47 protein-coding genes (1 of these 47 running past the window's edge) are annotated in these 57,671 nt (G+C 37.9%); 30 read left to right on the forward strand and 17 right to left on the reverse strand.

Annotation, left to right across the window (positions count from 1 at the left end; translation table 11 throughout):
• Positions 1–449: transposase (locus tag ACYSN2_RS04345; RefSeq protein WP_461749035.1), on the reverse strand; the 449-nt coding region annotated here is incomplete at its 3' end.
• 694 nt (positions 450–1,143) lie between these two features.
• Between ACYSN2_RS04345 and ACYSN2_RS04350 the strand changes: the two genes are divergently transcribed.
• On the forward strand, positions 1,144–3,294 hold the full coding sequence (locus ACYSN2_RS04350) for a BCCT family transporter (protein ID WP_461749036.1): 2,151 nt from the start codon (positions 1,144–1,146) through the stop codon (positions 3,292–3,294).
• Between the two features lie 128 nt (positions 3,295–3,422).
• On the opposite strand, the gene ACYSN2_RS04355 is transcribed toward ACYSN2_RS04350, so the two are convergent.
• A complete protein-coding gene (locus tag ACYSN2_RS04355) occupies positions 3,423–4,358 on the reverse strand; it encodes an NAD-dependent epimerase/dehydratase family protein (RefSeq protein WP_461749037.1) in 936 nt (311 codons plus the stop codon).
• 236 nt (positions 4,359–4,594) lie between these two features.
• Here ACYSN2_RS04355 and ACYSN2_RS04360 point away from each other — a divergent pair, with 236 nt between their 5' ends.
• The 5 genes from ACYSN2_RS04360 to ACYSN2_RS04380 all read left to right on the forward strand — a co-directional run bounded on the left by ACYSN2_RS04360 (position 4,595) and on the right by ACYSN2_RS04380 (position 9,849).
• Complete coding sequence (locus ACYSN2_RS04360) at positions 4,595–4,777, forward strand: periplasmic nitrate reductase, NapE protein (RefSeq protein WP_461749038.1); 183 nt, start codon at positions 4,595–4,597, stop codon at positions 4,775–4,777.
• An 84-nt stretch (positions 4,778–4,861) separates the two neighbouring features.
• Positions 4,862–6,043 (forward strand): pentaheme c-type cytochrome TorC, encoded by a 1,182-nt coding sequence (gene torC, locus ACYSN2_RS04365; RefSeq protein WP_461749151.1) that lies wholly within the window; start codon positions 4,862–4,864, stop codon positions 6,041–6,043.
• A 15-nt stretch (positions 6,044–6,058) separates the two neighbouring features.
• Positions 6,059–8,587 carry a trimethylamine-N-oxide reductase TorA gene (gene torA / locus ACYSN2_RS04370; RefSeq protein WP_461749039.1) on the forward strand — a complete coding sequence of 843 codons (2,529 nt, stop codon included), beginning with the start codon at positions 6,059–6,061 and terminating at the stop codon, positions 8,585–8,587.
• 156 nt (positions 8,588–8,743) lie between these two features.
• Complete coding sequence (torD, locus tag ACYSN2_RS04375; protein WP_461749040.1) at positions 8,744–9,448, forward strand: molecular chaperone TorD; 705 nt, start codon at positions 8,744–8,746, stop codon at positions 9,446–9,448.
• A 188-nt stretch (positions 9,449–9,636) separates the two neighbouring features.
• Positions 9,637–9,849: a heavy-metal-associated domain-containing protein gene (locus tag ACYSN2_RS04380; RefSeq protein WP_461749041.1), complete on the forward strand. Its 213-nt coding sequence runs from the start codon at positions 9,637–9,639 to the stop codon at positions 9,847–9,849.
• A 129-nt stretch (positions 9,850–9,978) separates the two neighbouring features.
• Here ACYSN2_RS04380 and ACYSN2_RS04385 read toward each other — a convergent pair whose 3' ends face one another.
• Together ACYSN2_RS04385 and ACYSN2_RS04390 are read right to left on the reverse strand one after the other, a co-directional pair.
• Positions 9,979–10,335, reverse strand: coding sequence for a 5-carboxymethyl-2-hydroxymuconate Delta-isomerase (locus ACYSN2_RS04385; RefSeq protein ID WP_461749042.1), 357 nt, complete (start codon positions 10,333–10,335; stop codon positions 9,979–9,981).
• Between the two features lie 111 nt (positions 10,336–10,446).
• Positions 10,447–11,271 (reverse strand): endonuclease, encoded by an 825-nt coding sequence (locus ACYSN2_RS04390; protein ID WP_461749043.1) that lies wholly within the window; start codon positions 11,269–11,271, stop codon positions 10,447–10,449.
• Positions 11,272–11,599: 328 nt separating this feature from the next.
• Here ACYSN2_RS04390 and ACYSN2_RS04395 point away from each other — a divergent pair, with 328 nt between their 5' ends.
• From ACYSN2_RS04395 to ACYSN2_RS04410, 4 genes are all read left to right on the forward strand, one after another.
• A complete protein-coding gene (locus ACYSN2_RS04395; RefSeq protein WP_461749044.1) occupies positions 11,600–11,782 on the forward strand; it encodes a hypothetical protein in 183 nt (60 codons plus the stop codon).
• 164 nt (positions 11,783–11,946) lie between these two features.
• Positions 11,947–13,362: an amidase gene (locus tag ACYSN2_RS04400; RefSeq protein ID WP_461749045.1), complete on the forward strand. Its 1,416-nt coding sequence runs from the start codon at positions 11,947–11,949 to the stop codon at positions 13,360–13,362.
• Positions 13,363–13,572: 210 nt separating this feature from the next.
• A complete protein-coding gene (locus tag ACYSN2_RS04405) occupies positions 13,573–14,238 on the forward strand; it encodes a LysE family translocator (protein ID WP_461749046.1) in 666 nt (221 codons plus the stop codon).
• Positions 14,239–14,387: 149 nt separating this feature from the next.
• Positions 14,388–14,732: a hypothetical protein gene (locus tag ACYSN2_RS04410; protein WP_461749047.1), complete on the forward strand. Its 345-nt coding sequence runs from the start codon at positions 14,388–14,390 to the stop codon at positions 14,730–14,732.
• Positions 14,733–14,856: 124 nt separating this feature from the next.
• Here the strand turns inward: ACYSN2_RS04410 and ACYSN2_RS04415 are convergent, their stop codons facing one another.
• Together ACYSN2_RS04415 and ACYSN2_RS04420 are read right to left on the reverse strand one after the other, a co-directional pair.
• On the reverse strand, positions 14,857–15,480 hold the full coding sequence (locus tag ACYSN2_RS04415) for a class I SAM-dependent methyltransferase (RefSeq protein ID WP_461749048.1): 624 nt from the start codon (positions 15,478–15,480) through the stop codon (positions 14,857–14,859).
• Positions 15,481–15,634: 154 nt separating this feature from the next.
• Positions 15,635–16,744, reverse strand: coding sequence for a DMT family transporter (locus ACYSN2_RS04420; RefSeq protein ID WP_461749049.1), 1,110 nt, complete (start codon positions 16,742–16,744; stop codon positions 15,635–15,637).
• Between the two features lie 324 nt (positions 16,745–17,068).
• Here ACYSN2_RS04420 and ACYSN2_RS04425 point away from each other — a divergent pair, with 324 nt between their 5' ends.
• Entirely contained in the window at positions 17,069–17,956 is an 888-nt protein-coding gene (locus tag ACYSN2_RS04425; protein WP_461749050.1) for a LysR family transcriptional regulator, read from the forward strand.
• Between the two features lie 40 nt (positions 17,957–17,996).
• On the opposite strand, the gene ACYSN2_RS04430 is transcribed toward ACYSN2_RS04425, so the two are convergent.
• Together ACYSN2_RS04430 and ACYSN2_RS04435 are read right to left on the reverse strand one after the other, a co-directional pair.
• On the reverse strand, positions 17,997–18,209 hold the full coding sequence (locus ACYSN2_RS04430) for a hypothetical protein (protein WP_461749051.1): 213 nt from the start codon (positions 18,207–18,209) through the stop codon (positions 17,997–17,999).
• 144 nt (positions 18,210–18,353) lie between these two features.
• The gene (locus tag ACYSN2_RS04435) at positions 18,354–18,656 is read right to left on the reverse strand and encodes a hypothetical protein (protein ID WP_461749052.1); all 303 of its coding nucleotides are present in this window, start codon (positions 18,654–18,656) and stop codon (positions 18,354–18,356) included.
• Positions 18,657–19,151: 495 nt separating this feature from the next.
• On the opposite strand from ACYSN2_RS04435, the gene ACYSN2_RS04440 reads away from it, so the two are divergent.
• Positions 19,152–19,397, forward strand: coding sequence for a hypothetical protein (locus ACYSN2_RS04440; RefSeq protein WP_461749053.1), 246 nt, complete (start codon positions 19,152–19,154; stop codon positions 19,395–19,397).
• A 136-nt stretch (positions 19,398–19,533) separates the two neighbouring features.
• On the opposite strand, the gene ACYSN2_RS04445 is transcribed toward ACYSN2_RS04440, so the two are convergent.
• Entirely contained in the window at positions 19,534–20,931 is a 1,398-nt protein-coding gene (locus ACYSN2_RS04445) for an APC family permease (RefSeq protein WP_461749152.1), read from the reverse strand.
• Between the two features lie 646 nt (positions 20,932–21,577).
• On the opposite strand from ACYSN2_RS04445, the gene ACYSN2_RS04450 reads away from it, so the two are divergent.
• Positions 21,578–22,699: a phosphatidate phosphatase App1 family protein gene (locus ACYSN2_RS04450; protein WP_461749054.1), complete on the forward strand. Its 1,122-nt coding sequence runs from the start codon at positions 21,578–21,580 to the stop codon at positions 22,697–22,699.
• Positions 22,700–22,773: 74 nt separating this feature from the next.
• On the opposite strand, the gene ACYSN2_RS04455 is transcribed toward ACYSN2_RS04450, so the two are convergent.
• Positions 22,774–24,483, reverse strand: a complete 1,710-nt coding sequence (locus ACYSN2_RS04455; RefSeq protein ID WP_461749055.1) for an amidohydrolase — start codon at positions 24,481–24,483, stop codon at positions 22,774–22,776.
• Between the two features lie 343 nt (positions 24,484–24,826).
• Here ACYSN2_RS04455 and ACYSN2_RS04460 point away from each other — a divergent pair, with 343 nt between their 5' ends.
• Together ACYSN2_RS04460 and ACYSN2_RS04465 are read left to right on the forward strand one after the other, a co-directional pair.
• The gene (locus ACYSN2_RS04460; protein WP_461749056.1) at positions 24,827–26,332 is read left to right on the forward strand and encodes a class I SAM-dependent DNA methyltransferase; all 1,506 of its coding nucleotides are present in this window, start codon (positions 24,827–24,829) and stop codon (positions 26,330–26,332) included.
• Entirely contained in the window at positions 26,329–27,819 is a 1,491-nt protein-coding gene (locus tag ACYSN2_RS04465) for a restriction endonuclease subunit S (RefSeq protein ID WP_461749057.1), read from the forward strand. Before ACYSN2_RS04460 ends, ACYSN2_RS04465 begins: the two co-directional genes overlap by 4 nt.
• Positions 27,820–28,437: 618 nt before the next feature.
• On the opposite strand, the gene hsdR is transcribed toward ACYSN2_RS04465, so the two are convergent.
• From hsdR to bioA, 3 genes are all read right to left on the reverse strand, one after another.
• Positions 28,438–30,810, reverse strand: coding sequence for an EcoAI/FtnUII family type I restriction enzme subunit R (gene hsdR / locus ACYSN2_RS04470; RefSeq protein WP_461749058.1), 2,373 nt, complete (start codon positions 30,808–30,810; stop codon positions 28,438–28,440).
• Positions 30,811–31,085: 275 nt separating this feature from the next.
• On the reverse strand, positions 31,086–32,000 hold the full coding sequence (locus ACYSN2_RS04475; RefSeq protein WP_461749059.1) for an alpha/beta fold hydrolase: 915 nt from the start codon (positions 31,998–32,000) through the stop codon (positions 31,086–31,088).
• A gap of 234 nt (positions 32,001–32,234) precedes the next feature.
• On the reverse strand, positions 32,235–33,575 hold the full coding sequence (bioA, locus tag ACYSN2_RS04480; protein ID WP_461749060.1) for an adenosylmethionine--8-amino-7-oxononanoate transaminase: 1,341 nt from the start codon (positions 33,573–33,575) through the stop codon (positions 32,235–32,237).
• Positions 33,576–33,974: 399 nt separating this feature from the next.
• Between bioA and ACYSN2_RS04485 the strand changes: the two genes are divergently transcribed.
• From ACYSN2_RS04485 to bioD, 3 genes are all read left to right on the forward strand, one after another.
• Complete coding sequence (locus tag ACYSN2_RS04485; protein WP_461749061.1) at positions 33,975–35,336, forward strand: aminotransferase class I/II-fold pyridoxal phosphate-dependent enzyme; 1,362 nt, start codon at positions 33,975–33,977, stop codon at positions 35,334–35,336.
• Positions 35,337–35,381: 45 nt separating this feature from the next.
• The gene (locus ACYSN2_RS04490; RefSeq protein ID WP_461749062.1) at positions 35,382–36,512 is read left to right on the forward strand and encodes a methyltransferase domain-containing protein; all 1,131 of its coding nucleotides are present in this window, start codon (positions 35,382–35,384) and stop codon (positions 36,510–36,512) included.
• A gap of 195 nt (positions 36,513–36,707) precedes the next feature.
• Positions 36,708–37,499 carry an ATP-dependent dethiobiotin synthetase BioD gene (bioD, locus tag ACYSN2_RS04495; RefSeq protein WP_461749063.1) on the forward strand — a complete coding sequence of 264 codons (792 nt, stop codon included), beginning with the start codon at positions 36,708–36,710 and terminating at the stop codon, positions 37,497–37,499.
• A 100-nt stretch (positions 37,500–37,599) separates the two neighbouring features.
• Here the strand turns inward: bioD and ACYSN2_RS04500 are convergent, their stop codons facing one another.
• Together ACYSN2_RS04500 and mdlC are read right to left on the reverse strand one after the other, a co-directional pair.
• The gene (locus ACYSN2_RS04500) at positions 37,600–38,445 is read right to left on the reverse strand and encodes a hypothetical protein (protein ID WP_461749064.1); all 846 of its coding nucleotides are present in this window, start codon (positions 38,443–38,445) and stop codon (positions 37,600–37,602) included.
• A gap of 340 nt (positions 38,446–38,785) precedes the next feature.
• Positions 38,786–40,411: a benzoylformate decarboxylase gene (gene mdlC, locus ACYSN2_RS04505; protein WP_461749065.1), complete on the reverse strand. Its 1,626-nt coding sequence runs from the start codon at positions 40,409–40,411 to the stop codon at positions 38,786–38,788.
• A gap of 224 nt (positions 40,412–40,635) precedes the next feature.
• Between mdlC and ACYSN2_RS04510 the strand changes: the two genes are divergently transcribed.
• Positions 40,636–42,549, forward strand: a complete 1,914-nt coding sequence (locus ACYSN2_RS04510) for a hypothetical protein (protein ID WP_461749066.1) — start codon at positions 40,636–40,638, stop codon at positions 42,547–42,549.
• 162 nt (positions 42,550–42,711) lie between these two features.
• Here ACYSN2_RS04510 and ACYSN2_RS04515 read toward each other — a convergent pair whose 3' ends face one another.
• Entirely contained in the window at positions 42,712–43,218 is a 507-nt protein-coding gene (locus ACYSN2_RS04515; protein WP_461749067.1) for a BlaI/MecI/CopY family transcriptional regulator, read from the reverse strand.
• Between the two features lie 104 nt (positions 43,219–43,322).
• On the opposite strand from ACYSN2_RS04515, the gene ACYSN2_RS04520 reads away from it, so the two are divergent.
• The 10 genes from ACYSN2_RS04520 (at position 43,323) to ACYSN2_RS04565 (ending at position 55,943) form a co-directional block, all read left to right on the forward strand.
• The gene (locus ACYSN2_RS04520) at positions 43,323–44,060 is read left to right on the forward strand and encodes a GntR family transcriptional regulator (protein WP_461749068.1); all 738 of its coding nucleotides are present in this window, start codon (positions 43,323–43,325) and stop codon (positions 44,058–44,060) included.
• 215 nt (positions 44,061–44,275) lie between these two features.
• Positions 44,276–45,283 (forward strand): urease accessory protein UreH domain-containing protein, encoded by a 1,008-nt coding sequence (locus ACYSN2_RS04525; protein ID WP_461749069.1) that lies wholly within the window; start codon positions 44,276–44,278, stop codon positions 45,281–45,283.
• Between the two features lie 66 nt (positions 45,284–45,349).
• Complete coding sequence (locus tag ACYSN2_RS04530) at positions 45,350–47,365, forward strand: TonB-dependent copper receptor (RefSeq protein ID WP_461749070.1); 2,016 nt, start codon at positions 45,350–45,352, stop codon at positions 47,363–47,365.
• 42 nt (positions 47,366–47,407) lie between these two features.
• The gene (locus ACYSN2_RS04535) at positions 47,408–48,187 is read left to right on the forward strand and encodes an energy transducer TonB (protein ID WP_461749071.1); all 780 of its coding nucleotides are present in this window, start codon (positions 47,408–47,410) and stop codon (positions 48,185–48,187) included.
• A gap of 156 nt (positions 48,188–48,343) precedes the next feature.
• Positions 48,344–49,261: a sulfite exporter TauE/SafE family protein gene (locus tag ACYSN2_RS04540; protein WP_461749072.1), complete on the forward strand. Its 918-nt coding sequence runs from the start codon at positions 48,344–48,346 to the stop codon at positions 49,259–49,261.
• A gap of 175 nt (positions 49,262–49,436) precedes the next feature.
• Positions 49,437–50,405, forward strand: coding sequence for a hypothetical protein (locus ACYSN2_RS04545; protein ID WP_461749073.1), 969 nt, complete (start codon positions 49,437–49,439; stop codon positions 50,403–50,405).
• Between the two features lie 232 nt (positions 50,406–50,637).
• Complete coding sequence (locus ACYSN2_RS04550) at positions 50,638–52,428, forward strand: DKNYY domain-containing protein (RefSeq protein ID WP_461749074.1); 1,791 nt, start codon at positions 50,638–50,640, stop codon at positions 52,426–52,428.
• Between the two features lie 256 nt (positions 52,429–52,684).
• Complete coding sequence (locus ACYSN2_RS04555; protein WP_461749075.1) at positions 52,685–53,728, forward strand: Glu/Leu/Phe/Val family dehydrogenase; 1,044 nt, start codon at positions 52,685–52,687, stop codon at positions 53,726–53,728.
• Positions 53,729–54,059: 331 nt separating this feature from the next.
• Complete coding sequence (locus ACYSN2_RS04560; protein WP_461749076.1) at positions 54,060–55,067, forward strand: hypothetical protein; 1,008 nt, start codon at positions 54,060–54,062, stop codon at positions 55,065–55,067.
• Between the two features lie 195 nt (positions 55,068–55,262).
• Entirely contained in the window at positions 55,263–55,943 is a 681-nt protein-coding gene (locus ACYSN2_RS04565; protein ID WP_461749077.1) for a hypothetical protein, read from the forward strand.
• 675 nt (positions 55,944–56,618) lie between these two features.
• On the opposite strand, the gene ACYSN2_RS04570 is transcribed toward ACYSN2_RS04565, so the two are convergent.
• Positions 56,619–57,329, reverse strand: coding sequence for a GntR family transcriptional regulator (locus tag ACYSN2_RS04570; RefSeq protein ID WP_461749078.1), 711 nt, complete (start codon positions 57,327–57,329; stop codon positions 56,619–56,621).
• A gap of 29 nt (positions 57,330–57,358) precedes the next feature.
• On the opposite strand from ACYSN2_RS04570, the gene lhgO reads away from it, so the two are divergent.
• Positions 57,359–57,671: the beginning of an L-2-hydroxyglutarate oxidase gene (lhgO, locus tag ACYSN2_RS04575; RefSeq protein ID WP_461749079.1), read on the forward strand. It continues 908 nt past the right edge of the window; only the first 313 of its 1,221 coding nucleotides appear in the window; its start codon is at positions 57,359–57,361; its stop codon lies beyond the right edge, outside the window.

A 57,671-nucleotide genomic window follows, 5' to 3' on the forward strand; every position in this document is an offset into this window, starting at 1 on the left:
GGGATTTTTCCACGACGATCATTTCCTTGTAAGGAACGCTTTCGATATGTTTTTTGGTTTCTGAGAAAAGAATATAACTTCCCACCATTCTTTTTGTCTTTGTAAACATAGAGATAAATGGACTCTACCGACCCCACATCTTGCCATCCTCGTAATTTTAAACGCCCATGAATTTGCTCAGGGGAATAGTACTTTTGTAATAGATACTTTACATATTCCCAGAAAAAGTTCCGTAATCGCCCTTGATTGCTAGCTTTTCTGTTAATTGCTAAATTGTTAGCTTTCTTTGGCCAATAGCTTTTTTTACCACGATTTCTACTAATCTCCCGATAAATAGTGCTTCTGTGGCGATTAAGTATTCTAGAAATTTGTGCAATAGAAATGTTGCTTTTCAGAAGTGCGGAAATTTGATACCTTTCTTCAAGGGTAAGATGTGAATAATGCGACATAATTCAACTCCGGGAAGGGATGGATAATGGAGCATTGTCACATCTTACTTCCGTTTCAGATAGTTAAAAAGTGTCGCACTTCATACTTGGATCTAAGATATATATCAAACGTGAAAGCCTTCTTTTAAGAAGGCTTTTTTCTTATGTCATCTGACATATTATCCTGAATGATTCATCACCATTTGGTATCAAATTGGCTATAAAATTTACTATAAATTAATATCACTACTCTAATGGAAATTTGTTAATGGAAATTAGTATGAATTAATCCTTTTTAGCCAAAAATGATGTCAAGCAATTGAGTAAATATTATAATATATTGAATTATTTAGAAAAAGTTAAATATGGGTTGTTTTAGTCAACTTCTAGAGTGTATAAAAACGATAAATTCTATAAGACTTAATCTTTCAGTCAAGGCTAATGGACGGGAATTTCCTATATTAAAATATTCATAAATCATCCATTTTAATGATGAAAAAATTTTATAAGATAGAGATAAATATACCGATTTTTATGGTTGTTATCTGAGCATCTTTATAGGTTTCTTGATACCGACAAATGATATGTTATTGATTATTTGATATTATATCCGGATGCACTTTTTATAAAGTGTCAAGAAAGCTAGAAACATGGGGTTTCTAGAAACATTATCCTAAGCTATTTAGATGGGTTGGGAAAGGACATAAAATTATTTATGGTGGCAACAAATATTAGAGGAAATTTGCCGAAAAAAGAATCCTCGGAAGAAAAATCGAAAGGCATCTTTTCTTCATTACATCTGCCTGTATTTATCAGTGCAAACATTATTATTTTTGGAATTATTGCGCTTGCTCTGCTGCATCCTGATGCGCCAGAGTTTTTTGCGAGCATGTTGAGTTGGATTACCCAAAATTTAGGATGGTATTACCTGCTTGCGGTTGGGGTTATTTTTATCTCTTTTGTATTTGTTGCGCTCAGTCGCTACGGTACAATCAAACTTGGTCCGGATCACTCAGAAGCGGCTTACAGTGATAAGAGTTGGTTTGCAATGCTGTTCTCAACAGGAATGGGTATTGGAATCATGTTCTTTGGTGTTGCAGAACCGCTATTGCATTATCTCAACCCACCTATTGGTGAGCCTGAAACCATTGAAGCTGCTAAAACAGCAATGAATATTACATTCTTCCATTGGGGATTACATGCTTGGTCTATTTACGGTATTGTTGGATTAATTCTTGCGTATTTTAGCTTTAGAATGAATTTACCATTAGCCGTAAGATCAGCACTATATCCCATGATTGGAAATCGCATTTATGGACGTTGGGGTGATGCGATTGATACATTTGCGGTTATTGGTACAGTATTCGGGGTTGCAACGACACTTGGGTTTGGTGTAATGCAAATTAATACGGGGTTAAACGTACTCTTCCCAAGTATTCCTGTAGCATCTTCTACTCAAATTATTCTCATTATTGTGACGACTGCCGGTGCAACTTTATCGGTAAGTATGGGATTAGATAAAGGGATTAAGATCTTATCCGAGCTGAATTTAATTCTAGCGTTTGCATTAGTATTGTTTGTATTCTTCTTTGGTGGAAAGGCATTATTCTTAATTGAAGCGATGATGCAAAATATTGGGTATTATTTTTCAGGATTCTTTGAAAGTACCTTTAATATGTTTAGCTACGAATCAGCCTCATCTCCGGTCGTACAGGAAAAAGTAGATAGCTGGCTGGGTGGTTGGACAATTGCTTATTGGGGTTGGTGGATTGCTTGGTCTCCATTTGTAGGAATGTTTATTGCGAAGATTTCACGTGGTAGAACCATTCGTAGCTTTGTAGGTGGCGTTCTCTTAATTCCTGCAGGATTTACATTCTTCTGGATGACAGTATTTGGTAACTCAGCCATTGATTTAATCGCGAATGACAATGTATTTGAATTAAAAGAAACGTTATTAGGAGAGGATGGGAGTTCAAAAGCACTCTTTGCATTTATTAGCCATTTCCCAGTTTCTGAAACAATTCAAAGCATTATTCCTGCAGAATGGATTCGTGGCACGATTTCACTATTTGCAGTGATTATGGTGGCGGTATTTTTTGTCACAAGTGCTGACTCAGGTGCACTTGTGATGGATATGCTTTCTAGTAAACCAGAAGTAGAAGTAACGCCATTATGGCAACGAATTTTCTGGGGATCTATTACCGGTGTAATTGCTGTAGTGCTTCTTTTAAATGGAGGATTAAGCTCTTTACAAGCGGTCTCTACCTTAACGGCATTACCCTTTAGCTTGGTCATATTGGTATCGATTTATGGATTGTTTAAAGCGCTTCATATGGACTTTGGGAAAACGGATATCCGAAGTAAAGCGAGTATGTATGTGCAACCAAGTACAAGAGATTCTGGTGGTTGGCAGAAGCGTTTACGTAACGTGAATATCTACCCACGCCGTGGCAACGTGATTAAGTTTATGGAGCTTGTTGTAATTCCTGCTTTTGAAAATGTAAAAGCGGAGCTTGAGAAGCAAGGTTTAACGGTATTAATTAATACAGAAACCGAAGGAGATATTTTCCTGGAAGTGGATCATGCGGATAATGCGGACTTTATTTATCGCGTAAAAGCAAAACATTATCTCAAACCAAGTTTTACTCTGTTAGATGAGGAATCTGCACAAGAAGATCAAAAATATTTCCGTGCGGAAGTCTACTTAGATGATGGAAGTAAAGGCTACGATATTATGGGCTACACCAAAGAGAACGTTATGAATGATATTGTTGACCAATATACAAGTCATCATTACTTCATTCAGAATTATGAAATGCGTTCAGATTATGAGTTTGGTTCAGATCCTAAAGATCCAGATGCGTAATAAAATGCAATAGATCTGTATCTATAAACAAAAAGCCCCGAGAAGATAATCTTTTCGGGACTTTTTTTATGTGAATTCTCAGCAAGAGTCATTTTAGGGATAGAGTAGATATTGGTTCTGTTTCTTTCTCAGAAGGTTCTCTGAATTTTTTCTAAAGATGCATGTACTAAATCTAAAATTTTATAGCTGAAATCTCCTTGTTCTGTAATTTTTCCACCATCAATTATCCGTTTTAATTCAGGCTTAGGATCTTCAAAGGTTGGAATAGGAAGATTAAGATATCGAGCGATAGCTTGATAATAGCTCTTCCGATTGGGATGCGTTGGGGTAACGATATTATAAATCTCGAAGAACTTGTCTATTTGAATCTTATCTAGCTGAATTTGTTCATGACGCATTACTAACGTTTGAATCGCACTTATTAAATCATCGATATGAAGTAAATTAATGGCGTTGAAAGGCGAGCGGATACTGTTTCTACCTTGTAGGCTAAAGATAGGATGACGACCATTGCCAATTAATCCTGCTAATCTTAGAATAGTGACGGGAGTTTTTCCATTTTTAAGGGTCTTTTCTGCGGATACAATTGCTTTTGCACTTGACGTCTTCGGCATTGTTGGTAATTCCTCATTAATAATACCGCTACTGTTGCCATATACAGAGGTTGAGCTTGTATAGTACAGATGTTTTGCTTGATACCGTTCTGCCATTAGCGTGATTTTAGCTATAAAGCTCTCATAATCTTGAATACCGATGGCTTGCTGTTCACTAGGATAAGCTTTTAAGAAAGGTGTCGGTGGAATAGTAATGATCACGACTCTTTGTTCAAAGATCTCCTTGAGCTCTGAAGAATTCATCTCATCATTCATAAATATAGGGCTAGAGAAACATTTCCACTCAAGAGTGCTGTCAATGTTGCTGTTAGCAGAATCTACTTGGAGATTATGTGATTTTTTTTGTATCTGGTTTGTTGCAATGACATCCCAATCATTTTCATAAAAGGTATGGCTAAGGGGTTTACCTAACCATCCTGCTCCAATAATCGATATTTTTTTCGTATTCATATTTTTATGTATAAAGCAAAATTAATTAAAAGGTAGTTAATATAGATCAGTAATAATAGGCTAACGCTGGGATAAATAATAATTTATGATTCATATTTGATATAGTCATTTAGGTCTATTGACATAACGGTGTAAATTAAAAATTATTTTGATATTTCTTTTACATTTATAGAATTTTTAGGCATTAACATTTTCCTCTAATGTGTTTTTTAGAGACATTTTCATGGAGAGTTTCAATGAAAGAGAGTCAGTTGATGAATCAGGAAGATCAGGCAAATGGTGCGACTAAATCTGGAGAATGGCGACATTTCATTCTATTGATGGTCATCATTCTACCAATATTAGCATTTTGTGCGATCGGGGCTTACGGATTATTTATTTGGATCATGCAGTTACTGTTTTGGGGTCCACCAACGTAATAAAATCAAAGTGATATCGGTTTAATAATGAATAAATACAATAGACATGGGGTTTGAGAGAATCTTCAAAAGGGATGTTAAATGATGAAATTATTTAAACGCATTAAAAGCGGGCTTTATAATCTGTTTTTAAGACCGAGTATGCGTATTGGGCTTGGAGTATTAGTAACGGGCGGCTTTATTGCCGGCATTATTTTCTGGAATAGTTTTGATGCGGGGCTGAAATATACAAACTCCGAAGCTTTCTGTACGAGCTGTCATACAATGGGCGATAACGTCTATCCAGAATTACAACAAACGGTGCATTACCGTAATAGAACAGGTGTCAGAGCGTATTGTGCCGATTGCCATGTTCCTCATAATTTTACCGATAAAATTGCGCGTAAGGTTCAAGCAAGCCGTGAAGTATGGTCACATCTCACAGGAAAAATCGGTACTCGTGAGAAATTCCTCGATAATCGCTTAGAGCTTGCGCAACACGAATGGGCACGAATGAGCGCGAATGGTTCTAAAGAGTGCCGAGCATGTCATGATTATGAGCATATGGCATTTGAAAAAATGGACATCATGGCAGAGATGGAAATGCGAGGGGCAGCTGCTCGAAATACAAGTTGTATCGAATGTCACAAAGGCATTGCCCATCAACTTCCCACCGTTCAAACCATTCATAATGAAGATTTAGATAAATTACTCTCCACGGCAAACAGAGAGAAAATTACAGTTAATGAAGAGTATTACAATGTTCTTCCTCAGCCGATCTATTTAGATGATTCACTATCAGAGCCGATTGGTTCATTAGAAGTGGCAACAGAAGTGAAAGTGGTAGAAACAAAAGGGAATGCCGAGAAAGTTGAGTATGAACTCTGGCGTAAAAATAAAGGTTATGGGCGCGTTCTCTATGGAGAATTTAGTCTTAATACTGTGAGTGCGATTTTAGAGAAAGAAGTTGCGCAAAATGGCGATTTTGAAGTCCTTGAAGTGAAAGAAGATCCATTAACAGGGCTTGAGTGGCAGAAAGTGAAGGGGACTGCATGGGTTGAGAAAGGCGGATTAACATCTGATATCGAACCGATTTGGGCAGTTGCCGAGGCAAGTTATACGAAGAGTTGTAGTACTTGTCATGTTCAGCCAGATACTGAGCACTACGATACCAATACATGGCCGGGATTATTTGCCGGTATGGTTGGATTTACCAATATGGATGAAAATACTTCCAAAGTTGTTTTGAAGTATTTACAGCTTCATTCGATGGATTTTGCACAATAGGAAAGGAGATCAGTGATGAGTCAGAAACATAATCATTCTCGCCGAGGTTTTTTAAAAACAGCATCATTATTAGCAGGCGGATCATTAATCACGCCAAGCCTCATGGCAGAAACATTATTGACAACCAAACAGCCTACAAGTGTTGATCCAAGCGAATTAGTCACATGGCGCGTTTCAGGTGCGCATTGGGGCGCGTTTAGAGCGAAAGTTGTGGGAAACCGCTTAGTGGAAGTGGAACCCTTTGAATATGATAAACATCCCACAAGAATCTTAGATTCCGTGCCGGGAATTGTCTACAGTCCGGCGCGTGTACGCTATCCTTTGGTGCGTTTAGATTGGTATAAAAACCGTGAAAATAGCGATCGTTCTCAACGTGGCGATAATCGTTTTATCCGCGTGAGTTGGGATGAAGCGTTAGATCTTCTCTATGACGAGCTTGAGCGTGTACAAACAACGTATGGTCCTTGGGCACTTCATACCGGTAACGTGGGTTGGCGCTCCGTTGGGCAAGTGCATAGCTGTGGAAATCACATGCTTAGAGCAATCGCAATGCATGGTAATAGCGTCGGAACCGTTGGAGATTATTCCACCGGTGCAGGACAAGTGATTCTTCCATATATCTTGGGTTCTACGGAGGTTTATTCTCAAGGAACGTCATGGGATATCATTCTCGATGAGAGTAAAGTGATCGTCGTTTGGGGAAATGATTTAATCAAAAACCTCCAAGTGGGCTGGAATACGGAAACGCATGAAGCATATGCTTATTTAGAGCAATTGAAAGAGAAGGTTGCTAATAAAGAGATTCGCGTAATCTGTATTGATCCCGTCAAAAATATGACGGCGAACTATTTGGAATGTGAGCATCTCTATGTGAATCCAATGACCGACTTAGCATTAATGCTTGGTATGGCGCATACACTTTGGAAAGAGAATCTCTATGATGTGGATTTCCTCGATACATATACGCTCGGATTTGATGAGTTTATCCCGTATGTAAAAGGCGAAACGGAAGACAAGGTGGAAAAAACACCAGAGTGGGCAGAGAAAATCACCGACGTTCCGGCGGATACCATTCGCCAATTAGCTCGAGATATGGCGAGCAATCGTACGCAAATGATGATTGGTTGGTCGATGCAACGTCAGCAACATGGGGAACAACCTTATTGGATGTCGGCGATCCTTGCGGCAATGCTTGGACAAATTGGGCTTCCCGGCGGTGGAATCAGTTATTCGCATCATTATAGTTCTGTGGGTGTTTCCTCATCCGGCGCTTCAATGCCGGGATCTTTCCCGCTCAATCTTGATTTTGGACGTGAGCCAAAATATAAGAGCACGGATTATAAAGGTTATGCGAACTTTATTCCGGTTTCCAGAGTGATTGATGCCATCATTGAGCCCGGCATTAAGATGAATTATAACGGCAATCAGATCAATCTGGCGCCGTATAAAATGGCAGTTTTCTCAGGCTGTAATCAGTGGCATCGTCAGCAAGATCATAACCGCATGAAACGTGCGTATCAGAATCTTGAAACGGTGATGGTTGTAGATTATAACTGGACGGCAACGTGCCGATTTGCCGATATTGTCTTGCCTGCATGTACAACTTATGAGCGCAACGATTTAGATATTTACGGCACTTATAGTAATCGCGGCATTATTGCGATGCATAAGCTCATCGATCCGCTCTATTATTCCAAAACAGATTTTGATATCTGGACGGAATTCAGTAAGCGCTTAGGTCGTGAAAAAGAGTATACGCAAGGCAAAAACGAGATGCAGTGGATCGAGAAGCTCTATATGGATTGTTATAATGAAAATCATCCAAAAGGCTTCTATATGCCATCTTTTAGAGAGTTCTGGCAGAAAGGCAGTGTCTTATTCCCAGATGGTAAACCGTGGGTTCGTCATGCGGCATTTAGAGAAGATCCGGAAGTGAATGCGCTGGGAACACCCTCAGGATTTATCGAAATCTATAGCCGTACGATTGCCAGCTATAACTATCCTGATTGTAAAGGACATCCGATTTGGATCGAGAAAGCAGAGCGTTCTCACGGCGGACCTAAATCAGATAAATTCCCGCTCTGGATGCAATCGGCGCATCCGGATAATCGCCTCCATTCTCAAGGATGTGAAGCGACAAAAATGCGAGAAACGTATGCCATTGCCGGCAGAGAACCTGTCTTTATCAGTCCTGAAGATGCCGCAAGTCGTGGCATTGAACACGGCGATTTAGTACGTGTCTTTAATGATCGTGGGCAACTTCTTGCCGGTGCGAATGTGAATAGTAACTTTGCGCCCGGCGTTGTACGAATCTTTGAAGGAGCTTGGTATTCACCGCTTGATCAAACGGTGGGTTCCATTGATACTTACGGTGACCCCAATACGCTGACGATTGATGTTGGAACTTCGATGTTATCTCAAGCAACGAGTGCGAATACATGTCAGGTGGAGATTGAGAAATTTATCGGTGAAGCGCCTGAACCTAACGGTTTTACAGGACCCATCACCGTAGATATCAACGGGAAAGCTGTTTCTGAAGTATAGTGTTTCAGCAGTATCGTTCACGCATACATTCTGTTAAATGATACTTATAAATAAGCGCTGATGATTCTAATATCAAGGAATATCAGCGCTTTATTAGTGAAATAACCATATTATTCATCGAATAAATATTGATCGTAAAGATAAAGATAGATAACCATGAATACCAACAAAATATTAGTTAATGAAACTGAACTTATCTCCACGCTTCGGATAGAAACTTATCAATGGCTCGCACAAACGTTTTCTCATGAGCTTGAAAAAGAGGCGGTTTCGCTCTATCAGGAAGGTGCTTTAAACACAATATTCTCTCTATTTGAGGAATTAGGCTTAACCAAGGAGGTCGCTCGCTTGAAGCAAGCGATTCAAGATTTCAAAAAGCTGGATAATCCTTGTTTAGAGCTAAAGGCTGATTTTGCATCTTGTTTCTTATTAGATGAAGCGAGCGCAATGCCGTATGCATCTCTCTACTTAGGGGATGATGGCATGATGTACGGGGAAGCAGAGCGTAAAATGCGAGAATTGCTTTCTCAAAGTGGTTTAGAAATTTTGGAAAGCTTTAAAGAACCTTCGGATCATTTAGCGATTTATCTAGCGCTTCTTCAAAAATGGTGCGAGCAGATTAAAAGAGATGCCGGCACAGAAACAGATATCGCATCTTTTCTGCAGAGCGAATATTTAGCACAAAAAAGTTTTATTGATGAGGGCTTACTCAGCTGGATTCCAGAATGGAATACCCGATTAAATGGCGATACGATCAATTGTTCAAGTGATTTCTATCCGGCATTAGGCGCTCTATTACAAGGATTTCTACTTGCCGATACAGCATTTCTAGAGCATCACTTGGAAGATTTTGCATCATAAGTCATGTGCTTTAATCAGAGTTTTTTAGGGGAAATCGGATACAAAAGGGCGTTGCTATCTGATTGATCGTCACGTATCCTTAGCTATAAATTTCTAGCGTTTTGTATAAAAATATGATGAATTTTAAAAATTTTATCGTATCTTGTTCATGCTTCTAGATTCATTGATTATTCTCAACGAGGAACATTATGCCAACAATTACATTGAACATTCCAGAAATCAGTTGTGGTCATTGCACATCGAGTATTGAGTCTGCATTAAAAGAACTTTCCGGCATTCAATCTGTGACAACAAGTATTGAGAATAAAACGGCAATTGTTGAGTTTGCTGAAGATCAAATTTCATTAGAAACGATCATTGAAGCGATTGATGATATTGGCTTTACGGCAACGGCAGAATAATTTCTATCAAGTTGAAATACATTTTAGAAGCATTCTGTAAAACCTCATAAAACACAATAAAAAAAGCAGTGAATGATCACTGCTTTTTTGTATATCTATATCTTCTTTATATGTCATCAGTTAGGATGATTACACATCTGTTTTTTGGTAGCCTTCAGTATCCATATCAACAATCTCTACGCTGATTTCTAGCGGTAAACTATGAGGATTTTGCGAGTTTGCCTGAACTGTTTTTGTAATGGCTTTAATAAGTGACTGTTTAATCTCGCCAGGTCTTCCCGGGAATACGCGTATAATAACAGCGATAAAAGGGCGAACTTGTTCTGTAATACCGATTAAACTTGCTTCAGGAATATAGAGACGGCTTTTAATATCTTCAGCTTTAAAAACACCGCTATCAACTAAGGTATGATGAAGCGCTAATAAAAATTTTTTTGTTTCTGGAATAAGTTGCTTCTCTGATGCTTCAATAATCAAGTGTGGCATAAAAACTCCTTTTTTATATTTTTCTATATCTTTCAATATGAATGTATATAGATCGATTAAATGTAATCGATCAAGTGCAATATTAAACTTCCTGTTTTAATGGAAATTACATTAAATCAGTAAAGCATCGCATTGAGAAGTAATATATTGATTATCATTGCCTTGAATTTTACGAATCATCTCATTTCGCTCACATTCCCACTTATTTGGCGGATATTTTTCATTCCACGCATTCATTAATTTCATTTCTCGGCTTGAAATATTGAGCTCATATCTGCCAGTCATATAGAGATATGTTCGTGCAATAACCCCTTTAATTTCATTTCTAGGTTGTACTTGGCGCTCTTTAAAATCAACCGCAAATTGGCATTGTCCATATTGATTAAAACGTTTGGTAAATTCCCCGAAACGAAAGTTAGAGCGATCGCCATTTACTTCCCCAATTGCCGGCTGTAAGTTATGCATATCGCCTTCCATCACATTAAATAGATCGCTGTAATCTGGCTGAGTTTTACAGTTATCTCTCCCACCTTTTTGCCAGCACTGAAGTTGGTTTCCAAACGCATATGCCGGCATGACATGTTCCCATTCAATACGATTCGCTCGTTCGGCATTTTTACGAATAGAGTAACCACATTTCGCAAGATCAGGCTCGCCGTGTCTGCCTTTAAACGTGAATTCACAATCGCAGTAGAATTCCTTTTGCTCCGGATTTTTTTGATAGATTTTAACAAGTTCAGTTTTTGCCTGATTAAAGGTTAATCCTTCAAGTTCTAATTCATTTTTTGATTTGTTCAACTCAAATTGAGTAAAGTAAGCGGAAGCCACTAATACAATAATTCCTAATCCCCAATAGAGCGGATTCTTCTTTTTAAAGAGTTCTTTTGCAATCTGATCTGCAACTTTCTGATTTTGATTTTTTCGTTTACGTGCCATTGCGCTGTTGATTTACCTTCATGATCTTTTATATTTCAAAGGCGCATTATACGGATATTGGATACTATTTGCAGAATAGCTGGAATGGAGTGCTAGTAGAACCTGAAGGGCTTTCTAGGGCTTCTCTGTTGAAAGTAGTTACGGAAATATTTCCAACAAAATATGCTAAAAATGGTTAAATCGGAACAGAAGATAAATCCACCTATTAACTTACTGTTATTTACAAGTTCTTTCTAAAAAAAATAATTGTTTGCATAAGTTCCGGATGTGGCTTAGTCTGAATATTGCCATCATGGTAAAGATAAGTAATAGATTTTAGGAGGATTTTATGAGTTATTCTGTAAAAGAGTTGCTTGCTCAAAAGCATATTACGATTAATCCTAACACTGAAAAAGAAGTTGAAGAACGCTGGGAAGCAATCCAAGAGTTACGTTCCCAAATAGATTCAGATAATTTAGCGGATGCGACAATCTGTTTAGTAAATACCGCAGGGAAAAACCACATAGAGTAATCGATTAGCGTTATCGCAATCCCAATTTCAATTCTAATTTAATCCCAATAACATTATTAATCATCACTGAAATATATCAGATATCTGCAGATATTCTTTATTTTGATGCAAAGTTATCAGCGACTAATATTTTTGACGTATTTTAGAGATATTAGGAGGATTTTATGAGTAATCCGATTCTATTTTTGCCTGTCAGTGAACTGGCAAATAAAATTCAGTCTCAAGAAATTACATCTGTTGAATTAACGAAACTTTTTTTAGATCACGCCCATGCGTTAAATCCTACTTTAAATGCCTATATCTCTTTTCGGGATGAAAAAGCATTAGAAGAAGCCGCTAAAATGGACGAAGAGATTCAAGCGGGTAAATACCGAGGTTTATTGCATGGGATTCCCATTGCGATTAAAGATAATATTTATATTGGCAATGAAGTCACCACAATGGCATCGAAATACCATGAGGATTTTATTTCAGAGGATGATGCTTCAGTTGTAGAAAACTTAAAAAATGCCGGAGCGGTGCTTCTTGGAAAGCTTAATATGCATGAATATGCGTGGGGAATTACGAATAACAGCCCGCACTTTGGTGCTGTGAAAAATCCTTGGAACTTAAGTAAAATCCCAGGAGGGTCTAGTGGAGGAACAGGCGCTGCTGTTTCAGCAGGAATGACGCCCGTTAGCCTTGGAACAGATACTGCCGGCTCAATTCGAATTCCGTCATCAGCTTGTGGCATTGTGGGTTTAAAACCGACTCATGGGCTTGTTCCTAAATATGGTTGTTTTCCACTTGCTTGGTCTTTAGATCATATTGGTCCTATGACTAAAAATGTAGAAGATGCAGCGATTCTGTTACAGGCAATTGCAGGATTTGATGCACGAGATCCTGTTTCAAAAAAAATTGAAAAGATCGATTATCTTGATGGCATTGATATGCCATTAAAAGGAAGAGTCATTGGTATAGAGGAGGATTATTTCTTTAAAGATATTGATGCGCCTATTGAAAAGCTCATTAGAGAATTGTTAGTAAAGTTAGAATCTGAAGGTGCCATTATCCAAAAAGTTAAAATTCCCGCACTTCGTTATTCTGAATATGTAGAGCTTGCAACAAGCTTATCAGAAGCAAGTACTATCCATTATGAGCAATTAAAGAAAGATCCTAATCATTATGGCGAAGATATTCGCATGTTATTCGAGTTGGGATTGTTGTTTGATTCAGTAGAGTACTTACAAGCACAACAACTCAGACATGAGCTGAAAGCAGAATTTACCAAAATTTTTGAAGAGGTTGATGTCTTACTCGCGCCGACACTGCCGTCATTACCGAATGATATTGGAAGCGATCTTGTCATGATTAATGGAAAAGAAGAGGATGTGTTAAATCATACAATTCGAATGACAGGACCTAGTAATTTAACAGGATTGCCAGCATTGAGTATGCCAATCGGTCTAGTCGATGGTTTACCGGTTGGATTACAAATTATAGGGAATGCATTCGATGAAAAAACAATTTTCAATGTCGCTAAAAATATTGAAAAGATTGTGAAATTTGAGAATATCCCTCCATTACTTCATCTGAATTGACTTTGATTTATAATCTAGAAGGATCCTTTATCAAACGTTATCAATAAGATATTGTAACGATTAATTTTCAAATAGCTGAGATCAATAAACTGAGGCTTTAAACAGCATAAAAGAGCTTAGAAAAAATAGGAAATATGCGGTATGTTAGGATTCGCTTTAATGAATTAAATATTACCATACTGCAATCAGCTATATTTTAAAGGTCTTTTCATGTCGTTAGCTTCAGTTTTTTTCGCCTATATTATTTCGGTTACTACTTTTTTGATCTTGCCGGGGCCTGTGAATCTTTTTGTGGTGAATGCAACGTTAAAGTATGGAACGAAAGGCACGATTTTTGCCATTATAGGATCGAATCTCGCATCATTAATCCTCATTGGAACAGCAGGATTCCTGATTGCCGGCGCGGACTTTATTAATCCTCTATTTTTGGATAGCTTAACGTTACTCGGTGGCTTATTTCTCCTTTATTACGGAATCATGCAAGTAAAGGAGCTTCTGATGAAGCGAGCTTGCGACGCGCAAGATGACATAAAGGATGTCTCAAAGTCTTCACACTCTTTTGAAATAAAAGCGCCCATTTCTTTAATCTCACAAGCTTTTGCGATTGGGATTTCTAATCCAAAAGATGTGATATTTTTTCTCGCTTTTTTCCCACCTTTTATTTTGCAGATGGGCTTTTCTATTCCTTACAGTTTACTGATTTTAACGCTTATTTGGACGGTATTAGATTATACGTTGCTATTCTCTTATGGCATGTTTACAAAGCGTTTCATTAAAGGACGATTTGAAAAGATTTTCACATTACTTTGCGGGCTGATTTTTTGTGGAATTGGAATATACGCAATCTATTTTGCGATCATGGCGCTATTTGAATAATCTCATGAATCATGATGTCATAGCGAGTTTAGAAATGAGTGACAATCATGTAACTTTTCTGAAATCATACAGAAAACACATAGAAATCAAATAAGAAATAAAATAAGATTAATATCAATATTTAGCACGGTTACGAAATAGGATAAATTATGAATTACGAAGTGGCAAAAACAATCATTGAAACTCGCGTAGAAGCTTCCCGCAATGATGTCGGGATTTTTGACTTATACAGCATGATTTTTGCTGATGATCTTCATGCCGTCATTAATATGATTGCGGAATTAGAACAAGGAAGTGAAGAAGAACGATTGAGCTGGGAGTATGCCTATCTATTAGGGCAAGCGATCGGTAATATTGATACTGCCGAATCAATTTTGCATTACTTTGGAAAAACCATGGGGGACAATGAAGATCAATTACGTAATGTCTTTTCTGCTATTGAAGCGAAAGTGATTAGCTTGCATCCTGTTTTCGAAGAATCTGAAGAATCGTAATTATAATTTGTAATTTATTAACGATAAATTAGGATTATGATCGCTTCAAACGCTAAAACCACAAGAAATTCGACTTGCCGGCACTAGGCTATTTGTACAAATGCAAACAGTCGCCGGCAATGTTTTAACGTTTCTTTGCAAGCCAAATAGAGCGCCCACCGCATGATTCATCTTCTAAGCGATAATTAATTAAACCAAAGCCGTGTTCAATGAGAAGTTCTCGATATTCTTCAGGATCAAGGCTTGAATGATAGAGCTCATAACCATTAAAGTCTCCAATCGCTTCGCCGTTACAATGACCGGTTGTAAAGAGCAGCGGCGCATCTTTATGCATGAATTCTGCAAATTTGGCAAACATCTTTCGCTGATCATCTCGTGTGAGATGAAAAAAACTATCCCAAGCAATGACTGCATCAAAGATCTCATCAGTTTGAAAGGTGCGCATATCTGCTAGTTCCCACGTTGATTTTGCCCATGTAGATTTTAGGAATGCTTTTTTTGCGAGTTTAATCAGAGGTTTCGAGCTATCCACGCCGGTAACAGAAAATCCTTGATGCAACAGATATTCCGCAATCGGTTTGCCGGCACCACAACCAAGATCTAAGATAGAACCTTCTGGTTTTATAAGTTTCATAAAACTTTGAAGCCAAGTTACTTCTATAAATTCCGATTGCTCTCGAAATTTTTGCCATACTTTGCCATAACGTTTATAAAGAATCGGGATACGCTCTGCTGATGGATGATCCATAACTTGCCTTTCAAAATTTGTGTGTAAGAAGCTTAAAATAGCATTCAAACAGGATAAAAAGATAATGAAAAAAGGTCTACGAAAAGTAGACCTTTAATGTAAGCATTCGGCGTATAAACCGCAACCTTTTGCCAATTTGTTATGAAAACTAAAGTTATCTTGCAGAACCTAAATTGAGATTATTATCTAAAAGTGATTCTTCATTGATTTGTTCATTTTTTTGAACGATTTTTTTAGACTTTATCGCTTCTTGTTGGTTAATGGTTTCTGTAATGATCTCTTTTTCTGAACTTTCTGTTAAATTCTTGTTTATATCCTTATTCAAATTTTGTGCAGAGAGCTTTTTTTGGAGAAAGCGATTATAGAGGTTATTGGCAATAATCATGCTACACACAATGGCAACGCCGGCAATTTCAAAAGGCTGAATCGTATGACCTTGAACCATACGGATGATGATGGTGGTGACAGGCGCCAAGTTAATAAATAATACGGCATTGATCGGAGTTAAGATTTGAACGCCTTTATTCCAACCAATCAGCGCGAATAATCCCGGCAATAGAATCATGAATAATAAATGGTATTTCACGGAAACGATTTCAGGAATCGTCGGCACTGCAATTTTCCCCATTAATGTGCCGGCAATTACGACGATCACTGTTGTCATCATGCCGTAAATAATAGAAAGTGTTGAGTAACGAAGCACGGACCATTTCGGTAAGCGAGAACCGCCAATTGTATAAAGCGCCCAGCCTAAAGCTGCTAAGAAGAGTAAGAAGAGCGGGAATAATCGTCCACCACCAAAAATGGTAGAGAAATCGCCATTTGTTACCACAAAGAGTACGCCAACAAATGCGACTAAAATTGTGCCTAATGTGAAATTACTGGGTCTTGCACGGTAATATGCCCACATCACCATTGCGGAAATAATCGGTACAGATGCTTCCATGATTGAAGCAATGAGAACGCCGGGATCGCCGAGCTGATCTTGTCCCACGAAAATAAGCAGGTTATAAACAGTAAAACCCATCGAGCCAAAAAACCAGATCATAAATGTATGACCTTCGGTTTTAAATGCCGATGCGCCTTCTTTGAAATAGAGAATAATCGCCAGTAAAATCGCAACCGGCAAATAGCGAAGTAGGGTGAAATAATATGGGCTGATCACTTTAAAGATTTCAGCCGCAACAGGGAACATCGCGCCCCAAGATGCACTTGCAATCATCAGCAGTAAGGCGCCATATAGAACATTTTGACGGCTAGCCATAATATCACTCCATATAAAAATCAGGTTAAATTTAAAAGCTTAGAAATTGGGTCATCTTTTACCGGCAAAGAAGAAATTTTTTAGTGTGAAACTTCTCTAAACATGCCTTTTCTGTGACGTTGCTATACTTTAATCCTGTTTATCTATCTTGTAAAACGATTAATAATATTAGTTGCGATCATTTTTAGTGATAGTTATAATGGCTTTCGTAAGATTTTCATAAAAGTAGATGAAGATGAAGATGAATCATCTATTCAATAGTGATTAAATATTATTGAGCACTAATTTTAAAATTAATCATAAAGAGATAATGAGGAGATTCAGATGAATGGACGAGATTTACGGATTTTTGTAAAAGTTGCCGAGCTGGGTTCTATTAGCCATGCGGCAAAAGAATTGAATTATGTGCAGTCAAATGTCAGTTCACGAATCCAAAAGCTAGAAGAAGATCTTCATGTATCGCTCTTTTTTAGAAGTAAACAGGGCATGCAATTAACGCCGGAAGGCAAAGTGCTGATTGATATTGCGTATAAGATTATTGAGCTTTCCGACAAAATGATACAAGTGGCTCGTTCCGGCGGTCAACCTGTTGGGAAACTCGAAATTGCTTCGGTTGAAACCGTGATTAAGCTTCCGCTCATTCTCTCTAAATTCAATAAAAACTATTCTGCGGTAGATTTACGCTTAGCCACCGGCGTTACAACCGAGCTTCGAGATAAGGTTTTGAATTATCAGCTCGATGGTGCATTTGTTACAAAAAGCCGTTTAACCAGTCATCCAGAACTCAAAGAAGTGGATGTGTTTGAGGAAAAACTCGTACTTATTGCCGATCATCATGCCGACGATATTATGACGCTTTTAGAAAGACCATTATTATCTTTCAGCGATGGTTGTGGTTATCGTGCGAAATTCCATGAATGGTTGAAATCGGTCGATTTCGAATTAACAAAAAATATGGAGCTTGGAACATTAGAAACTACTTTAGGAAGCGTGATTTCCGGCTTAGGAATCGCCTTTGTTCCATATTCAGCAGTTGCCCATTATGAGAAAACAGGCTTAATCCATTGCCATGAATTACCACCAGAATTTAGCGAAATTACCACCACATTCATCTATCGCGGCAATGAAGAAGTGAGCCCTGTATTACAAGCCTTTGTCGATACCATTGATCTTGCAAAAGATGACACAATTTCGCCGTTCTACCGGTTTTAATGCTAATTCAATCCCAATTTCAATATTTAATGCGTGAAAATTAACAATTCCCTTTCTTCGCTTGTCCCGGCGGGCAGAAATATTGGTTTGATTGGTTTTGTTTTTTGTGACCATTGTTATGAGTGTTTTTACTGGAATCGATGGTAATGCCATCAGCATCAATAATCATTCGGTTTGGTAAATTACTATGAACGGTACATGCGGATAAAACCGTAACGCCGGCAAAGATCAATGAGATTCTTAAAATTTTCATGATGGTTTTCTCTAAAAGAAAATAATAAAACGAATACAAATGCCGGATAAAGCCGGAGATTGAAAACGAATGAAAAGAGCGATCTACTATAAAAACCATAGCTAGATCGCTCTTTTTAAATGTATTGAATTTTGTGAATAACGATTATTGCTCTTCTTTATAGGCAACAGCCACCGCAGCGCTATACCCATTTTTAAGGTAGATGATGATTGCCACTAACAGCTGCGCAACTTCAATCATTGCGTGAAGAGCCGTTGCGCTATCGGCATTGATCGCTAATAAGTTTTCTAAAATGGTTTGGAAATCGGATGCTTGAAGATTTTTGTTTTGCGCAAAACTCTCTAAATCAAATTTGTCATTAATTAAACGAATAAAAAGATCATTGAGTTGATAACTAATGTTTGGGTTATCTTCTTTTGACAATGTAATAGTAATAATTCTGCTCACGGTTATCCTCGAATATATATCAAATTAAATATAAAGCGTCATATGGAATTCAAATGTTATTGCATTAAATTTCATATTATTTCAAATAGTTAAAAATCAATCTTGTCAATTTTTGTTATAAACAGCGTATCTATTTTCTCTCCGGAAATTTCCTTATAAATTCTTTGAAATAAGGCTTTATAAGTGCTTTTAAGAGATATTAATATTGTCTTATGATTGTACTACGTTCATACTTTTCCGGAAAGGGTTCATAATCATTTACATTTATGATAAGAAAGAATCGATAAATATCTCTTTGAATTGATGCTTATTATTTTCTAATAATGCGAGTGATTCTGGATATATTTAGATTGATAGATATAAAATTGAAGCCGAAATGGTTTATTTAATGAGATTCTTTTCAATAGATTATTTTCTATCCCTATTTCTTGATAGAATAACGACGGTTTATTGCAATCACTTTCTTATTATTAATACATTACAGGACTGAAATTCGTGGAAATCGTTATTGTTATAGTTGGATTATTACTGCTATTTAGCTCGATACGATTTATCTTTAGAGGCGTTGGTAAGATTTTCTTGTTCTTTATTGGGCTTGTGATGAAGCTCATCGTGATTGTGATTTTTATTATTGTCGCCGTACTGGCATTTGATTATTTTAAAGTGGGAAGTATTGATGGCATTAAGCTGCCGGCAATTTTTAATTCTATTAAAGCGCCTAAAGATACCGACACAGAGTAGTCGAAATTTTCAAAAACTTTAAAATCATCATCATTTTTTAAGCATAAAAAAGCACGTTTTGTATCGTATGATCGATAAGTACGATTGATAAAACGTGCTTTTTGTTCATGAAGAATGAAAGGTTCTGATGAATCGATTAGAGTTCTTTTTCTTCTTCTCGTGCTCTGATGATCTCATCAATCTCATCATGCCCAATTTCCGGCACGGGTTGTTTGAAGAACTTTGTAATGTAGAGCAGATACAAAATCCCAATTCCAAACCAGATTAAACCAATGGTCATTGCATGAATATCGAGATTAATCCAGAGCCACGTTGTTAAACACATGCCAATCAGTGGCAAAATGCCGTAAGAGATAATGCCGGTAAAATGGAAGTTTTCTCTTGTTTGCGTGAATAGATGGCTTTTAATCACACAAGCGTTCACTGCCGTAAACGCCACAAGCGCACCGAAGCTAATCATCGAAACCACTAAGTTGAGCGGAATGAAGAGTGCAATGAGCGAAAAGGAGGCGACGCAAATAAGCGCTAAATGCGGCGTGTGAAATTTCGGATGAAGCGTATAGAAAATCTTACGTGGTAAAACGCCTTCACGTCCCATTGCAAAGAGAATTCGAGAAACGCTCGTTTGCGATGTCATTGCCGATGCATAAACGCCGGTCAGATAGGTTGCAAGGAAGAGATCGCCCAATAGTTTTCCGCCAAATCCGCTATTTTCGCCCACTCGATTCATCACATCTAAACTTGCCGTATCTTGTTTGCTAATTTCGAAGAAATCTTGCCATTCGGGATATGCCACGTTTGCCGCAAAGGATACGAGTAAGAAGATCGTGCCGGCAATAATTACGGTCAACATAATGGCTCTTGGCAATGTCTTAGAAGCATTCTTCGTTTCTTCCGCCATCGTTGCAATGGCATCAAAGCCTAAGAACGCTAAGCAGAGAACCGCAGCGCCGGAGAATAGTCCTGCCATCTCATTTTTACTTGGATTCAGTGGTTCGAGCAGGTTTTCTGGGCTTAAATCTGCACCTTTAAAACTTAAGAAGAGAAATAATCCGATAAAAATCACTTGAAGCGCAATTAAAAAGAGATTAATCGGCGTCACTAATTTCACACCAATATAGTTCAGCGCTGTTACGGAAACTAACGCACCTAAAATAAAGCCCCAAGCCGGAATTGCCGGAAAAGCTTCGTGTAGATATAACCCTAAAACCACGTAATTGACGATGGGCAAAAAGAGATAATCTAAAATTTGTACCCAGCCAATGGAAAATCCGGTAATAGAACCAAAGGTTCTTTGTGTGTAAGAATATGCCGATCCTGAAAGGGGCAGAAATGTCGACATTCGGCAATAACTCAGCGCCGTAAAGAAGATCATGACTAGCGTGACAATATAAGTAATCGGTAAATGACCTTGGCTCAGAACAGTCACTTGACCGTAAGTGGTAAAGATTCCCAGCGGAACCATATAGGCAAGGCCAAATACAATCAAAATCGGGGTAGTTAAAACACGGTTCATTGCCGGATTGGTCATTATTATCATCTCCTAAAAGGAAGTTTCTTAAACTTCACTCATTATTGTTCGCATTATTCGTGCGCGGTTTTATATTATCAGTAACTAAAATAGTTCCTATCAATTTCAAAATGCTATCTTAGATCATTGCTCATATTTGGGATATAGCTTTACATTATTGGCTCTTTTGATTTTTAAATAAGCCGTAAAATGCGCCATTACAAGGGTTGTAAAAGGGTTATTGGTTAATATATGATCAATTGATATTCATTATCATTTAAGAAAATAATGGAAATTTACATTAATAACGTGTATTAAAAATTAATTTTTTCTTCAGAATTTTCTTCAAGTTTTAATTTAGTATTTATTTTTGAGTGATTTTTGTATTGTTTTTATATTTTTTAATTTAATGCTTCGTTTAAGATATCGCCTTATTTTCTTGAACTCTGTTTTATTTTAATGACTTATGATAGCTTCAAAAGCCGGTAACATTATATAATCTCTTTTCTCAATTTTGTTGTTTTGAGATATTTTTGAAAAGTATAGTGAGCTTTATTTTGAGTTTTATTAAAGCACGAGCGAGATTTTCGTATTACGTTTTTCAAAATCCGATAAAAATCCTTTATCTCTCATGGTTTTTCTATTTGTTTTCTCTATTTTCTGAGGCTTTATGAAAAAAATTCTTCTGATTACTTTCGGTTTAATGGCAACCGTCGGTTGTTCATCCACGCTTAAACCCGATGAGAATGTGCTATTTATTCCAAACGTTGCTTATGAAGTGAATGCGCGTGAAATCGCCGTAGAGATTGATGCTTGGGTATATGAGAAAGAACGTGGCAGAGGAATGACAACGGCATTGATGAAATATCTCGATGTGACAAAAACAGATCTTACGCCGGCGGAATATGATCGATTATATGAAATGACGCAATTATTTCGAGTGGATTCAGAACGAGGGAAAGAACTTCAGATCACACTTGCCGGCAAGGATTATGCATTACCGAAAACCGCGAGAACAGGGCGCACAAGTACGACGATTGAAGTAGAAATGGAGAATCCGAAAGATTCTAACCGTTTACAGAATAATAGTGTCATTTCCTTTCAGATGATTGATCCACGAAATGCTCAAGAAGATGGGAAAGATAATATCGAACAAGAAGCTGCTGAAAAAAATCTCATTACCGGCAAAGCCTATTTCTCGGCAAAGAGCGGTATTTCAATTATTTCCGATATTGATGACACGATCAAAGATTCCGATGTACTCGATACCAAAAACCTCCTGAAGCAGACATTTATAGAACCCTTTGTGGCAGTAGATTCGATGCGACATTGGTATCAGCGAATTGCGAAAAACAATAGGATTTCTTTCCATTATCTCTCTTCAAGCCCGATTCAACTCTATCCGGCACTTCAGGAATTTATGGATCAAGAACAATTCCCGAAAGGCAGTATTCATCTACGAGAATCCACCACTTGGCGTTCTGTGGTTCCGATGGGAAAAGCTTCTGAGAAGCATAAACGACAAAATATTGAAAAACTCTTAATGGTTTATCCTAATAGAACCTTTGTGCTCATCGGCGATTCGGGAGAGAAAGATCCGGAGATTTATGCCGAAATTATGAAAGATTACCCTTCGCAGATTCAATGTATCTTTATTCGTAATGTGACCGATGAAACGATGGATAATGAGCGTTTCAAAACCTTGTTTGCGAATATTGATTCCCAAAAATGGCATCTCTTTACCGAACCGAATCAGGTTCCGAATAAGATGCAAAAACAGTGCTTCCAATAAGATTCAATATAAAAAAGCCCACAATTCTTCATCAGATTTGTGGGCTTTTATAAATCAGCTTTAACCAAGCAATTCTAATCCTGAGAATAAACCTCTTTCCCGCCGATAAAGGTTTTTTTGATATTCACATTTTCAATATCTTCCGGCGCGCCTTTGAAAAGATCTCGATCTAAAATGATGTAATCCGCAAATTTCCCAGCTTCCAAAGAACCAACATATTCATCAGCTGCGATCATGTACGCCGCATCAATGGTTGCCGAGCGAAGCACTTCCGTTAAAGTCACGTTACGATCGGTATTTAAACGAGGATAACCGACATCGCCGATGCGCGTGAGAGCCACTTTGAAATCATACCATTCGTTCAGAGGATCAATCGGCCAATCGCTTCCAAATGCTACACGAATGCCGGCATCATAGAATTTTCCGGCAGGCTCTAAATGATCAAAACGCTCTTTTCCAACAATATTGAGTAACTCGTCGGCAAACTCTCTGCTATATCCCGCCCATTGGAACGAAAGGCAAGGAATGGCGCCTAAATCCTTAAAGCGCTTGTATTGATGCGGCGCTGTTAATTCATTATGCGCAAGGCTTGGGCGAATATCTTTGCCGGGGAGTTTTTCACGCATTGTTTCAATAGCATTGAGCGTTACTTCAATCGCACCATCTGCAACGGTGTGCATATGCGGATGAAAGCCTTTTGCACTCACTTCTGAAATCAGCGCCGTTAAAAGCTCATTGGGATAGTAGAGATAACCGTAATTATCGGAAGGTTGCCAATTCGGCGCGTCTTTCGTGCCGATATTTTTGCGATATGGCTGTAATAACGATGCCGTATTAATCGGCGATTGCATCACGCCATCGACGAAAAACTTCGCATGTTGAATAAAAATGCCGGGTTTTGTCTGCCAAGAAGCATCGCTATATTTCTGCGCGAATTCCATCATTTTTTCAACTGCCGGCGGAACGTCCGCAACCGTTGGTGCATTATCCGGTGTAATTTCACGGGCACCTAAAAGACGAATCGTTAAGCGATCTTCCTCTTTTAACGTGGTAAATGCATCAAACTGCAAAGGAAGCGCACGAGCATCCATCACGGTTGTCACGCCTTGGCTATTCAGAAGCTTCTGCACATCTTCGGCAACAACCACGGCACTTTTCGCATCTAATACCGGAATGCTATCAAACGCACGCATTGCCGGCGCATCTTCCATAATGCCGTTCAAAGTGCCATCTGGATAACGGCGAATCGTACCATCCGGCGGAACAAGTGTATTTTCATCAATGCCGAAAAGCTCTAACGCTCGGCTATTGGCCACTAATGTATGGCAATCGTTAGAGAAGAGAATCACAGGGCGCTTGGTATTAAGCGTATCTAAATCACGGCGCGTAATATCAGTGCCGAGCGGTAACACTTCCTGACGCAAAAAAGCACGCACTTGAAGCCAATCATTCTCGCCATGTTTCGTATCCTGATCGAGATAGTTCTGCACAAATTTCAAAGTGTCCGGAACTGTTAAGCTCGCATAATCAAGGTTACAGCCAGAAAGTTGTAATCCGCCCCAAAAAGGATGGAGATGAGAATCCACAATTCCCGGCATTAACATCTTGCCCTCAAGATCAATCACGTCACTTTCTGCATGTTGAAGCTTTAAAATCGCTTCATTAGAACCCACTTCCAGCACTTTTCCACCTGCAAAAGCAATCGCTTCGGCAATGGTATTTTCCGCATCCGATGTGAAAATCGTGCCATTCATATAAATTTTTTCCGCTAACGTTACCGCCATTAGATTCTCCTTTGGAATAACAATTGTTTTAGTTTACAGCCCCTTGTTTAATACTTTTGACTTCAATAATGATCTGCATTGTAAAGGGAAGAATCTATTTTTACTAACCTTTTTTCTAATCCTTTTTCTTAATATTTTTTGAAACTTTTTTGAATAATTTATAATGATTTTTATGGTAGTTTTTAGAATGGATTATAGAATAAAAACATTATCAAACTTTAAGCAAACGCGCTTCTTCCTCGTGCTTAAACGGAGAATAATCCGAAGATAGCGTATGATAGATCTCCGCATCAAAAAGCATGCGGATATCTCGTAATAAATGATCAAACAATAGGTGGTTTTAATGAGTTTAGGTAGTTTTGTGAAATCAATTCAAAATATTATGCGTGGCGATAGCGGAATTAATGGCGATGCGCAACGTATAGAACAGATGACTTGGATGATTTTCTTAAAAATCTATGGCAGTAAAGAGGAAAACTGGGCATTTACAGATCCTACTTACCAATCCATTATTCCTGATGAATTAAAATGGCAAAATTGGGCAAAAGATCGTAAAGATGGCAAGGCGCTTACTGGCGAAGCTTTATTAGATTTTGTGAACCAAACCCTATTTCCAACACTTAAAAATCTGCCGGTAGATATTAATACGCCGATGAAGCAGTTGATTGTGAAAAATATCTTTGAAGATGCGAACCAATATATGAAAGATGGGATCTTATTGCGCCAAGTGATCAATCTTATCGATGATATTGATTTTGATGAATATGATGATAAACATGCTTTTGGTGAGATTTATGAAACCATCTTAAAAAGCTTACAAAGTGCCGGTAATGCCGGTGAGTTTTATACGCCACGCGCCGTGACGGATTTTATGGTGGAAATATTACAGCCAAAACTCGGTGAAAGAGTGGCGGATTTCGCCTGTGGAACGGGCGGATTTTTAACTTCTACGTTAAAAGTCTTAGATCGCCAAGTGGAAACGGTGGAAGATCGAGAGCTATTTCAAAAAAGCTTATTTGGCATTGAGAAAAAGCCTTTACCGCATATGCTCGGCGTTACAAATCTATTACTTCATGATTTGGATAATCCGATGCTAGTTCATGGCAATGGTTTAGAGGGAAATGTTCGAGAATATAAGCCGGAAGATCGTTTTGATATTGTGATTATGAATCCTCCTTACGGCGGTAAAGAGAGCGATTTCGTTAAAAACAACTTCCCGAAAGAGCTACAAAGCGGTGAAACTGCCGATCTTTTCATGTCTGTTGCGATGTATCGTTTAAAGCACCTTTCTGAAGGTGGCGGTCGTTGTGCGATTATTATTCCCGATGGTTTTCTCTTCGGTGCAGATAGCGCAAAGACAGCCATTAAGAAGAAACTCATTACAGACTTTAACTTGCACACTATTGTGCGTTTACCCAATAGCGTATTTGCGCCATATACTTCGATTACAACGAATATTCTCTTTTTCGATAACAGCAAGAAAACAGAAGATGTGTGGTTTTATCGTTTTGATATGCCGGAAGGTTATAAAAACTTCTCTAAAACTCGTCCGATGAAGTTTGAGCATTTTGAGAAATGTATTGCATGGTGGAATCAACGTGAAGTGATTGCGGATGTGGAAACAGAAACCTTCAAAGCGCAAAAGTTTAGTAAAGAATCCATTGTTGCTAATGGCTTTAACTTGGATTTATGCGGATATCCAAGCCTTGAAGAAGAAGTATTAAGCCCAGAAGAAACCATTCGGGATTATCATCAAAAACGCACCACTTTAAATGCGCGTATTGATAAAGCGGTTACAGATATCGCCCACTTTATCGGGATTGATTTAGATGAAGAGGTGCAAGAATGAGTTCAGTATTAATCGCTGATAGATTAAAAGCCTCTATCTTGCAATCGGCAATTGAAGGAAAACTTACAAAGCAATTGCCGGAAGATGGCGATGCAAGAGAACTGCTTGCCGAAATCGAAGCGGAAAAAGCCCGATTAGTAGAAGAGAAAATAATCCGTAAAGAGAAACCCTTGGCGGCAATCACAGAAGAAGAGATTCCTTTCGAGATTCCTGAAAATTGGGTTTGGGTAAGAATGAAAGACTTATGTTTACTTATAACTGATGGCGCGCATCATACTCCTAAATATATAGAAAGTGGGGTACCATTCTTATCAGTAAAAAATATAACGAAGGGTTTTTTAGATTTAGAACAAACAAAATTTATTTCCCAAGAAGAACATGAACAGCTTATAAAAAGATGTCATCCTGAAAAAGGGGATATACTTTTATCCAAAATTGGTACGACAGGTGTTCCTCTAGTAATTGAAACAGATATTGAGTTTAGTATTTTTGTCAGTTTAGCATTATTAAAAATTCCTAAAGAAGTTTGTAATTATTTTTTATGCTTAATGATTCAAACGCCTTTAGCACAGCAACAAGCTAAAGCAGGAACTAAAGGTGTAGGAAATAAGAATTGGGTTTTACGAGATATATCCAATATGATTATTCCTCTTCCTCCACTTTCAGAACAACAAAGAATTGTAGAAGCCATCGAAATCGCTTTAGCAAAGGTAGATTCGCTGAAAGAGGATGAAATGAAGCTTTATGAGATTCAGAAGAATTTCCCCAATAAGCTTCGTGCATCTCTATTGCAATCGGCAATTGAAGGGAAACTCACAAAGCAATTGTCGGAAGATGGCGATGCAAGAGAACTGCTTGCCGAAATCGAAGCAGAGAAAGCCCGATTAGTAGAAGAGAAAATCATTCGCAAAGAGAAACCATTACCGGCAATCACAGAAGAAGAAATTCCTTTCGAGATTCCTGAAAATTGGGTTTGGGTGAGATTAGGAGAAATTACCTATAATCGAGGACAAAAAACTCCAACAAATCAATTCACGTATATTGATATATCTTCAATAAATAATAAGAAACAGATTCTAGGAGAGGATTTAGCGATTTTGGAAGCTAAAGCTGCGCCATCAAGAGCTAGAAAAATTGTTCAGAAAGGGGATGTTATCTATTCTACCGTACGCCCATATTTGTTGAATACTTGCATTATTGATAAGGAAATTATCCCTGAACCAATAGTTAGTACCGGCTTTGCAGTTCTATCAACGCCTTTTCTTGTGATGAATCAATTTTTATTATATTTTCTAATATCACCTTTTTTTAATTCGTATGCCAATGACAATGAGAATGCAAAAGGTGTTGCATATCCAGCAATAAATGATCAGAAATTTAGACAGGGTTTAGTGCCTTTACCTCCACTTGCAGAACAACATCGAATTGTTGCGGAGCTTGAGAAGGTTTTAGGGAAGGTTGAGCAGTTGAATGAGCTAACGCAATAAACAACAAGCGATAGGCTAATCATGATTATTGAAGAGAATGATGATTGTTAAAAATTGCTTGCCTGATTCCAATAGTGATTTAAATAGAGTTTTTAACGTTTAATGGTCATGCTCACGCTAATGCCGGAAGCGCCGAAAGATTCGATTTCATCATTATAATAAAGATCAAACCCGCACTGAAATCTTGGTGCGGGTTTTTATTTGTATCGAAATATCGAAATAACGTTTTTTGAATTTGAAAATTTGAAATCTGAAAAATAATCAAAATCTCAGTTTAAAGCAATTTAAGGTTCTAACAATTCTAAAGAAATTCTCAAAGGAACAAATATTGCCGGTATTAACTTTTCAGAAGCATATAAGATTTGAATCATCAAAAATCTGCTGATATTGGATTATTGAGAACTCTGATATGAAGCTCAAAGTTCACAACTTGCATATTTGTATCTTCTTGCTGGCGCGGGATATTGAGAAGCATGCAAGCATTCGACCCAGCGATGAATCAGCTTTTGTTATATCACAAGGTTATGAAAATCGGATTTTTAAAATCAGGTCTTCAAAACTTAAAACCTGATTTCGTGAATTCTCAGAATTCATCCATAAACCTTAATCTCAATCATTCTATTGCGCGTAATTTTCTGTCGCATATAGTGCATTTTGTAATCCCATCACCGCTTGTAAATACTCTTCGTTTCCGCCGAACATTTTTGCGATTTTAATCGGGCTACCAATCAGATCAAACGGATTATTATTGAGAACGCTGACATCTTCTAAAGGCGCAATTCCTTCATTCATATATTTATCAAGTAGTGCCGATAACACTTTTTGGCACACTTCATCATATTGATAGAGATAATTGCGCTTTTTAACGCCGTTCACTCGTTCCGCTCTTGTTAAAGGTTTTTTATCGTAAGCAATATGCATGATGAGGTCAAAAGGATCATAATCTTTATTGCCGGAAGCTTTCTCTAAAAGCTCTAAAGAAATGCCTTGATCTTCAAGCTCCTTAATAATCGCTTGTTTTTTCTCGGCAGAATTCCATGCTTGAAGGAAATCATTCAACGTTGCATATTCATCTAAGATATTGCGCTTGGTAAAATCTTGCAGATCTTCTGTAATTAACTTCCCATCAGAATCTAAGGTTTGATAGCGCTCATTGATAATCTTTACTTCAACATCACGAACACGAATTTTGTTAGAAATCGGAAATTCAGGTTCGCCGGTAATATCAGGATAATCCTCATCATCTTCCCAATCATCGCCATCGAAATCATCTCCATCAATGATCGGCTCTTCCGGATCTTCGTTCCCTTCGCCGGGAATAATAGGTTCTTCAATAATCACAATCGGTTCGCCATCAAACTCCTCATCTGAAAAGAGGCGAGTGACATTCTTAAAATCCATAATGGTGAAGAACCATTTTTTATGATCCGTATTTAAGCGAGTTCCACGACCAATAATCTGTTTAAATTCAGTCATGGATTGAATATTACTATCTAACACAATGAGCTTACAGGTTTTGCAGTTCACGCCGGTTGTTAGCAGTTTAGAAGTAGTAACGATTGTGGGATAAGGTTCATGGACATTAATAAAATCATCTAAGCGTTTTTTACCTTCTTTGTTATCGCCGGTAATTTGCATAATGTAATCAGGATGATCTTTAACGATATCGCTATTTTCATTCACCATCGCTTGGCGCATTCGCTCTGCATGATCGATATCAACACAGAAGATAATCGTTTTGCTATCTCTACCATTCTCTTTTAACCATTGCGTAACACGCTTGGCAACGAGCTCTGTTCTTTCATCAATAATGAGCGTTTTATCAAAGTCTTTCTGATCATATTCTCGATCTTCTACGAAATTGCCATGAATATCTTTTTTACCTTTTTCCGGTCGCCATCCTTCCACATCTCGATCCATGCTGATACGAAGGACTTTATAAGGCGCAAGGAATCCATCTTCAATCCCTTGCTTTAAAGAATAGGTGTAAATCGGTTCGCCAAAGTAGGTAATATTGCTCACATCTTTCGATTCTTTCGGCGTTGCCGTTAAACCGATTTGCACCGCTGAACTAAAGTAATTGATCACTTGTCGCCATTGAGATTCTTCTTTTGCGCTTCCACGATGACATTCATCCACAATAATGAGATCAAAAAATTCAGGCTGAAATTGTCTAAATGCTTCCTCGCCATTTTCGCCGGCAAGTTGCTGATATAAACTCATATAAATTTCATAAGAGCTATCTAATTTTCCGCCTTGAACTTTGGTAATCACTTTTTCAAAGGGCTTGAAATCATCAGTGATGGTTTGATCAATTAAGATATTGCGATCTGCTAAATATAACACTTTCATATTGGGCTTTGTTTTCTTCAAGCGCCAAATAATCTGGAATGCCGTATAGGTTTTTCCCGTTCCTGTTGCCATGACTAAAAGAATACGCTTTTGACCTTTTGCAACGGCTTCAATCGTTCTATCAATGGCAATTCGTTGATAATATCGAGGTGTCATATTCTTTGTGATAGGATCGACGAAGTAGGGTTCTTCAATCATCTTTTCTTCTTCCGGCGTGAGATTTTTATCTTTCACATAGCGATTCCAAAGCGCTTCCTGTGTTGGGAATTGATCTAAGGGTAATTCTCGCTCAATGCCGGTTAGCATATCTCGCTCGATGAATCCTTGTCCGTTACTAGAATAGGCAAAAGGTACATCTAAAATCGTTGCATACTCAATGGCTTGTTGCAGACCGCTTTCAAGAGATTTATCAATACTTTTTGCTTCAACAATCGCAAGCGGCGTTTCCATATTTTTACTTAATAAGAGATAATCTGCCTTTTTCGCTTTACCTCTTTTTCTACGGTTTCCACGTACTAAAACTTGTCCATCTGTAAAATAACGTTCCATACGAATATATTTCTCTTCCCAGCCAGCTTGCTTAACAATCGCAGGAGAAATAAAGCGAAATTTAGTATCTTCTTCCGTATATTTAGTCATATTACCTATAAGCCTTTATCTAGCTTTAGAGCTAGTTTTATTTTTAAAATAGTAAGTTCGTTATTGAACCGATTTTCTTGATTATTTTAAGTAATATAACGAATATTTATATTTATTCATATCCGAATTCGCATTCTTTCTTAGGATGAGATATCTATTTATGGGAAAAGCACTTAAAATATTTATAAATCCTATAAGACATCTATAAAACATCTCCATATTTAATAGATATTTAATCCGTATTTACTGATGATTATTTAGGATAAATCCTCTTTTTATAAAGCATCATTCAAAATATCTTTCAGCACTTTCCCAAACACCTCCGGCATCTCTTCCGGCAATAGATGATCGGCATTTGGAATGATTTGTACTGTTTTATTCAGAGAGTTGGCGGCATTTTTTGAACTTAGCTGAAAGATTCCTCTAGAGTTTTCTCCCACCAAAATGGTAATTGGTACGGATTGATCAATTGCTAATAAGTCTTTTTGCGAGATCGCTTTTGGCTCTTTCTGCGTTAAGAGCTTTTGTAAGCTTTGCGCGTTATCTTGTTTGATGATTTGGATCGATTCCGCTTGCTCTGAAAGCGAATATGGCGCATTTTTACATGCCGAGATAAAGTGATCCATCGCTTTTTCCGGCTGATTACGGCGATAAGCTTTAATGATCAGACTCATCATTTTAGTAAGATCTTGCGTGAAGAGCGCTTGATCTTCTTCCGTCATGCCGTAACTTGGCACGATGAGTTCATAGAGCGTTAAGGATATAAACAATTCCGGATTTTCTTGCGCAGCTAAGAGCGCAACATGGCAAGCGTATGACCATGCGACAACTTTAAATTTTCGATTGGGCGTTTGATCTTGTTGATTGAGCGCCTTACAAAATGCCGAGAGTTCTTCTGCATGAATTGCCGTATCAAAGAGCGTTTCAGAATCTTCGGAATCTTTTTTTTCATCATTATTCTCGCTGAAACCTGATTGCGTGAGCGACACCGTTTTCATCCTAGGAAATTGATCCAGATAAGGAATCCACGTTCTGCCATCGCCTAAGATGCCATGAAGGAAGAGTAAGCAATCTTCGTTGTGATCTGATTCTTCGGCATCATTGGAATAGTAAATAAGGGTTTTCGGCGCTGATGCTTCTGAAAGTTGTATTTGAATCGTGTGCGGATTTGAGTTCGCTGAATGAGTCATTTTCATGATCCTTAAATCTTAAATGTATGGATAAGAAGAGCTGATACATGGCGGGAGAGAATTTCTGCACTCTTTTATCAATCTTGCGCCCGCATTTGAAGAGAAAGCTTCTTTTTAGTATTAACAGTATTAGCGATATTGAGTGATCACACAATTATGCGATCACTACATTCTGAAATCTGTAATGATTTATTCGTTAATAAATTACAAATTTTTCTTTAGATCTTTCATCGACTAAAGTACAAAATCTGCAAAATCTTCTCGTTGTAAGAGCGATACAACGGCATTTGTGAGCTGGGAGAGTTCTTCTTGAGATGTTACAAATGGAGGCATGATGTAGACGAGTTTATTAAAGGGGCGAATCCACACGCCGTTTTCGACAAAGTATTGTTGAATTTTCGCTTGGTTTACCGGCTTTTTCAGTTCTACCACGCCGATTGCGCCTAAAACTCGGACATCTTCAATCTCAGGATGATTCTGCAACGGTGTTAAAAGCTCTTCTTTTAACTGCGCTTCAATGCGCGCGACATTCTCTTGCCATTGGCCATTATCAAGTAACGATAAACTGGCGTTAGCAGCGGCGCAGGCAAGGGGATTTCCCATAAAGGTTGGGCCGTGCATAAAGCATTTCGCATCGCCGTTACTAATGGTTTCGGCAACGTGCCTTGTGGTTAATACCGCCGAGAGCGTTAAGTAACCGCCGGTAAGCGCTTTTCCCAGACAGAGAATATCGGGTTCAATGCCGGCATGTTCGGAGGCAAAGAATTTTCCGGTACGCCCAAAACCTGTGGCGATTTCATCTAAGATCAGCAGTACGCCGGTTTCATCGCAAAGTTCACGGAGTACTTTCAGATAATTGGGATGATAAAAGCGCATGCCGCCGGCGCCTTGCACAATGGGTTCGGCAATCACGACAAAGAGCTCTTCATGATGTTCCTTGAAAAGCGCACGAAGATTATCCGCCGCCGAATCTTCCCAAGGTTCATCAAAGCCAATTGTGAACGTATCTGCAAAAAGATGATTTGGAAGATAATCGCCATAGAGAGAATGCATCGAATTTGCCGGATCACATACCGCCATTGCGCCAAACGTATCGCCGTGATACGCATGCGAGAGAGAGAGCACGCGATGACGTTTTTTCAGTTCGCCGTTATTCCCATTATCTGACGTTTCTCCACTTTCTCCTTTTGCATGCCAATATTGAAACGCCATTTTCAGTGCCACTTCCACCGCAACAGAGCCTGAATCTGCCAAAAACACACATTCGAGCTTTTCCGGTGTGAGTTCAATCAGCTTTTGCACAAGATCAATCGCCGGCTGATGGGTTAATCCGCCAAACATCACATGCGATACTTTCGATAATTGCGTTTGAATCGCTTCATTCATCACAGGATGATTATAACCATGCAACACCGCCCACCAAGAAGACATGCCATCTACTAATTCTTGCCCATTTTCTAACTGGAGCATCACGCCATTAGCAGATTTCAGGGGATAACAGGGAAGCGGTTCGCTCATTGAGGTATAAGGATGCCAAATATGCTTTGTATCAAATTCTAAATCAATAGTGCTCATGATCTCGTATCTTCTCTTAAATCTTTTGGGTTATGTCGGTTTATTTTATTAGTGATCTATTCGTAAAATATTGTCAGGTTTTTGGGGATTGCTACCTGTAATATTTTTGAATAGTTCTTGAATAGATCAATTCTTAATAGGCAAAGAATTGCTCTATGGTACTATAAATCCCGCATGAGTAGTGCTGATATGCCGGCAATATAGGATTCTCAGAGCAGATAAAATCATGGTTTTAGATGTAAATAATTGTTTAATTTATGCTGATTAGTGGATGCATTCATTACCAAAAATCTGAAAAGGACATATGGGCTTTTAACCTAAAGTGACGAAATGCACAAAATCTTAATGGCAATACCTCAATGACAACTATAAGAAACTAGAAAGGATCAGATAGATTCAATGACGTGGAATAATAGAATCAAAGAAGCGATTGATATGCAGAGAGAGAAAGATCGTTTTCGTAAGCGAATAGTATGTGGCGTTACAGATACGCCAGTAACGATTCGTGTGAAAGATGAAAAAGCTACGGAAGATACGGAAACGATAAAAGTTCAGGAATTCCTAAATTTCTCTTCGAATGATTACTTAGGATTAGCGCATCATCCTTCTATGATTGCCGCATCAATAAAGGGCGCGCAGCAATATGGCGTTGGCAGTGGCGGTTCTCCGCACGTTACGGGATATAGTGAACCTTTAGCGGAACTTGAAGCAAAGCTTGCCGATTGGCTCGGATATGATCGAGCGATTGTTTATCCTTCCGGATTTACGGCAAATCAAGCCGTCATTAAATTACTGATGGCGCGTGAAGATGTCATGATTGCCGATCGGTTATCTCATGCTTCACTATTAGAAGCGGCAATGCTATCACCGGCGAGATTGTATCGCTTTAAACATAATGATATTGAATCTCTCCAGAGCTATTTAGACAAACCACTTCCTGAAAACGCCGGCCGTTTAGTGATTACGGAAGGGATTTTCAGTATGGATGGCGATCAAGCGCCATTGGCAGAGATTGCGAAAGTCCTAAAGGGCAACAGTAGTAATGATAAGGATCATGAGAATACACTCCTGATGGTCGATGATGCACACGGCATTGGCATTATCGGTGAAAAAGGTCGAGGAACTTGTGATTCTGCCGGCATTCATCCAGATATTCTCATTGTGACATTTGGTAAAGCCTTTGGTTGTAGCGGTGCAGCAGTGCTTCTTTCTCGGGAACTTGCGGAATACTTTGTGCAATTTTCAAAACCGTTGATTTATAGTACGGCAATTCCACCTGTACAAGCTGTGACTTTATTGGAAGCGATTAATCTCATTGAATCACTTGAAGGCGATGAACGCCGGAAACGTTTACAAGAGAATATTCATTATTTCAAAGCGGAAATGGCAAAAACGTTACAAGGGTTAGAGAAGAATTTACAAGAAGCGATTGCTAACGAATCTTCTCATCACGCTTCATTACCTTCATTACCTTCATTACCATATCTTCTCGATTCAGATAGCCCGATTCAGCCTTTAGTGATTGGGGAAGATCAAATGGCAATGGATATTTCAGCGTTACTGCGAGCGCAAGGGATTTGGGTATCCGCCATTCGTCCGCCAACCGTTCCTCCAAATACGGCAAGGTTACGAATGACAATTACGGCAGAACATACTACCGAAATGATTGATCAGCTAATTACCGCACTTGAAAAGGCGATGAATCATTATTATTTTGACTTAGCGCCAAAGAACTTAGATTTAAAAGATTTAGAGATTTAGTAACAATACGCGACGAATGGCAATGAATGACCAGTGAATAACGAAATGAATGAAACAAATAATGAAAACATCATGAGTTCGATCTCGGCGAGAGATATTAAGGCAGATGGGATGAAAGCATCTCATGAAGAGCTAGTTAGGAATGCTGATATAGATACAGATCCTGATTTAGATAACTATGCGTATCGTAAAGATCTAGCAGATTTAGCGGAGGATTCTTTGAATGTTGTCGCAAAGCCTGTGATTAAAGCAAAGTTCGGACAAAATGCCGGCATTTATGATTCCGTTGCCGTCGTTCAACGCCGAATTGCAGATCGCTTAGTAGAATATGTACTAGAACATATCATTCAACATACGATTCGAAATACAGAAGAATCAACCGTAGATAGAACACAAACAACGGCTCAAACCGATAACGCACTTAATGCACTTCATACAACATTTACAGTATTAGATGCCGGCGCAGGAACGGGATATGTAGGAGAAGCATTTGCAAAACGTTATCAAGCTTTGAAAATGGAAATATCGCAAATGGAAGCATCTTCACAATCAGTTGTAGATTTAGAAGATTCCTCGGCATTTCCGAGCTTACATCTTGCGGCATTAGATCTTTCCGCAGAAATGTTGGAAGTGGCAAAGGCGCGTAATGTCTATCAGGCTTATACAAAAGGCGATATCGAACAGCTTCCATTTGAAGATCATCAGTTTGATCTGGTATTAAGTAGCCTTGCGATTCAATGGTGTCATTCTTTGGAAAATGCCATTGCGGAATTGGTGCGCGTTTCGAAAGTTCAACAAAATTCTATGTCAAAAAATACGGCAAAAAATACTGCAAAAAATGTTCTGATTGCCACCATTGTAGAAGGCACTCTGAGAGAGCTTTCAGATGCGTTTCGGCAAATTGATAATGATTCGCATATTTTAGAATTTGTAACGAAAGCGCAATTAGAAGAAACGATCAAAAAATACCAAGGAAAGATTCATTTTTATGAGGAAGTTGTGACATTTCCTAATCTAAAATCGCTATTTCAAAGCCTTAAAAATATCGGTGCAACGGCAATTCCCAATCGCCGTAAAGGCTTATTAGGCAGAGAAAGTTACCGGCGTTTAGAGCAATATTTTCAAGATTTAGGCGCGTATCAACTCACTTATGAAGTTGCGATTATTGAAATATAACGGAGATATAAAACGTATTTATTTTTTTATATATCAAACATCATTATTTCAGAATCGTATAGTTGGAAATACTAAAAGGCTTCAATATTGCTGGCGCGTGATATTTAAAAGCATGCAAACATTCGATCCAGCGATGAATCAGCCTATATTCTACAATGACACTGTGTTAAACATTAAAACATCAAAGGACAAAAAATGGCGGACAGTAAAACTCCGACAAAAACATGGTTTGTGACCGGCACGGATACCGAGATTGGTAAAACCTTTGCCACAACGAGATTACTCACGGCACTAAACCAAGCGAAAATGCCGGCAAATGGTTATAAACCTGTGGCTTCCGGCGCTGAAATGACGGAGATCGGTTTGAAAAACCCGGATGCTTATCAGCATCTTTTAGCCTCTTTTGATGATTTAAGCTATGAAGAAGTGAATCCATACTTTTTCGAAGCGGAAGAAGCCCCGCACATTTTGGCAGATGAAGCCGGCATTGCCATTGAATTTGCCAAAATGACGGAAGGATTACGGCATTTAGAAGCCATTCACGAAAATATTGCCGGAAATATTTGTAAAAATGTCGCTCTTAATAGTGCGCGTGGAATAGAAAGTGAAAAGAACAATAGCGAAAAGGCAGGGCAATCAAAACCTCGCATTACCTTAGTAGAAGGCGCCGGCGGTTGGTATACGCCGTTAAGCTTCACGCAGAGTTACAGCGATTGGGTTGTTGAGAATCAGTTGCCGGTCATTGTTGTTGTTGGCTTAAAGCTCGGCGTGATTAATCATGCGCGTTTAACCTTTGATGCCATTGAAAATGCCGGTTTGAAAGTTACAGGTTGGATTGCGAACCATCTTTCCGATTCTAAAAGTCTTCAAAACTATATCGCCGGCATTCAAGCATTCACAGATATCCCGATGATCGGCGAAATCCCGTATCAAGCAGAATTAGATGATGAGCGGATTATGTTTGATTTATCGGTGTTTGAGAAGTAAATCGAAATAAGCGAATCTGAATGAGCAATAAAAAAGGGATAAGTGCTTATTTATCCCTTTTTTTTAGACTTGAACCGAATTCATTCTCATCAACGAAAAGTTAAACCTCAAACTGATCCCAAGCTTCGATGAGTTCGGGATTATATTTCCGGAGAGCTTTGAGATAATCATCTAACAATGGATCTTCCACCGGCTGATCGATGCGTTTACTCGTAATTTGTGCATAGGGCGTTAAGAGTAGCGGATGGGTTAATTCTGGGTTTTGTAAGCCGAATTGTTCCCGTAAACGTAAAACCGCTAATATTTCCACAGGATAGACGGCTTCAAAAGGCGATGTAAACTCATAATTGCCGGAATCAAACTCTCTCTGCGTCATGCCGATTCGCTCAATATGCAGATCGCACACTTCATTTAAAATCTCGGAAAACTTTTCAACATCTTCTTCTCGCCAATGATTCGCATATTTCATCCATGCAGGATCTTGAAGAAGGGCAAACCTTTCTAAATCAGGAGCGGAAAGATGCCATAAATCATTGAAAATCGTCATTGCCATTGCTGAATAACGGAGGGATTCAGTCATATAATTTGTGTAACCGTTTGTAACGATATTTCCTGTCTCTAAATCATTTATCATAAACCGATAAAATTTTTGAGCGAGATTTGGTAGACCTACAGAAAGCGCTGTAAATACAGTGTGATTAATACTATCTATATCAATCTTTGCAGGACTAGAAAATTTTTGAATTGTAAACAATCTTGTTACTAATCTAAATATATAATTTTCTACTCCTTTTCGCATCATTCTAAGGGATGCTGTCATATCACCTTTTTCCATATGAATCAGAGAATTTGCATAATTAAAAATAGCTATTTCTCCAAGAGTTGATGATGCTAATGTGGATTTCTCACCTGTTTCAATGTAGAGCAATAGATCATCTTTATTCATCCTATCTTCCTCAACCGAGGATATTATATCTTCAGACCATTTCTGTACTTGCGATAAAGACTTATCTAGCTTTTTATATTTTTTCATTAGGGCGCTTCCATTAATCTTTTGAAGTATATTTTTCGGTATTTTCAAATATATTAACATGTTGAAAATATAATCAATCACAAGGTGTTGCTTAAAATCATGTGCAATGACTTTATTTCATATCAATCTGAAATATCAGTCTGATTTTAGATTCGTTCTTAACTTCATGTTTTTCAGTAGAAATGAAAAAAGCCAAGAATAGGTTGTTTCCTGATTCTTGGCTTTTGATTGGAATCAATTTTGCTATTAGAGATTACAATAACGGCGGAATTGTTTTAGTAATCGGCACTTCAATCACGGTTGGTACATTTTTCGAGAATGCTTCTTTACAGGCTTTCTGAATATCTGCCACATTATCTAATCGAAGCCCGATACAGCCATAACCTTTTGCTAAAGAAACAATATCTAAGCCAGGTAAATCTAATCCCGGCACGTTTGGCGTATTTTCAAGTTCTGCGAAGGATTTTAAAATCGCATATTCTTCATTTCGTGGAATGATGTAGAGAATCGGCAAGTTGTGTTGCGCCGCTGTCCATAAGCCTTGAATGGAATATTGCATTGCGCCATCGCCGATAATTGCAACAACAGGGCGATGGGTATTCTCATCTTTCTGCGCAAGGGCGATTCCGACGCTTGCCGGCAAGTTCCAACCTAAGCTTCCACTCGCAAAGGTGTAGAAAGTATCCGGTGTATTAATCGGCCAAGCGGTATGAAGTTCTGCTAAGTTTGAGGCAGATTCTTCGACTAAAATGACATTCTCCGGCATCGCTTCTCGAACTGCTGTAAAGAGTTGTAACGGCGATAAAATACCATCAACGGAAGGAGGTTCACTTGCCGCAGGATGTGGCGCCATTCCGTGCGGTTGTTTTGTAATTGTGGGTGCTTCGCTTCTCGCATTCACGAGCTCTGTTAATGCTTCCACCGCTAAAACAGCATCCGATAACAAACTATCACCCACCGGCGCTCGGCTTGATTCGGATGGATCTTCAGTAATATGAAGCAGGCGCAAACCTTCCGGCAAATATTCTCCGGCAACATAAGGATAATAGCGGAATACCGGCGCACCGATAATAATCGCTAAATCATGACCTTCTAATTTTTTCGATAACGGCTCAATGGCAAAGGGTAAACCACCGGCATATAACGGATGAGATTCTGGAAAAGGCGTAATTTCTGTCGCAGGCGCTGAATAGACAGGAATGTTGAGCTTTTCAGCGAGCTTGATTCCTTGCTCCCAACCTTGACCACGAGGAATCGCCGCACCATAAATCAATGCCGGATTTTTTGCTCTATTAAGCGCTTCGGCAAACTCTTTAAGGCGAAGAGGATCAGGTCCAATACGAGTTGCCACAGAACGAACCACAGCGCTTTCAGTTGCCGGCTTATCCCAATCATCTAACGGTATAGATAAAAATACAGGTCCCGCAGGCGGCTGCATTGCCGTTGCATAAGCGCGCATAAAGGCTGCCGGCACATCTTCAGCACGAACAGGCTCATAAGCCCATTTTACCCAAGGGCGAGGAAGCATTGAAGGCTCCACGTTTGTAAGCCACGGTTCCATTAAGAGCATTTCACGAGTTTGGTTGCCGGCAGTAATAATGAGCGGTGTTTTGTTTTGAAATGCCGTTAAGATATTGCTCATGGCATTACTTAAACCGGCAGAAGTATGAACATTCACAAGTGCCGGCTTTCTTGTCGCTTGCGCATAACCATCGGCAGCCCCGACGGCGGATGCTTCTTGAATCGTTTGGATATAGCGGAAATCTTCCGGAAAATCTTTAAGGAAAGTTTCTTCTGTGGAGCCTGGGTTACCGAAAACGGTGGTAATGCCTAGTTCACGAAGAAGTTCAAAGGTCACATCTCTGATGGTTTTTGACATATTTAATTCTCCTTAATCATGAATATTTAGAAGCCAGATTTTAGACGCATTTTCTGTCTTCTATCTCTCTTTAATACTACAAAACAAGATTATTATTTACAAAAGTTTATTTTTCTGCGAAGTTATTAAAAGTATAAAAATATATGCTTATCAGACAGTTACTTTTTTAAGTAAGTGATGGTTTCTTGATTCTGATTCTGATTTTTAAAAAGGTTTGAATACATATGAAAATAAAATTATTAGCATTGGCATCTTTCACGCTGTTAAGCGTTCTGCCGATGGGTTTTGCCGGAGATTTTGGTGTTAAATCCCTTGTGAAAGTTCCAAAAATAGATGCTTCTATCGGCGAATATGCATACTTAAGAGATCGATTACCGCAAGATACAATTGCTTATGTGCGTCTTGCCAATCCTGTGAGCCAATTTTTTAGTCCTAAAAATCGCACTAACGATGAAGCTCTGACAGAAAAAGTATCGATCAATGCACTCAAAGAGTATCGAGAAGTCATCGGCAATGAAGTTGTGCTTCGAGAGCGGATTCAGAGTTTAGGTCTGAATTTCAGCGAAGAGAATTTAAATACCATTACGCTTGGCGCTTCGTTACTCTATAAAGTGCTCAATGGCCCCATTGAAGTTGCCGCTTTAAGTGAAGATGGAACGTATTCTCTTTTAGCAAAAGGTTTAATCTCTATTCCGGTGAATATCGCCTCTATTGAAGCATTGAACAGCATTTTGCAAGATGATTTCTTCTCACAAATGAAAGAGCCTTTACAATTTAATAAAGAGGGATTTGCGGCAACTGAAAATGCCGTATTCTATTTTGCACCTAAAACGAAAAGAATTATGGTTAAAGTCGGCTTAAATCCCGGAAGCTTTGAGGATTTCAAAAAAGAGATTCAGGCATTAAAGGTACAAAAAAATCATGAAATGTATGCCTTTGAAAATCAAATTGATCTCACTGGGCAAAATAATTTCCTATGGATGGATTTACGCAATAAATCGGGATTAATAGAAGCTGCCGGCGCTTCTCATCCCATCTATCCTTATGCAAAAGAGATTAATGGCTTTGCGATGGGAGATGGTACAAATGACATCAAGCAAGGACAGATGAAGTTTGTGATCCAAGCGGATACCGAGAAGCTTTTAGGCATTAATCCAAAAGCCCATAATGATTTCTCATTTAAAACTGTCGGAACGCCAAAAGGTGCTGTTTTACTGCCAACGCCAACAGAAGCGACGGTTCATAGAATGATTGAGCTCTATCTCATTGGTAAAATTAAACCTTCATTTGCTAGTGAATATTCTCCATCTTATATTGTTCAACAGCGAAACGAGATTTATTCTGAATTTACCGAAAAATGGCAAGAAAAGGTTGGATTTAGCTTCACTGAAATGATGAATCTATTGGGTCCGAATATGACGATCTATTACGATGATATCGGTGCTCATACCGTCATCTCGATTCGCGATAAGAAGAAGTTTTATCAATGGTTAGAAGCGAAGAATAGTGAAGGCGTTTTAAGTTATAAAAAGCATCAAAAAATGCATCATCTGTCGATTCAAAATCCGCTGTTAAAGATGGTTCAGCAGGAAGATATATTGAATAATGACGAAGTGGTTTCCGCAGTGATTGCTTACCCATTTGTGAATGAGATGCTTGCTAGTTCTTATGGCGTGAGAATGTTAGATTTGAATTTCCATTTTTATTGGAGCGATGAAGAGGACTATATTCGCATTAGCCAGTTGCCACAAATTGTTGAAGAAGAGCAAAAATTTGGGAAAGAGAAATTTAGTCAATGGCTGACGAAAAAACAGGGGATTAATAGCGAAAATATCTTATTAGCGGCAACGATGGATTGGAAAAATGTTGATCGCAATTGGTATTACAATTATCTCCAAGTGTTACAAAATAATGCGGATGTTTTAGGCACAAAATTTGATGTTGCGAAAATGCCAAGAGCCGATCAGCTTGGATTTGCAGATTCTTCGAGAATCGGATTTCAAGTTTCCGCAGATCAAGAGTTTCTGAGCATTTCACTAGATTATGGATCAGAAGCTGGGTTTCTAAATTCTATTTCAATGCCGGTTTTGGGCTCTGCTGTTATAGAATCTCTTATAAAGTCTAGCTACCGATATTAATCATCAAACAGAATCACATCGAAAAGAACCAGAAGGATCAGAATTGTTGAAATGATGAACTTCTCATAAAAAAACGCCTAGTTAATCATTACTAGGCGTTTTTTATATCTCTTTTTTTCTGATTTTTACGGGCAATATTGTCGTTATATTTTTCTCAAGAATTTAACCGCAACAAGAGCTCTTTTTTTCGACATTGCTATTTGCCGGCGTTACGGCATATTTTCGATCTTCTTTTTTGCAATTGCAGTTCTTGCAAGTACAAGTTCCCGGAGGGCAATCGCACATCACTTCTTCTACGGCAAAGGCTTCTTTGGCCGTTAATGCTTTTTGGATATTGGCTAAATCTTCATGAGATAAGGGATTGTTTTGAATGAATTCTACAATCTTATTTCCGATTTTTCTCGAGCAGATATGCTCTGCAATATTGGGCTTGGTTCTAGAGCGATCGCCTTCGGCAATGGTGGGGAAATAGACATTATATCGTCCACGTTTGCGCACGCCTACAGCGCCTTTTCGCACTAATCTCGACAGCATCACTTGGATGGTATTAGGCTGTAATTCACCAGAATCACTTAAAATAGAAATGACTTCTTGACTCGTCGCTTGATTTTGCGACCATAGAACTTGCATAATCGTGAATTCAGCTTGTGAAATGGTAGTAGAGGTCATATTTTCCTTTATTTTCTTTAAATTACTTAAAGTGATAAATTTACAAGATAATTATAAACTAATTTTCAAGCTGTAAGGGCTTTTCTCTTTACTTAGGGTCTATTATGACAGTTAAATCATTCCTACACATTCTAACGGCAGACAATCAATCCTTGCCCATGTATCAAAAAATTAAAGAGCATATTTTAGATAATATCGCGAATAATGTGTGGAAACCTAATCAAAAGTTACCTTCCGAAAATGAAATTTCAGCTATCTTAAATATCAGCAGAATGACGGTAAATCGTGCTTTTAAAGAGCTCACGGAAGAAGGGTATCTATTTCGAGAAAAGGGCGCCGGCACTTTTGTGGCAGAGCCTTTCCAGTTAGTGCCATTTTTTGAGTTGATGCCTATTTCTCAAGAGCTTGCAATCGAAGGAAATCCTTACGCTTGTCAGATTTTACAATTAGGGAAAGTGACTAAAAACGCGCTTACGGATGATGAAATATATGATGACATTGGTCAGAGCTTTCAATATAGCGAAATTATCTATTACAGTAATCGTGCGCCCATTCAATATGAAAAGCGTTATGTGGTCGAATCATTTGCGCCGCAATATTTACTGCAAAATTTCGAGCGTCACTGCTCAACGTTATATCTACAAAGCTTATCGCCTATTTTGACTCAAAAGCATACGTTAGAAGCGGTCGTGCCCGATCAGAATTTACGTCAAATTCTAGAAATAGGGAAGAGTGATGCCTGTTTCAAAGTCACTGAAAAGTTGTTGATGAAAGACAAAATCGTCTCTGTTGCCGAGCAATATTATCCTGCTTCAAGGTACCAGTTGCACAGTAAAATTTAGAAGATTCAGTCATCCCAAAAACATTAAAAATGCTCTCAATTCTTTAGGTTACATGGCTAATCTAAAGAATTTTTCATTTGCGTTGGAAATAATTTTCATCAAAAAACTTTATTATTATTTCCAATATCGTTAGACTATACCCATTCTTAATTAACCTGTATATACAACTATACTCACTTATCTTGTATATACATCTTATAAAATAAAGGCATTGTATGATTGATATTGCATTACTGACAGCTGTATTCATCGTGGGATTTAATGGCTCACTGCATTGTGTGGGCATGTGTGGACCGATTATCGGCATTTTAGGCATGAATACGGATGCCAATACCCACAAGAAAAAAATTGGTTCTGCGATCTGTTATAACTTAGGGCGAATCACAACCTACGTTTTGCTCGGCTTTGTTGCGATGCTGTTAAGTATTGCCATGAATGATCTCAAACCACTACAACTCATCGTGCGTTACTTTGCCGGCATTGTGATGTTATTTGTGGCATTACAATTGATGGGATTCCCGCAGTTTTTAGCCTTTATTGAAAAGCCTTTAGGAAAATTATCTCGTCCCATTTCTCAATTAACCCGTAAATTCTTCCCGATTAAAACATTATTTGGTGCCTATACCGCAGGACTTGCTTGGGGATTATTACCTTGCGGAATGGTGTATATGGCATTTGCGATGAGCTTGGGTGCTGAAAGCTTATTTGGTGCGCCGTTAGTGATGCTCTTTTTTGGCTTAGGAACATTACCCATGATGTTAACGCTGAGCATTTCAGGAAACTTCTTCGGCAGTCTTTTCTCTTCTAAAGGCGCTCGCAAAATTGCCGGCATCTTAGTGCTATTAATGACGATCTACTACATGGGATCAATGATTATGAGCGATTTAGGCAAAGGTGGACATGGGGATCACGGAGCACATGGAAATATGGATCACTCTTCAATGAATCATGAGGGCATGGATCACTCCACAATGAACCACGAAGCGATGGATCATTCCACAATGAACCACGAAGAAATGGATCATTCCTCAATGAATCACGAAGCTATGGATCATTCTTCAATGAACCATGAGGCAATGGATCATTCCTCAATGAACCACGAAACGATGGATCATTCCTCAATGAACCACAAAGGTATGGATCACTCTTCAATGAATCACGAAGCAATGGATCATTCCACAATGAACCACGGAGGAGAGCATTCATCAGAAACACATCACTAACAAAATAGCTAATTAGAGAAGTCGTAAAAATAAAAATAAGAAAAATCATAAATTTAAGGATGAATTATGAAACGAACAGCGCTATATGCCGCGGTAGTCATGATGATATTACCGCAGGCTTTTGCTGAACAATTTGTGAATAGAATGGAATCTCAAGAGGAAAAAGAAGCATTAGATGATATTCAAGTGATCGCGAAAATATCCAATCAACCGAATGTGCAGATCATTAATCCAAAAGAAGCCATGCAACCCATGCCGGCACAAGATGGTGCTGAATTATTAAGACTCATTCCAAATCTGAGTGTTGCCAGAAAAGGAGGCGGGGGCGGAGAGCCGATATTTAGAGGATTAGGTGGTTCACGTTTAAGAATCTTAAGTAATGATCATCAAATATTAGGAGGTTGTGGCGGTCGAATGGATCCGCCGACGGCATATATTTATCCTGAATCCTATGATGAAGTGATGTTTATTAAAGGTCCGCAATCGGTGCAATATGGACCTGGAAATATTGGCGGTGTTGCTCGATTTATTCGAAATGATCGCCGGTTTGATGAATTAACAACACAATTTTCAGGGTCACTATTAGGAGGATCATACGATCGTATTGAATCTTATGCCGATGCCGTGATTGGCAATCAATGGGGCTGGATACACGCAAATGCCACTTATAATAGATCGCACGATTATAAAGATGGCGCCGGCGATAAAATTCATTCTCAATATAAAAGACAGAGCCAAACCATAGAATTAGGCTTCACGCCGACAGCGGATACTTTGATAGAGATCGGATATGATCGAAGCCGTGGCCATACGGCATATGCAGATCGAGGAATGGATGGCAGTAAGTTTGATCGAGATAGTTGGCGTTTTAAAGCAAAACAAGAAAATATCACCGATTGGCTGACGAATCTTCAATTTGAATATAGCCATAATAAAATTGATCATGTAATGGATAACTTTAGTTATCGGGAAGTGATTCCAGATGCAAAGGGCGAGAGAAATTATGCCGTAAGTAATCCTGCTCGCACAACACAATCTGCAAAGCTTTTCGCAGAGCTCTCTTTTGCCAATACGGAAACCGTTGTGGGCGTTGATTGGATGGATGATCGGCATAAATTAAGAATGACCGGCATGAAATCTGATTTTAACGAAGTGCTGAATTATCAAAATATGCCTTATAACCCGAATCAAAAATTTAACAATTTAGGTTTCTTTGTGGAATCTTCGTGGTTTATGAATAATGATCAAAAAATTGTTGCCGGATATCGACATGATCGAAATAAAGCACAATATTATCCCGATACTGGTAGAAGTTCTAAGATTTCGGAAGATCTTCACACTAGACGCAATACACTGAACTCGGCATTTATTCGTTATGAACATTCCATTGATGATTGGATGCTTCATGCGGGATACGGTATGGCACAACGAGCTCCTGATTTTTGGGAAAGAAGTAAAATCGATGGCGAATTTGTTAAAAAAGAGACGAACCACGAGTTAGATTTCGGATTTATTTATCAAAATGATCAAATCGCGATCTCAACAACATTTTTTGCCAGCCAAATTAAAAACTATATTTTAATCGATCGAGGAGCCTCTCGAAATGTGGATGCCAATCGCTATGGTGCAGAAGCGCAAATCCAATGGAACATTACGCCTAATTGGAATTTGAGCAGTAGTTTGGCATATACTTACGGCAAAAATACGACGGATGATATTCCCCTTGCGCAAATTGCACCGCTAGAATGGAATAATAGTCTTAATTGGCATAATGAGAGATTTAGTGCCGGCATTGTCTGGCGAGTGGTGAATTCTCAGCATCGTTATGCGAAAGAGCAAGGAAATATCTTCGGCACAGATAAAGGACCTGGCGCAGGTTTTGGCGTGGTATCTTTAAATGCTTCATGGAAAGTGCAAGATGACATCACGGTAATTGCCGGCGCGGATAATATTTTTAACAAAAATTATTCAGAATTTGTGAGTCGATCAGCCACAGAAATCTATCCTTATGAGCTTGAAAATAAATATCGAGTGAATGAGCCAGGAAGACGACTTTGGCTGAGAATGAATATTGATTTGTAAATCGAAAAACCTTAATTGTGAAGCGATATGGCATTTTCATTTATGCTGAAAATTTCTAATATTTTGATATTACTATTCGTTCTTTGGGGACATTGGGAGATATTTCATTGGAAAATATCTCCCTTTTCTCATGCTAATCCCAATGAGCCTGTCAAGATTGCCGATACCGTTTTAGAAGTTTCAATGATTAATCTTTCTAATATACAAAGTAATATTGCCGAACCGCCGGTAATCACGAAACAGCCTGCTGTTATCGCCGTGGATTCATTAACGGCTAATCAGGTAAAAGAAGAACCGGTGAAAGAAGATCCTCCGAAAGAGGAGGTTTCTGAATCCATTATAAAACCTCAAGACAGTGTAATTCCAAAACCAGCAGACGTTTCTAAAACGGTTTCTGCTTCGAATAATGGTGCGCAAAATAATCAAAATCCACAGAACAGAAACATCAACGGCAATCGCCGTAATGCCAATAATGCTAGTCGCAATGCCAACAATAATGCGAGTCAGAATACTCGTGAAGGTGCTCAGAAATCTTCACAATTTATGCCACCTTCTCATCAAGGTATTGAGCTTGGAAATAAAAAACCGAAATATCCCGAACTCTCTCTACGCCGTAAAGAAGAGGGAAAAGTGACATTATTAGCCCATGTTTTGCCTTCAGGAAAAGCTGAATATGTGCGGATTTATAAGAGTAGCGGATATTCTCGTTTAGATGATTCTGCCTTAAAAGCGACACAAAAATATCAATATCAGCCGGCAATCAAAGATGGGCAGAAAGTCAGTTATGATTATATTTTCACGGTAACGTTTAAAATCCAATAAAGCAGCGTAAAACTGAAGAAAAGCGATAACTTCAGAATTTGATTGTAGATAAAGCGTTCAGTGATTCATTTTATGAGCGCCGAGCATTGCTAATCTCAATGAGTGCCATATAATCTAACGAATACTTTTTTCGACACTTATATAAGATAAAAATCTATGATTGATTTAGCGTTATTAGCAGCCGTATTCATTGTGGGATTTAATGGTTCCTTACATTGCGTGGGAATGTGTGGCCCAATTATCGGCATTTTAGGCATGAATACAGAAGCCAATACGCACAAGAAAAAGATCGGCGCTGCAATCTGTTATAACTTAGGACGAATTACGACGTATGTGTTTCTCGGCGTGATCGCAATGGGATTGAGTATTGCCATGAATGATCTCAAACCGCTACAACTTGTGATTCGCTACTTTGCCGGCATTGTGATGTTGTTTGTCGCATTGCAATTGATGGGATTCCCGCAGTTTTTAGGATTTATTGAAAAGCCATTAGGGAAATTAGCTCGACCCATTTCCCAATTAACCCGCAAAGTTTTTCCCATTAAAACGCTCTTTGGCGCCTATACTGCCGGGCTTGCGTGGGGATTATTACCGTGCGGAATGGTATATATGGCATTTGCGATGAGCTTGGGTGCTGAAAGTCTGTTTGGTGCGCCGTTAGTCATGCTCTTTTTCGGTTTAGGAACATTGCCGATGATGTTAACGTTGAGCATCTCCGGCAACTTCTTTGGTAGCCTTTTCTCATCAAAAGGTGCTCGCAGAATTGCCGGAATTTTAGTCTTAATCATGACGGTGTTTTATATGGGCTCGATGATTATGAGTGATTTAGGCAAGGGCGGACACGGAAGTCACGGAAGTCACGGAGCGCACGGCGATCATGGGAATCACGAGAATCACGAAGTTACGGATCATTCTTCAATGAACCACGAAGGCATGGATCACGCTTCCATGAATCATGGTGAGATCGATCATTCCACAATGGATCATTCAGAAGTTCATCATTCAGCCAATGATCATACGGATATTCAAGAAGTAAATCATGAAGAACATCAAGAAACACATACAGCTCATTAATAGGTGCATATTATAATTGTGTAAGATTTTAATATTAAAATTTATCTCCATTTTTTTGAAAACCTGAAAAATGAAATTTCATTAGGAAGATAAATTATTATTCTAATTGTTATCCCTCATATTCTTTATTTGTTAGTATGCTTTTTCATTTACTATAATTTACACTGAGAGAGATATGAAAAAAATTATTGGGGTTGCACTTATAGGCTTAATTCTTGCCGCTTGCGGAGATCGTGATGAGAATTACTTCTTTGAAAATCAAGATAAAGCGAAAGCGCATTTAAAATCTTGTGAAGAAAAGCTGATGAATGCGTTAGAAAATGGCGATGATAAGAAATACAACGAAATTAATAATGATGCGGAATGTGTAGCGGCAGATTCTGCGCTTAAAAAGCAACGTCAATTAGATTGGAAGAAAGAGCAGGAACAGCGTCAATTAGAATTGAAGAAAGCGCAAGAGGAACGCGAACTACAAAGAAAACTTGCTGAAGAGAAAAAATTACAAGATATTGCCGATGCTAAAGCTCTGATTATAGCTGATCACCAAGATAAATCGTGGGAAAAACGTATCTCTGAATACCTCAAAAATGATTGCTACAACAGCTGGGGAAATACTACTCCGGAATGTACTGCATGGAAAGAGTTTTATGAGGAAACTGTAACTGAAGGTAAAGCTCAACTGACAGCCTTAGATTTTGCGGATTTAAAAACAAAAGCAAATGAATACTGTAAGTTAGATCAAAGAAGTGGTTCAAGCTGTGCAGTATGGCAAGAAGCTTTAGCTGACAAAGGTTCATCGGAATTAGAAAATGCCGATATCTATACAATCGAAGCACGTAAAGAAGAGTTTTGCTCTGATGATATTAGAAATTTAAATGTTTGTAATAGAAGTTGGGGAGATGCTTGGAGAGCACGAAATGATGAGCTTATTAAATTCTATACCGATAATGATGCGGAATTTATCACAACTTATAACCAATGTACGGATCGTGTACAAGAAGTTGAAGCACAAGGTCTTAAATATGGCGAGAAATATCGAGCATTAGAAGCAATCAGAGATCTCGCGCCATGTTCACAAGTTGCTAATTCTTATAGAAATAGAGGAATGGGTTATTCACCATTTCAAGTGAAAATAGCGGAATAAGCATTATAATCACATTAATGAATTGAAAATATGTGGTTTATGAAATCTCCTGAAGGGTACTTTAGGGGATTTTTTTATGACTTGAATTTCTAAGCTATTCACAAACCATTTCCCCAATATTTATTATTTTCGGATTCATTTTAAAACTGAAGACATCAATCTAGATCAATGATAAGAATTTATAATCAACGGAATGTATTATAAAGTCTATTATTAATGAATGATTCTGACAATGAGCTTAGAAAATAATATGAAAAATACTTATAGAATATTCCTCCCCAAAATTAAAATTGCGATATTAATACTCCTTTCGGGGTTTATTCTTATGTCATGCGATGCGGAAACGAAAGATAGACCTGCTGAATGCTCATGGTATGAAGAAGTAGATGGTGAATTTAAACTTATTAAAAAAGAAGAGTGTGAAAAAAAACCGATCCATAAAGTCATTAATCATTATCAAATTATTGACGGGAGCTATTATTTTGAAAATAGATTTACGAGTAATTATTCATGTGGTTCTTTTAAATATTGTGATGCGCAATACGCCACTTACTATAAAATCACAGATGATTTAACTTTGAGAGTTCTAGAATACAACTATTCTAAAGATCAGAGCAGTGCATACTATCACGGTTTAAAAATTGTAGGATCAGACCCAAACACCTTTGAAATCATTAATGAAATATATTCTAAAGATAAAGATCATCTCTTTTTTAAAAATAAACAAATAACTAATGCTGATTTAGCTTCATTTGAAATGATCGAATCTGATTATCATAGTTATAGCAAAGACAAGAATCATGTTTACTTTAAAGATAAAATTATCGAAGAAGCAGATCCGGATTCCTTTATTGTCCAACAAAACCGTCCATATAATACGTTATGGAATTATGATAAAAATCACTTTTTTTACATCAATAAAAAAATCCCTTTATTAGATACTAAAAAAACACGTGAAGTCATCACAAGCCCAAGAAATACAACCTTATATACAGATGATCAAAATATCGTTCTTGCAACTTATATACGTCATCCTAGAAATAATCCAAATTACCCAGATACTAAAGAGAAGTGTTCATCATCGAGCATCTTTGAACAAGACTGTATTCATAATTACGAAGAATATGAAAACCTTATTTCTCAACAAGATATCGTCATTTATCCTGATATTGATAATAATCAGAACGATGATATTTTAGGAATTAAATACCTAAACAATATTGCATTTCCGATTCAAAATTTTACGGACTTATCCTTTACCGATGGTGATAAAAACCTAGTGTATTTTGATTTAGAAGATCGTTTGATATTTGATGATCGTTTTAAAGGGCAAACCATAAAGCGACTTCCTCTCATTTACGATATATCATCTCCTCATCAAATTAATATTAATCGTGAAGCAAGTGAAAAGTCTCAAAAATATGGAGGTATTGAGTTTTTTGAAGATGATGAATCTATCTATTTTATGGCGGTAACGAATTATTCAAAAGAGGTACATCAGATTGGCAAGATTCTTCAGAAGAATGATCTTCCCATATATAACTTGCGTATTGATTCTAATAATCAATATATTATTCAGGGAAATCAATTATACCGTGTGAATTTTGATACCTATTTAGAAAAGGGAGAAGAGCCACTTAAAATCCTTTCACTGGAAATAGATGGCATCTTAAAGGGTGTTTTTAAGGGGCATAGTGCGGATCTAAAATTTGTAGATGATAGCGGTATCATTGATGCTCGAACCTTAACAAGAACATTTCCAAAGAATGAATTTGGAACTTTACGATTATCCAATAAAACAAATTCCAAAGGCATTATCTTTGAAAATGACCACTATTTCTTTCTTCTATATCACGATATAGAAGACAACCGAAGAGATTCTAGCTTCCAAATTCATAAAGAAGATGTCACAGTTCATTATCTTTCTGGCTGGGGAGGAGATTTATCAAGATCCATCAATATCGAATTTTTAGAATATTTGGGTCTTGATGTGCAAAAAGTAAAAGATCGAGCGAATCAGTAGCATTTTATTAAAAAATATCTTGTCTTTAATCCCTAAGGCTGATGTTTCTCTAGGGTATTTCTGAATTCATTATATAAATATCTCTCTTCATTTACATTTAGTTAGCCATGATTTCCTGAGAAGTATCGTTTTCACTAACGTTCAAGAGTTGTTGATTACAACAAATTTTGTGTGCTTCATCGTTAAAAATTTAGTTTACTGCATGGGATTAATCGCTACAATGCAGAATCGTTATAAATAATATAAGGGGGATTTTATGGGACTATTTAAAGAAACTGCATCGATGGGACATGAGAAAATTCTATTCGCGCAAGATGAAAAAACGAATCTTAAAGCCATCATTGCCGTACATTCAACGGTGCTTGGCCCGGCATTAGGTGGAATGCGAATTTGGAACTACCAAAATGAAGAAGAAGCGCTTAATGATGTGATTCGTCTTTCTTACGGAATGACCCTTAAAAATGCTGCTGCAGGACTACCTTTAGGTGGCGGGAAAATGGTGGTTATTGGCGATGCATCACAATTAAAAAGCGAAGAATTTTTTGCGGCATGCGCTCGATTTGTGAATACTTTTCATGGGCAATATTATACGGCTGAAGACGTGAATACGACAACAGATGATATCGATGCAATGAAGCGTTACACAGATTTTGTGGTAGGAACCTCGGATAGTAGTTCTGATCCTTCTCCTTACACGGCGAAAGGGGTTTTAAATGGCATAAAAGCTGCTGCAAAAGTGAAATTCGGATCAGATTCCTTGGATGGAAAAGTAGTTGCAGTACAAGGTCTTGGAAATGTCGGTTATCGATTATGTGAGCTTTTACATCAAGAAGGCGCTTCGTTATTAGTATATGATTATGATGCTCAAAAAATAGATCGTGCAGTTACGGCATTTGCTGCAACTGCCGTTAGTCCAGCGGAAATCCTCACGAGCGAATGTGATATTCTCGCGCCGTGTGCTTTAGGTGCAGTCATTACTTCAGAGATTATCGATCAGCTTAAATGCGCGATTATCGCAGGATCTGCCAATAATATTTTGGCAAACTCAGAAGCCGGTGATCTTTTAGATCAAAAAGGGATTCTATATACGCCTGATTACATTATTAATGCCGGCGGCGTTATTAATTGTGGTGCAGATATTGTCGGTAATCACAATGAAGAATATATCTGGAAAAAGATTGATGATATTTATGATACAACCATGCAAATTTTCGCATTAGCTGATGAGAAGAAAATTCCAACTTATCAAGCAGCGGATCAATTTGCTTTAGGGATTATTGAGAATAAAAAGTCACGTTAACAAAAGAATTTATCTAACATTTAAAACCTCCTAAGAAGCTTAGTTGTTTAGTTTCTTAGGAGGTTTTATCGTTCTCATGTTTGAAAAGTTGCCGGCAATGCTCTTCTCTGAAGCATTAAGAGTAAAAATGACTATCCACTTCAAGATGGCGATAAAAAACATCAAATTGCTGATTGTGATAGGATTTTACGATATATAACATATCATTGTAATGATATTAAAGAGAGTATTTAGGGGGATGCTTGGAAGACATCTAAACTCTAAAGAGACGTTTATTAACGGTGTATTGAAACATATGATGGACATAGTAAAAAAGCAAAGGAAAAATATAATGAAAAAAGGAATTATAATTTTAATTTTTATCATTACTAGCTTATTTGCAGTTACTAGAGGAGAGATTAATTTAATGGATCGGGATAATAAAGATGTTGTCGTAAGTTATTTTGCGGGCTTTAAGTTTAATTATATGTATTGTACTTTTAATATTAACGGGCTTCTTTTAGGAGATTCTCTATCAAAGCAAGGGGATTGGCAACCGAGCAATATTATGTGGACAGAGGATATTGGTGGGCTGTTTCAAGAGGGAGAAAATCTTATTGAGATGGAGGGAATTCAGATGCCAAAAACTCCTCAAGATGGTTCAGATCCTTATTGCGAGATTTCGATTACTGCCAGTGCAGAGAATATAATAACGGGGAAGACAAGTGGTAAAGAGGTGACACACTTACGTATCTCTTATGATGCAGAAGGGAATTTTACCGTGGCAGATAGCCGAAAATTTCCTACTCCATCAGTCACAAATGAAGCGAATATGGTGGAGTTAGATCGAAGAGTACTTAATAATGAGGAGCTTAATAAAGATGTCTTAGCTAGTCGTACGCTTTATATCTATCATCCTCATAGAATATTTTCTTGGACAGAGGCAAAACCTTTTGAGGCAACTCCAGAAAATATTGATCGCCTCTGGTCCGCGTATAAAGAGATGGAAGATGCGATGGTACGTCAAGATGAGGCTAAATTAAAGAAGATATTTTTAACTGCAGCAAAAGAGACAGATCAATATCATGGTTATGAGGGAGAAGAATCCCAAAGATGGGAATGGATATTAAAATGGTTTAAAGAAAATTGGGCCCAATATAATGGACATCGACCAGCACCAATCGATAAGTCTCGATATAATTTGCAAATTGCAAATCATGGTAAATTATTTCGTTTGGTGGATAAAGGATCTTTTTTAGCAGCTCCTTTAATTTATAAGACTATAGGGGAGTCCTCACGTTTTTATAACTTTTACTTTACAGAAGTAGATGGAGTGATTCGACCGGCAGTTCTGCCTTAGAATTAAGGTAGCAAAAACATTTAGGATTAATTGTATTAATTCCTTATTTTGATTTTAAAGATGGATTAGTTGTTGTGTAAACCTATGGAAAATGAACAGTTTTAAGACTTATTGTCATCAGTGCAGATACAGGAGAGATTCTGGACGAAGAGTATCTTTATGCCGTGTATTAGGAATAGCAATAGGAGACATTGCATGGTAGGTAATTTTAAGTTTGTTTTGTTAAGTTTGATCTTTGTATCATTCAATATTATTTTTGCTGAGGAGAAAGAATATCTGATAACACAAGATAACTTTGAGGGATTGCTCCAAAGAGCCGGTTATGCTCATTTAAATAAAGAGCAAATGGAACAGGCATATATTGACTTTAAAAATAATACCAGAGAAAGAAATCTCGCTGAAACCCGTAAGAGAGAAGCTTTTGACAAGCAATATGATGTTACAACTATTAATATTCCTGGATCTAGCTATAGATACAAAGAAGTTTATGACAAATTAGATGGTTATATTTTTAAAAAAGAAACTTATTTATCAAGAATTCGTTTACATATAGAAACCTACAATAAAGCGGGAGAGATCATTGATAAACAAGAGTCAGAAATAACAACAGCACCTTTTGGTATTGATGAATTAATCACTTTAGTAAAGGACAGATATCAAGTAGATCTTGAAGTTTTTGAGGATCCTATGTTGAGCTACGATACAATTTGGGGATCAGTAGAAACTAATATTTTAGTGCCTGGTTTCCCACTTATTCAGGATGAAGAAAGAGGTCCTGTTTATACCGTAACTATCTATTATCCATCGCCTTCAAGGTTTAGAACTATCCGTATTAGTGCTATTACAGGTCAAATTTTAAGTGACGTACAGAAATAATACGTGATGAATTTTTAAATAGATTTAAACCATACAACTAAAGCTATATTGTGAAACCAAAACCTCTAATCAAGCTGATTTACTAAATGAAACTATATGGAATAGGGATTTATGAACTTTAACTACATATAGATATCTTTTAACATAATATATAGAATCAGACATTATTCATATATTAGAATTGATGATTCATTTCCGAGGATAATCCCTATTCCCAACTTATTTCATCGTGATTTTTGCTTTTAAATCGCTTTGAATCATTCAAGTAATTTTTATATAAAAATATCCGCTTCAGGCTATGTAAGGATTTAGACTGAATTTTATCTTCCATGAACTCAACTTAGAGATTCAGATTTTCAATCAAAATTAGTACTAACGGATTTTGGTTGGATATTATTATTAAAATAATTTTTCCAAAAAGAATGTAAAAAGAAAGCATTATCAATGACAAAAATATTCTAGAGATTTATAGATATTCAAAGATCCTTTTGTTGATGCTAAATTTTATAAAATCGCTCCTACTTAAGTCCTATTTTATAGTGACTATAGTTTACCCAAGCTCATTAAATCTCACTTTTATTGCATTCCGCATGTTGCATGCAACTCTTTCTTGTGTTAAAAATAACACACGATTAAACGAATTTTAACTATGTATTTAAGGGGAGCGAAACTTAACTATTTATGAATCCATGAAAACTGTTCTAGTAGATCTGAATCATCCCAGTTTTCTCGGCTTCCTGATTCTTGGCTAACTAATAGACGAGCGGTATTAATAATATGGCGCTCCATCTCTTTACCCGCCGCATCAGGATCTTTGTTTAAAATAGCTTCATGAAGTGCTTTATGATCTTCAAAAGCTTCCATACAAGAACGAGAATGTGGAATGGTACTAGGTCCTGTTAAAAGAACCGTATTTCGGGTGTTATCAATAATGACAGACGCCCTTTCAACTGCGGCAATTTTAAGAAGCTCTGAATGGTAATCCTTATCGGCATTAAGCGTAGCTTTGGCATCATCTGCTTCCGCAGCCTTTAAGAAACTATTATAAGCTTTTTCAAGAACCTTAATATCAGCATCTGTACGGATCATGGCAACTTTACGAATAAGTGGTACTTCAAGCATTAAACGAATTTGGAATGATTCTAAGAGATCTTTCAAGGAAGTCGGCAAAATACGAATTCCGCGATTTCTTTCAATACGAACAAGCCCAATATTTTCTAATTGCTGTGCTGCTTCACGAATCGGAGTACGAGAAGCCCCTACCCATTCGCCAATTTCAGTTGCTGAATATAGTTTTCCAGGTTCTAACACATTGTTAAGGATCGCTTCGCGTAACAGTTCAAACGCTTGATCTGAGAGACTTTCAATTTTTTTTAGTTTTTTCATATTCAAGTATCTTTAATAAGGAGATAAATGTGTCAACCGTCAACTATGCAGTGATCGGAGGAGGAATTAACGGATTATCCGTTGCTAGACAACTTCTCATTGATTATCCCGAGGCTAATGTAACTCTGTTTGAAAAAGAGGCAGAAGTCGCACAACATCAAACAAGTCATAACTCTGGCGTTGTCCATGCAGGATTATATTATGCAAAGGGTAGCCTAAAAGCAAGACTATGTCGTCGTGGCGTTGAACTTGTTAGAAATTATTGTGCGGATAATAATCTTCCCTATGATCAATGCGGAAAAGTCGTTGTTGCATTAAACGAAGTTGAAGAAGAACGCTTGA

It is taken from the genome of Ignatzschineria sp. LJL83 (assembly GCF_054871845.1).

Excerpts from the sequence above, each read along its gene's own strand:
- ACYSN2_RS04545 (WP_461749073.1), top strand. The coding sequence starts at position 49,437 with ATGAAAAAAATTATTGGGGTTGCACTTATAGGCTTAATTCTTGCCGCT.
- ACYSN2_RS04540 (WP_461749072.1), top strand. The coding sequence starts at position 48,344 with ATGATTGATTTAGCGTTATTAGCAGCCGTATTCATTGTGGGATTTAAT.
- mdlC (WP_461749065.1), bottom strand. The coding sequence starts at position 40,411 with ATGTCAAAAACCATCAGAGATGTGACCTTTGAACTTCTTCGTGAACTA.
- ACYSN2_RS04490 (WP_461749062.1), top strand. The coding sequence starts at position 35,382 with ATGAATGAAACAAATAATGAAAACATCATGAGTTCGATCTCGGCGAGA.
- ACYSN2_RS04500 (WP_461749064.1), bottom strand. The coding sequence starts at position 38,445 with ATGAATAAAGATGATCTATTGCTCTACATTGAAACAGGTGAGAAATCC.
- ACYSN2_RS04405 (WP_461749046.1), top strand. The coding sequence starts at position 13,573 with ATGTCGTTAGCTTCAGTTTTTTTCGCCTATATTATTTCGGTTACTACT.
- ACYSN2_RS04450 (WP_461749054.1), top strand. The coding sequence starts at position 21,578 with ATGAAAAAAATTCTTCTGATTACTTTCGGTTTAATGGCAACCGTCGGT.
- ACYSN2_RS04385 (WP_461749042.1), bottom strand. The coding sequence starts at position 10,335 with ATGCCACACTTGATTATTGAAGCATCAGAGAAGCAACTTATTCCAGAA.
- torD (WP_461749040.1), top strand. The coding sequence starts at position 8,744 with ATGAATACCAACAAAATATTAGTTAATGAAACTGAACTTATCTCCACG.
- ACYSN2_RS04465 (WP_461749057.1), top strand. The coding sequence starts at position 26,329 with ATGAGTTCAGTATTAATCGCTGATAGATTAAAAGCCTCTATCTTGCAA.
- ACYSN2_RS04360 (WP_461749038.1), top strand. The coding sequence starts at position 4,595 with ATGAAAGAGAGTCAGTTGATGAATCAGGAAGATCAGGCAAATGGTGCG.
- ACYSN2_RS04560 (WP_461749076.1), top strand. The coding sequence starts at position 54,060 with ATGAAAAAAGGAATTATAATTTTAATTTTTATCATTACTAGCTTATTT.
- ACYSN2_RS04520 (WP_461749068.1), top strand. The coding sequence starts at position 43,323 with ATGACAGTTAAATCATTCCTACACATTCTAACGGCAGACAATCAATCC.
- ACYSN2_RS04355 (WP_461749037.1), bottom strand. The coding sequence starts at position 4,358 with ATGAATACGAAAAAAATATCGATTATTGGAGCAGGATGGTTAGGTAAA.
- bioD (WP_461749063.1), top strand. The coding sequence starts at position 36,708 with ATGGCGGACAGTAAAACTCCGACAAAAACATGGTTTGTGACCGGCACG.
- ACYSN2_RS04460 (WP_461749056.1), top strand. The coding sequence starts at position 24,827 with ATGAGTTTAGGTAGTTTTGTGAAATCAATTCAAAATATTATGCGTGGC.
- ACYSN2_RS04400 (WP_461749045.1), top strand. The coding sequence starts at position 11,947 with ATGAGTAATCCGATTCTATTTTTGCCTGTCAGTGAACTGGCAAATAAA.
- hsdR (WP_461749058.1), bottom strand. The coding sequence starts at position 30,810 with ATGACTAAATATACGGAAGAAGATACTAAATTTCGCTTTATTTCTCCT.
- ACYSN2_RS04395 (WP_461749044.1), top strand. The coding sequence starts at position 11,600 with ATGAGTTATTCTGTAAAAGAGTTGCTTGCTCAAAAGCATATTACGATT.
- ACYSN2_RS04410 (WP_461749047.1), top strand. The coding sequence starts at position 14,388 with ATGAATTACGAAGTGGCAAAAACAATCATTGAAACTCGCGTAGAAGCT.
- ACYSN2_RS04425 (WP_461749050.1), top strand. The coding sequence starts at position 17,069 with ATGAATGGACGAGATTTACGGATTTTTGTAAAAGTTGCCGAGCTGGGT.
- ACYSN2_RS04475 (WP_461749059.1), bottom strand. The coding sequence starts at position 32,000 with ATGACTCATTCAGCGAACTCAAATCCGCACACGATTCAAATACAACTT.
- ACYSN2_RS04525 (WP_461749069.1), top strand. The coding sequence starts at position 44,276 with ATGATTGATATTGCATTACTGACAGCTGTATTCATCGTGGGATTTAAT.
- ACYSN2_RS04550 (WP_461749074.1), top strand. The coding sequence starts at position 50,638 with ATGAGCTTAGAAAATAATATGAAAAATACTTATAGAATATTCCTCCCC.
- bioA (WP_461749060.1), bottom strand. The coding sequence starts at position 33,575 with ATGAGCACTATTGATTTAGAATTTGATACAAAGCATATTTGGCATCCT.
- ACYSN2_RS04515 (WP_461749067.1), bottom strand. The coding sequence starts at position 43,218 with ATGACCTCTACTACCATTTCACAAGCTGAATTCACGATTATGCAAGTT.
- ACYSN2_RS04530 (WP_461749070.1), top strand. The coding sequence starts at position 45,350 with ATGAAACGAACAGCGCTATATGCCGCGGTAGTCATGATGATATTACCG.
- ACYSN2_RS04380 (WP_461749041.1), top strand. The coding sequence starts at position 9,637 with ATGCCAACAATTACATTGAACATTCCAGAAATCAGTTGTGGTCATTGC.
- ACYSN2_RS04510 (WP_461749066.1), top strand. The coding sequence starts at position 40,636 with ATGAAAATAAAATTATTAGCATTGGCATCTTTCACGCTGTTAAGCGTT.
- ACYSN2_RS04420 (WP_461749049.1), bottom strand. The coding sequence starts at position 16,744 with ATGGCTAGCCGTCAAAATGTTCTATATGGCGCCTTACTGCTGATGATT.
- torA (WP_461749039.1), top strand. The coding sequence starts at position 6,059 with ATGAGTCAGAAACATAATCATTCTCGCCGAGGTTTTTTAAAAACAGCA.
- ACYSN2_RS04485 (WP_461749061.1), top strand. The coding sequence starts at position 33,975 with ATGACGTGGAATAATAGAATCAAAGAAGCGATTGATATGCAGAGAGAG.
- ACYSN2_RS04350 (WP_461749036.1), top strand. The coding sequence starts at position 1,144 with ATGGTGGCAACAAATATTAGAGGAAATTTGCCGAAAAAAGAATCCTCG.
- ACYSN2_RS04430 (WP_461749051.1), bottom strand. The coding sequence starts at position 18,209 with ATGAAAATTTTAAGAATCTCATTGATCTTTGCCGGCGTTACGGTTTTA.
- ACYSN2_RS04535 (WP_461749071.1), top strand. The coding sequence starts at position 47,408 with ATGCTGAAAATTTCTAATATTTTGATATTACTATTCGTTCTTTGGGGA.
- ACYSN2_RS04390 (WP_461749043.1), bottom strand. The coding sequence starts at position 11,271 with ATGGCACGTAAACGAAAAAATCAAAATCAGAAAGTTGCAGATCAGATT.
- ACYSN2_RS04455 (WP_461749055.1), bottom strand. The coding sequence starts at position 24,483 with ATGGCGGTAACGTTAGCGGAAAAAATTTATATGAATGGCACGATTTTC.
- ACYSN2_RS04570 (WP_461749078.1), bottom strand. The coding sequence starts at position 57,329 with ATGAAAAAACTAAAAAAAATTGAAAGTCTCTCAGATCAAGCGTTTGAA.
- ACYSN2_RS04415 (WP_461749048.1), bottom strand. The coding sequence starts at position 15,480 with ATGGATCATCCATCAGCAGAGCGTATCCCGATTCTTTATAAACGTTAT.
- torC (WP_461749151.1), top strand. The coding sequence starts at position 4,862 with ATGAAATTATTTAAACGCATTAAAAGCGGGCTTTATAATCTGTTTTTA.
- ACYSN2_RS04555 (WP_461749075.1), top strand. The coding sequence starts at position 52,685 with ATGGGACTATTTAAAGAAACTGCATCGATGGGACATGAGAAAATTCTA.
- ACYSN2_RS04565 (WP_461749077.1), top strand. The coding sequence starts at position 55,263 with ATGGTAGGTAATTTTAAGTTTGTTTTGTTAAGTTTGATCTTTGTATCA.